Source organism: Photobacterium ganghwense (assembly GCF_003025595.1).
GTDB lineage: Bacteria > Pseudomonadota > Gammaproteobacteria > Enterobacterales > Vibrionaceae > Photobacterium > Photobacterium ganghwense.
Window position 1 is genome coordinate 57,672 of the sequence record NZ_PYMI01000011.1, and the last position, 45,745, is coordinate 103,416.

Genomic DNA, 45,745 nt, shown 5'->3' on the forward strand with positions numbered 1-45,745 from the left:
CGGCAGTACGGCGAGCAGCACGATGAATCCCTGCTGCCGCAGCAACAGGCGCCATCGACCTTGATCCGCCATACCGAGCGGGTACTGGCGGGGGTGTTCGGGGCGTCATCAGCACGGCTGGTACTGACCTCAGCGCTGCAGGGCCGCAAGATGCAGCTGGAGGAAGTGGCGACCATCGTCGACGAAGCCTCGGAGCTGTTTGATTTCAGCCGCGGCCTGCTGCAAGGCGCGATTGAGCATATCAGTCAGGGGATCGCGGTAGTGGATAAACAGCTGCGGCTGGTGGCCTGGAACCAGCGCTACCTGGAGTTGTTCAGCTTTCCGCCCGGGTTGATTCAGGTCGGGCGGCCGATTGCGGATGTGATTCGCCATAACGCCGAGCTGGGGCTGTGCGGGCCCGGCGATCCGGAAAAACATGTCGCCAAACGGGTCGAGCACCTGAAGCGGGGAACGGCCCATACCTCATCGCGGGTGCGTCAGGATGGCCAGGTGATTGAGGTGCAGGGGAATCCCATGCCGGGCGGTGGCTTCGTAATGAGCTTTACCGACATCACGGAGTTCCGCAATGCCGAGCAGGCGCTGAAAGAAGCCAACGAAACGCTGGAAGAGCGGGTGCGTCAGCGAACCAGTGAGCTGGAATCCCTCAACCGTCAGTTGGTGGTCGCCACCCAGCATGCCGAGTTGCAGACCAAATCCAAGAGCCGGTTTCTGGCGGCGGTAAGCCATGATCTGATGCAGCCGCTCAATGCCGCGCGGTTGTTTGCCTCGTCGTTATCAGAGGTCGCGGCTGACAAGGAAACCCGCAAGCTGGCCAATCATATTGAAAGTGCACTGGGTGCGGCAGAAGATTTGATTGGCGATCTGCTGGATATCTCGCGGCTGGAATCCGGCAAGCTGGATATCCATGTGCATGCCTTTGCCCTCAATGATGTGCTGGCGAACCTGAACGCCGAGTTCAGTGCACTGGCTAAACAGCAGGGCATCACGTTTTCCATGGTGCCGACCTCGCTGGTGGTGCAGTCTGATCCCAAATTACTGCGCCGGGTTGTACAGAACTTCCTGACCAATGCGTTTCGCTACAGCCCCAGCGGTAAAGTGGTGCTGGGGGCGCGCCGGATTAATGGGCAGGTGCGTATTGATGTCTGGGATAACGGTATGGGTATTGAAGAAGAGAAGCAGCTGGAAATCTTCGAGGAGTTTAACCGTGGCACCCAGGTGCGCTCCGATCAGGGGTTGGGGCTGGGGCTGGCGATATCAAAAGGGATTGCCCAGGTGCTTGGTCATCAGATCTCGATGCGCTCTTGGCACGGCAAAGGCAGTGTTTTTTCTATCACCCTGAATCAGGAAGACAAAGCGGCCTTGCCTCGGGTCGCTCCACCGGCGGCCAGCCAGAGCCATTCAGATCTTAGCCACTTGCGGATTTTGTGTGTCGATAACGAGCCGGACATTCTGGTCGGGATGGAAAACCTGCTGGCCCGCTGGGGCTGTGAGGTGAAAACCGCGACCGATATCGTCGACAGCCTCAAAGCGCTGGAGGACGGCTGGCTACCGCATGTGATTTTCTCCGATTACCGGCTGGACGATGGCCGCACCGGGCTGGAAGTGCTGCAGCAGTGCCGCCTGCGGCTAGGGAACCGGTTTGCCGGGGTGATCATCAGTGCCGATCGTACGGATGCGATGATGGAGGGAATACAGGCCAATGGCTTTAGCTTTATCGCCAAACCGGTGAAGCCGCTTAAGTTACGCTCCGTGCTCAATCGGGTCACAGAAACGGCATGAAAAAAATCATTCTTTGGCTATCAAAAACGCGTATCTGATCTCATTAGCTGCATGTATCAAAGAGACCGCCTCCGGGCGGTCTCTTCGTATTTACAGACAGCAAGGTCACTGGCCACTGAAATTGGCCGCGGACACAGCTACTCTGCGACGCCACCCTGCGTCAGCTTGGCCGGATCGAGCAGGCGTTCCAAGGTTGCGCGATTGAGATCGGTCTCCTCTTCTGCCACGTCAATAATGGCCCGGCCCTCCTGATAGGCTCGTTTGGCAATCGCGGCGGCTTTCAGGTAGCCAATCACCGGATTGAGTGCGGTGACCAGAATCGGGTTCTTGGCCAGCGCGACATCCAGGTTATCCTGACGCACCGTGAAGGTCGCAATGGCTTTATCGGCCAGTGCTGTGGCGCTGTTTGCCAGCAGTTCAATACTTTCCAGAATATTGTGCGCAATCACCGGCAGCATGACATTCAGCTGGAAGTTACCGGACTGGCCGGCCACCGTGATGGTCGCGTCATTCCCGATCACCTGGGCGGCTGCCATGGCGGCGGCTTCCGGGATCACCGGGTTGACCTTGCCCGGCATAATGGAGGATCCGGGTTGCAGCGCCTGTAGCTCAATTTCGCCCAGCCCGGCGAGGGGGCCGGAGTTCATCCAGCGAAGATCGTTGGCGATCTTCATGATCGCTACTGCTGTCGTGCGCAGCTGGCCGGACAGGGCGACGATCGCATCCTGGCTGCTGAGGTTGAAGAAGAAGTTCTCGCTGGTGGAAAAGCGGATCCGGGTGGCCTGCGACAGGTTGTCGGCAAACGCTCCGGCAAAGCGGTGATCGGCGTTGATGCCGGTCCCGACGGCGGTGCCGCCCTGGGCCAGGGCTTTGACCGCAGGCAAGGTCTGTTCGATGGCCGCTTTGGCGTGGCTGACCTGATACTGCCAGCCTCCCAGCTCTTGGGCAAAGGTCACCGGCATGGCATCCATCAGGTGGGTGCGCCCGGTTTTCACGACGTGGCTGAGGCTGTTTTTCTTGGCCTCCAGTGTTGCAATCAGATGCTGCAGGGCCGGTAGCAGCTGTTGTTCGAGAGCCAGAGCAGAACTGACCTGTATCGCGGTAGGAATCACGTCATTGCTGCTCTGGCCCATATTGACGTGATCGTTCGGGCTGACATCCCCGCCGAGTGTTCGGCTCGCCAGTGTCGCAATCACCTCGTTGGCATTCATGTTTGAGCTGGTACCGGAGCCGGTCTGAAAGACATCAATGGGGAACTGCGCCAGATGCTGGCCGTCGATAATGCTTTGTGAGGCTTCCTCAATGGCAGTGGCTATATCACCTTCCAGCAAACCGAGCTGAGCATTGGTGAGTGCTGCCGTCTGCTTGATGTAAGCCAGCGCCTGAATGAATCGGGCCGGCATGGTGTGACGGCTGAAGCGGAAGTTATCGACCGCCCGCTGGGTCTGGGCCTGATACAGTGCGTCAGTGGGGACCTGCACCTCGCCCATGCTGTCAGTTTCGGTACGGAAAGTCTGGTTCATTGCGGCTCCTTGTTGTCAGTCGAGCGGCGCCTGTACGCCGCGCAGTTGTTGCTGTAAGGCCAGAAAATGGATATCCCCGTCTTCGAATTGGTCGTAATAACGCTTCAGGGTCAGTAGCGGGACATGGATGGAGTCCAGGCACACCCGGCGAAAGATGTGGCTGCGCCGCGGGTCGGCAATGGCTTCGAGAAAATGGTGATACAGCTGACGCAGGAACAGCTCACACAACAGGGCATTTTCCTGTTCAGCCCCGTGTTCGTGGCTGGCTGCCAGCAGCACACCCCAATGAAGGTATTCGTGAATAACATCCGGCTCAAAACCGTGAGGGGATGAGTAATCCTGAAACCGATCCTGCGCTTTAAAAAATGCGTTATAGAGGTGAGCGTGGCTGTCCATAGTGGCCCCATACATATTATGTAATGATAACTATTATCATTTAATTTGTGGGATGGCAATCCTTGTGAACGTTCCGTGTGGCGAAAAAGCAGAAAGGCGGCGTTGAAGCAGAAGGAAAAAGTACAGAGAAAGGCAAGAAAAAAGCCGACGCGTGGCATCGGCTTTTGAGGATGGCGGTGTGGCGGGCCCGATTAGTGATCGTGCGCGGCACCGGCCCCTTTTGGATAACGGATAGATTCAACCATTTCCTGTACATCTTCCGGTACTTCGGCAGTGAACTTGTTCACAACAATCGATACCACGAAGTTCAGACACATACCCAGTGTACCAATGCCTTCTGGGCTGATGCCGAACCACCAGTTTTCAGGCGTGCTGGCGGCCGGATTGATGAACTTGAAGTAGATGATGTACGCTGCGGTAAAGAAGATCCCTGACAGCATGCCGGCAATTGCGCCTTCTTTATTCATCTTCTTATAGAAGATGCCCAGAATAATCGCCGGGAAGAACGAGGCGGCAGCCAGACCGAAGGCGAATGCCACCACCTGAGCCACGAAGCCCGGAGGGTTGATACCCAGGTAACCGGCACCGATGATAGCCAGACCTGCGCCCACCCGTGCGGCCAGCAGTTCCTGTTTATCGGTCATATTGGGTTTGAAGCCTTTCTTCAGCAAGTCGTGTGAAACCGAGGTGGAGATAACCAGCAGCAGACCGGCAGCGGTAGACAGTGCAGCGGCCAGGCCCCCGGCTGCCAGCAGAGCAACTACCCAGTTCGGCAGTTTCGCCAGCTCAGGACTTGCCAGTACGATGATGTCACGGTTGATGTTCATCTCGTTGCGCTCATCGCCGGAGTAGAACATTTTGCCGTCGCCGTTCTTATCTTCCCAGGTCACCAGACCCGTTTTCTCCCAGTTTGTTACCCAGCTTGGTGCTTGCTCAACCGGCACACCTTGCATGTCAGGGCCGTTCACCGTGGTGATCATGTTCACGCGGGCAAAAGCGGCTACTGCCGGAGCGGTGGTGTACAGGAACGCGATGAACAGCAGTGCCCAACCGGCAGAGATACGTGCATCTTTAACGCGTGGTACGGTGAAGAAACGGATGATAACGTGTGGCAGACCGGCTGTACCTACCATCAGCGCCGCGGTGATGAAGAAGACATCGACCATGCTTTTCGAGCCGTCGGTGTAGGAGGTGAAGCCCAGCTCCGCGGTCAGGCCGTCAAGTTTGTCCATCAGGAAGGTTTCAGTACCTGTCAGGGTTGAGCCCATCCCAATTTGTGGAATCGGGCTGCCGGTCATCATCAGAGAAGTAAAGATAGCCGGTACCATGAAGGCGAAGATCAGCACGCAGTACTGAGCAACCTGGGTGTAGGTGATCCCTTTCATCCCGCCCATCACGGCGTAGAAGAACACGATGGCCATCCCGATGATGATACCCATGTTGATATCAACTTCCAGGAAGCGGGCGAATACCACGCCCACCCCACGCATCTGACCGGCCACGTAGGTGAAGGAAATGAAGATGGCACAGAAGACAGCCACCATACGCGCCGTTTTCGAGTAGTAACGATCGCCGATGAAATCCGGCACCGTAAATTTACCGAACTTACGCAGGTAAGGCGCCAGGCACAGTGCCAGCAGCACGTAACCACCCGTCCAGCCCATCAGGTATACCCCGCCGTCGTAACCGACGAAAGAGATGATCCCTGCCATTGAAATGAAGGAGGCGGCTGACATCCAGTCGGCGGCCGTTGCCATACCGTTAGCCACCGGGTGTACGCCACCGCCGGCCACATAGAACTCACTGGTTGATCCGGCGCGGGCCCAGATGGCGATGCCGATGTAGAGGGCGAAAGTGATGCCCACTAAGATAAACGTCCAGGTTTGGATATCCATAATAAACCTCTTAGTCTTCTTGCACGTTGAACTTACGATCCAGCGCGTTCATCCGCACCACGTAGACAAAAATCAGGGCCACAAACACATAAATCGATCCCTGTTGCGAGAACCAGAAACCCAGTTTGAAGCCACCTAGCTGAATTGCATTCAGGGCGTCAACAAACAGGATCCCTGCGCCATATGAGACCAGGAACCAGATAGCCAGTAGCGAGCCCATGATCCCGAGATTTTCTTTCCAGTAGGCTTGCGCCTGTTCCTTGGATTCGAACGCCATTTTCATCTCCTTACACGTCGTCAAAATCGCGTTAAAAAAATGTTACGACATGACAATAGCAACGAATGACCATTTGAACAGTGCAACTTTAGTCGAGCCAAAATGGCCAAAATCACCGCAGAGGCGGTGATTTTGTGAGCTACGCAGGAGAACTGAGGAAGTCGGGAAAAGCGAAAGTTAGCCGAAAGTCTAACGCTAACTGTCGGGTGGAATGAGAAATTATGGTGCCAGATCCAACTGCTGCAGAAGGATGACGGCCTGGGTGCGGTTTTTCACGCCGAGCTTGCGGAAAATCGCGGTCATGTGGGCCTTGATCGTGGCTTCAGAGACATTGAGCTCGTAGGCGATTTGTTTGTTGAGCAGGCCGTCAGAGAGCATGCACAGCACCTTGTACTGCTGCGGAGTCAGAGCGGCAATGCGATCGGTCAGATCGCTGACGTCGTCGCTGTCTTCCCCCAGCCCTTCCGGGAACACTGGTTCGCCGTCGAGTACCTGGTTGAGGGCACCAATCAGCGCGCGCATGTCACTGGATTTGGGGATAAAGCCGAAAGCCCCGTGACTGCGGACCTGACGGATAACACTGGGCTCTTCGCTGGCGGAAATCACCACAATCGGCAGGTCAGGGTATTGGTTTCGTAATTGGATCAGACCGGACATACCGTTGGCGCCGGGCATTTTTAAATCCAGCAGCAACAGGTCAACGTCCGGCTCTTTATCAAGCAGGGTGAGCAGGCTATCGAGGGAATCTGCTTCCAGCAGATTGGCCCCGCTGATCGCCAGATGCACTGATTGAAACAGCGCATTGCGAAACAGCGGATGGTCATCGGCGATAACAATCGTGTACTGAGCGTCCATGGCAGTATTTTCTGGTTGTTTTTCTTAACGCTATCACTGGATCTACGCCTGATCAATTCGTTAACAGCCAAGATAAGAGCTTGATCAGGTGGCGATATGTCGGCGGTGAAACAAACCCGGTAGAAACGAGGAAAAGCCGGTGCCAGGACGGGGAGCAGGCGATGAAAAGGAAGCGGTGACGGTGCCACCACTCCCGAACCACCAGCTATTGAATCAGCTGGTGGTCTTTCAGGTGAGTCAGAAATGGCCTGGCTTCCATGAAACCAGTCAGGCGTGCGCCGTTCAGGGCTTCTCCCTGTGGATTCCAGAAGTCCAGGGTAGGCAAACCCAGGACATTCATTGCCTGCAACAGGGCCATATCGGTTGGCGTGCTTTTAGTGACATCGGCTTGCAGCAGCATGAAACTGTTCAACTGACGCGCAACATCGGGTTCGTGGAAGGTGTACTTTTCAAATTCCTTACAGGCCACGCACCAGTCAGCGTAGAAGTCGAGCATCACCGGCATCCCCTGAGCCTTGGCATCAGCCAGCGCCAGATTCAGTTCATCCAGGTTTGTTACCTGTCGGAAGGTAATGGTCGGCTGGCTGGCACTGCTGTCGGCTGCAGGCTTGTCACCGATCAGTAGCGGGAACCAGGGCTGCACTGCCACCAGCAGGCCGACGATCGCGACGACGGCCAGCAGGCTGCTGCGCCAGGACACGGTGAGTGTCTGCTTGACGTGATACAGCCAGCCAAACGCGGCGAGACCCAGCAGTGACCAGAGATACGGCATCACGGCAGACGGCAGGATGCGCTCCAGCAGAAACAGCGGCACGGCCAGCAGAATGAAGCCGAAGAACGTTTTCACGTGGGTCATCCACTGGCCGGCTCTTGGCAGTAGCTGGTTGCCGAACATGGCGGCCAGAATGAGCGGAATTCCCATGCCGATGGCAAGGGCGTACAGCGCCACGGCACCGGTCAGCAGATCCCCGCTCTGAGCCACATAAATCAACGCGCCGGAGAGCGGAGCGGTGGTGCAGGGGGAGCACACTAGGCCGGAAATGGCTCCCATCAGGAAGACCCCTCCGCTGTGGCCGCCCTGCTGGCGGTTACTCAGGTTGCTCAACCAGGTCTGTACGCTGGCGGGCAGTTGCAGGGTATAGGCACCGAACATCGACAGGGCCAGCACCACAAACAGCACACTCAGGCCAATCAGGATATACGGGTGCTGCAAGGCAGCCTGAAATTGCATGCCGGCCGACGCCACCACTAACCCGAGCAATGTGTAAGTCAGGGCCATGCCCTGAACATAGGTGAACGCCAGCGCAAAGGTCCGGCGCTGGGTCAGCTGACCGCTGCCCAGCACAATACCGCTCAGAATCGGGTACATCGGCAGGACACAGGGGGTGAAGGCCAGCCCGATCCCCAAGGCCAGAAAGACAAACGGGGTCCACCACTGGTCGGCCAGATCGCTGGCCAGCTGATCCTGCTGGGTGCGTGGCGGCACCGGGGGTTTTTGTAGCGTAGCTATGTTAGTGCTTACTACCGAATTGGTGGCCGCTGTGTTAACGCTGCCTGGCGTGGTGCTCGTTTCGCTCCCTGCCGAGGTCAGCACCGCCGTCAGCGGGATCTGGCGAACCTCCGGTGGGTAGCAGAACCCGGCTTTGGCGCAGCCCTGATAGCGGATGGTCAGGGTTGCGTTGTCATCAGCGCGAAGCAAGGGAACGGCCAGCATCAGAGGGTCGGTATAGATGTTGACCTCACCGAAAAATTCATCCTGATACGGGGTGCCGGCCGGGATGGCGACGTTGCCCAGTTGCGCCGTGTCACTGCTGACGGACAGCTGGTGCTGGTAGAGGTAATAACCGGGTTTGATTTGCCAGTCGAGATAGACCGTCTCACCCTGCTGGAGGAAGTTGAACGGAAACGCCTCATCCACCGGCACGAACTGGGTCGGGGCCGGTGAGCTGCCGGGCAGGGTAAATGCCTGGGCCGGCAGCCCGGCCAGAAGCAGTAAAAGCGCCGTGATGGCGTGTAGCAGCGGCTGACTCAGCCAGCGCCATAGCGCGGTCGGTTGCATGTGTATCATCAGCGTGGACTCGTCTCTGAGAAAACCTGGCGGGAGAGCGCCAGAAAACAGCATACTCTAACTATATCAGAGCGTATCTTCAGAGACCGCTTTATCCCCGGGACGATTTCAACGTCCGGGGCAAGCGTCACACCCTTGATCCGGCTCGCACGGATCGCTCAGGCCCGCCCGCATAAAATCGATAAACAGCCGAATATGGGCAGGCAGGTAGCCCATGCGCTGATACAGCATATAAATCGGCCGTGGTGGAGAATACCAGTGCTCCATCAGTGTGGTCAGTTGTCCACGGGTCAGCGCATCGGCCACCACATAGTTGGGCAGGCAGGCAATCCCCAGGCCATCAATCACGGCCTGTTTGATGCTGTTCAAATCGGCGATGGCCATTCTGACCGGGGTGTTCACCCATACGATCTGCTTCTGCTCATCATTTTTGCTGGTAAGTGCCCACTCAAACTCTGGCACGCTTGCCAGACGGGCATAGTGAGCGAGGTCATCCGGATGGCGCGGCTGGCCGTGCTGTTGCAGGTAGGTCGGACTGGCCACCAGAATGCGCTGTGACTCCCCCAGCCGTGCCGCCGCAAAACTGGAGTCAGGTTGTTGCCCTACCCGAAACACCACATCGTACTGCTCCGGGCTGTAATCATGGTGTTGATTGGAAAGGTGGGTCAGCGCCAATGTGATGTCCGGATACTGCGCCAGAAACTGGTTAAACAGTGGCATCAGCCGGTAAGTCAGCAAGCCGACCGGAGCGGACACCCGCAATGAGCCCTTGGGGTGGTTCTGTGTATTGTCCCGCAGTTCGCTGGTGGCAGACTCCAGCGCGCTCAGCAGTGGCTGGCAACGCGCGACATAGTCTTCACCCAGCGGGGTCAGGGACACATTTCGGCTGTCCCGAATCACCAACTGGCAATTCAGGGTATCCTCCAGCCGCTGCAGACGGCGGCTTAAGGTGGCCGGGGGAATATCAAGTGCACTGGCGGCTGCTCTGAAACTTCCGTGTTGGGCAATCGCAATCAGAGTGCGTAGGTCATCTAACTTCATACCATTTTTGCATCGCTGCATCACGCTTTTACCTCTATCGCCCGATGTCCCCTCTGACTACACTACTCAGGCAGGCTTTCCTGTCTTGGCCTGCTCTGTAGCAAAAAGAGACATGACTCGGCGTTCACATTGGGATTGATGGAGACGCCGAATGAGCAAATACGTCGGGAATCCGTATTTGTTCACTGTCTTCGCCCTGACAAGGGCGGAGACGTTAACCTCTCATTTTACCCTGCTTTGTGGTTCACTGCCTGAACCGACTCCTGATAAATATGTCACCGGATGTATCGGCATCTGACGAATCGATATTTCATCGTTCTTCTTTCTCTTTCACCAGATTCACGAACGCCATTTTCTCACTGCAATTTCTCGCGCAATACCACTCAGTTATCTCGTTATCTAGCTTGATGATATGTGATGCATGAAGCTGGTATTAACACCACAATGCCAGGTTTGCCGCCCGGTCCGGCTATGTAAGATGACCTTGGAGGGAAGCCCGTGAGGTTACTGTGCTTGCCATCGGTGGTCTGTGTTCCATAGGCTGTTTGCATTCCATCGGTTGCTTGTGAGCCAATGGCAATGTTGGTGAACATGTTCTCTGGCGCGCTTTTTTAGCCAGGAGTAAAGCAAGGTTTATAAAGCAAGTTAGTAAGAACTTACTATCGATATTTTTTCATATCTGTCTGAATACAGATAATAAAAAGGCTGCCCGCAGGCAGCCTTACCGGTTGTCGAACCGGACAGTTTACAGAATCAGTCCGCCAACTACGAAGCCCAGACCCACAGCCGTGGCGATAGTAGTAACGCCCGGAATAAAGAATGGGTGGTTGAATACCAGGTTACCGATACGGGTAGAACCGGTGTCATCCATTTCGACGGCTGCCAGCAGCGTTGGGTAAGTTGGCAGTACGAACAGTGCACTTACCGCAGCGAAAGACGCGATAGCGGTCAGTGGAGCCACACCGATAGCCAGTGCCGCAGGCATCAGCGCCGTCGTGGTTGCCCCTTGTGAGTACAGCAGCATAGAGGCAAAGAACAGAACCATCGCCAGCATCCATGGGTAATCTTGCAGCAGTGAGCCTGCCACTTCTTTGATGCCGTCAACGTGGCCGTTAACGAATGTTGAACCAAGCCATGCTACACCCAGTACACACACACAAGCCGTCATACCAGAGCGGAATGTTGGCGCTGCCGGAATCTTGGCTGCGTCAATGCCGGTGGTGAATACGATAGCGGCGGCGGCGGCCAGCATGAATGTCATGATTGCTTCGTTTCGGCCCAGCGCCGGGTTCTCGATCAGGCCCACAGAGCTTGAAATGGCAGCAGCATAACCCACGACAATCAGGATCGCAGTCAGGAAGATGAACGTCGCTTTCTTCGCGGTTGGCTGGATTTCACGCTTGGTTGTGCCTTGCAGCTTGATCAGACCTTTTTCCAGACGCTCCTGGTACACAGGATCATCTTTCAGCTCGCAGCCCAGGAAGTTAGCAACGAAAGCGCCGACCATACAAGCAATGAAGGTTGTCGGAATACAGATGGCCAGCAGAGTCAGGTAGTCCACGCCCATTGGATCCAGGATGCCGGAGAAGAACACAACGGCCGCTGAAATTGGTGAGGCAGTGATTGCGATTTGTGATGCCACGACCGCGATAGACAGTGGACGAGAAGGGCGAACACCTTGCTCTTTAGCCACTTCTGCAATAACCGGCAGTGTTGAGAATGCCGTGTGGCCAGTACCAGCCATCAGGGTCATCAGGTAAGTAACGATTGGTGCGTAGAATGTAATGCGTTTCGGGTTCTTACGCAGAAAGTTTTCGGCCAGTTCAACCAGCCAGTCCATCCCGCCTGCTACCTGCATTGCGGCGATAGCGGTGATAACAGACATGATGATAAGAATGACGTCGATAGGGATGTAGCTTTGGCTGGTTGGCATACCCAGCAGAAGGGAAAGCACGATCACACCGGCGCCACCCGCCAGACCGATACCAATACCGCCGATTCTGGCGCCTAAGAAAATAAACGCGAGAACGACCAAGAGTTCTACAGCAATCATAGAATTGTCCTGTCTTAAAGTTGAAATTAAAAAGTTAAAGTCGAAAAAGGGGAATCTGTAGCAAAAAAAGGCGGATCCTCATCCTGAAAATCCGCCTGATTGTTATTGAGTTACGGGATTAGTTGTAACGTTTAGCCTTGTATTCAGGATGCATCAGGTTCTGCACAGAGAAGATGTCATCCAGCTGCTCTTCAGTCAGCAGGCCACGTTCCAGTACGACTTCACGCACGCTCTTACCGGTTTCTGCACAAATCTTACCGACGATGTCGCCTTCGTGGTGACCGATGAACGGGTTCAGGTAAGTGACGATACCAATAGAGTTGAAGACGTAGCTTTCGCAGATATCTTTGTTCACAGTGATGCCAGACACACACTTGTCACGCAGGTTGATACAGGCGTTTTTCAGCAGGTCGATAGACTCGAACAGTGCCTGGCCAATCACTGGCTCCATCACGTTCAGCTGAAGCTGGCCCGCTTCTGCGGCAAAAGTGATAGTGGTGTCGTTACCAATTACCTTGAAGCACACTTGGTTAACCACTTCTGGGATTACTGGGTTAACTTTAGCTGGCATGATAGAAGAACCCGCCTGCATTTCTGGCAGGTTGATTTCGTTCAGACCGGTACGAGGGCCGGAAGACAGCAGACGCAGGTCGTTACAGATTTTAGACAGTTTAACGGCAGTACGCTTCAGCGCGCCGTGAACCATAACGTAAGCACCACAGTCAGAGGTGGCTTCGATCAGGTCTTCTGCTGGTACGCAGGGCAGGCCAGTTACTTCAGCCAGACGTTGTACAGCCAGCTCCTGGTAACCCGTAGCGGCATTCAGACCGGTACCGATTGCTGTTGCACCCAGGTTCACTTCCAGCAGTAGCTGAGCGGTGTACTGTAGGTTTTTGATTTCTTCTTTGATCAGGATACCGAAAGCGTGGAATTCCTGACCCACTGTCATTGGTACGGCATCTTGCAGCTGAGTACGGCCCATTTTCAGGACGTTAGCGAACTCTTTGTCTTTCGCGTCGAAAGAGGCTTTCAGGTAATCCAGTGCTTCCAGCAGCTTCATGATGCTGTTGTAAACGGCAATACGGAAACCGGTTGGGTAAGCACAGTTTGTTGACTGAGACTTGTTGACGTGGTCGTTCGGGTTAACGATGTCGTATTCGCCTTTGTCTTTGCCCATCAGCTCAAGAGCCAGGTTCGCAACAACTTCGTTGGTGTTCATGTTAACGGAAGTACCAGCACCGCCCTGGTAAACGTCTGAAGGGAATTGATCCATGCACTTGCCTGTTTCCAGGATCAAATCACACGCTTTGATGATGTACTCACCCACGTCAGAAGGAATCACGCCCAGTTCTTTGTTCGCCATTGCTGCTGCTTTCTTGGTGAAAACCATGCCGCGCACGAATTCTGGAACGTCAGAGATAGTGGTATTAGAGATATTGAAGTTTTCTACGGCACGCAGTGTGTGGATGCCCCAGTAAGCATCCGCCGGCACGTGGCGTTCACCAAGTAGATCTTCTTCGATGCGGGTTGCAACGTTGTTAATCATTGCTTCATTTTTTTCTAGATCAATCATCTGAGACATGACGTAGCCTTAGTGGAATCTGCTAATAAAATATAGTTGTTGAGCCAATTCTTAAGCTTTAGAGTCCATTCTATAGAGATTTTGGCTAGATGATCGTACCTGACACCTATTGTCTGTTGCCGATAATACTCCCCTTTAGGGGTAAAAACATAATCCAGATCACTTTTTTCAGAGGCCTGAAAACCTTTGCACAAGAATGCGAAAGTGGTCACAAATTCTGTTAATGATTCCCCCGCGTTTAGTGAGGGTAAATGACACAATATGACAGAATGTGAACCGTATGTTTTGTTTTCATGGGCCAGAGTATTGTAATCAACTGTTACAATGAAACCCTACTCCGAGCAGTTGAAAAAAACTGCTCAACTCCCATTATTGTCTATATACCTAAGGTAACGTTGTGATGTGTCCGGAATGTGTCATGGCTGCACCTGAATACCGCTAATCAGCAAGGGGAAAGCCGTGTTTCCGATTTTACTGTTTCTGTTTATTGTTGTGCCCATCATCGAGATCGCCCTGTTTATTCAGGTCGGCGGCTTCCTTGGTTTATGGCCGACGGTTGGCCTGGTGCTGGTCACCGCTGTGGTAGGGGCATCACTGGTTCGCAGCCAGGGGATCGCGACCCTGCTGTCGGTTCAAAACCGCCTGCAGCAAGGCGAACTGCCTGCCCAACAGATTGTGGAAGGGGTGATGCTGGCGGTTGCCGGTGTGTTGCTGCTGACGCCGGGCTTCATGACCGATGCGATGGGAATGTTGGCGCTGCTGCCTGGTCCGCGCGCTATGCTGGCCAAACAGCTGATGAAGCGGGTCAAGGTGCATGGCATGGCCGCCGGTTCGGGGTTCAGTGCCGGATTTGGCGGCAGTCAGGATTTTCACCAAGGGCCTTTCTCTCGTCAGGATCACAACCCGTTTAATTCTCAGGGCGGGGATGTTTTTGACGGCGAATACGAACGCAAAGATGCCAAGGATAAGCGCGCAGACAGCGACGATGATGATACCCCGCGTTTGCGTTAACCGTTCGAGTGCCAGTGTGAGGCTGGCCAAATAAAAAAAGACAGCGAAAGCTGTCTTTTTTTATTCATCCTGTTCATTTTTTCAGGCTGGCATCAGTGCCGAGATTCAGGCGCCCACCCGTATGGCCACAGCGGCAGGTGCGTCGATGCCGTTAGACTGTCACGGATATCAGCTTGTCACGAATGCCAGCTTGTCACGGCGCAGTTTCAGCGCGTACAGATAGGCAACCAGTCCGCATACTACGTTGGCCAAGGCAATGCCGGCGAACAGCCCTTCGGTTCCCCCGAGCAGGCTGCCCAGCCAGGCCGTAGGCAGTAACAGACCAAACAGGCGCAGTAAATTCCACAGCAGTGCCTTAAAGGACTGGTGCATCGCGTTCAGACCGCTGATCAGCAACATGCACACCGTTTGTAAGCCATAGCTGGCCGGTACCACGATCAGGTAATGCCACAACTGGGAGCGCACTGCCTCGTCCTGGCTGAACAGTGAAGACAGCGGCCAGCTCAGAGGCACCATCATCACATACACCAGCAGCTGAAACAGGATGGCAAAGCGCATGGCGGTAAACAGGGCGGCAAAGGCTCGCTCCGGTTTATCTGCACCGAGATTCTGCGCCATGAAAGGCATCAGGGCAGAGCCCAGCGCCATCATGACGGTGATCAGGATGGACTCGATGCGCATGGCTGCCCCATAGGCGGCGACGGAGGCAGTGCCTTGTGCCGCCAGAATGGTCATCAACACCGTGCCGGACAGCGGCGTCAGGGCATTGGACAGACCCGCCGGCGTGCCAATCTGGAGGATTTGCCGCCAGTCAGGCAGCAAGTGAGCCAGTTGCGGCCTTGCCAGCAGATTGTCACGTTTGACCAGCACAACCAGCGACCAGATCAGTGCAAACGCCCAGCTGATCCCGCTGGCAATGGCGGCACCCTGAACGCCCAGCTCCGGAAAAGGGCCGAGCCCGAATATCAGCAGCGGATCCAGTGCCCCGTTGATCGCGCCGGCCAGCATCATGATTTTGGCCGGGGTTTTGGCATCCCCGGTGGCGCGAATGGCACTGTTGCCAGCCATCGGGATCACCAGCAGCGGAATCGCCAAATACCAGATGGCCATGTAGTCTGAAATGATCGGTAACAATGAGGCTTTGGCGCCGATCAGAGTAAACAGCGGTTCTATGGTGAACAGCCCCAGTCCGGAGGCCGCAATCATCATCAGTACCGCCAGCAGCAGTCCGTGCGTGGTCAGGCGAGCGGCACGCTGGGTATCTCCTTTGCCCAGTAGTCGGCCAATGCTGGTTGAGATCCCGACGCTAATGCCCATGGTGATGCAGTTCAGGGCGAAGGTGATCGGAAAGGTGAAGCTGACGGCGGCCAGCGCCTCGGTGCCGAGCAGGGAAATAAAGAAGGTATCCACCAGATTGAACATCAGGATCGCGACCATTCCAAAGATCATCGGAACCGTGAGGCGACGCAGAACATCAGGGATAGGATCAGACAATAACCCGTGTTTGTCGGGTCGTTTTTCTACAGCCATAACGCTCTCGGACAAAGAATGCCTGCCTACCCTAAAGCAAAGAATGTGATCGGGCAAAAACTCTTCACTATATTTTGAAAAAAATTTGGCCTGGGGGCTTGGGATCTCAAAAAACGTCCCAACATGTTTAGTTAACAGAAAATGTAGGGCCAATGGCGCCTTACCCCATTGTTACTATGGACATTACTTTTATCAGGAGAGACGACCGATGAACATTCGTCCTTTACATGACCGAGTTATCGTTGAGCGCCAGCAAGTGGAATCAAAATCAGCTGGTGGCATCGTTCTAACTGGTTCTGCAGCAGAAAAATCTACCCGCGGTAAAGTGCTTGCCGTTGGTAAAGGCCGCATTCTTGAAAACGGCACCGTGCAGCCACTGGACGTGAAAGTTGGTGATACTGTTATCTTTGCTGAAGGTTACGGTACTAAAACTGAGAAAATCGACGGTAAAGAAGTCCTGATCATGTCTGAAAACGACATCATGGCTATCGTTGAATAATCCGTTCACCTCGAATAAAGAATTAAGAAAGGAAGACTGACATGGCAGCTAAAGACGTAAAATTTGGTAACGATGCCCGCATCAAAATGCTGGAAGGTGTCAACGTTCTGGCAGACGCAGTTAAAGTAACACTGGGCCCTAAAGGCCGTAACGTCGTACTGGACAAGTCGTTCGGTTCGCCAACCATCACTAAAGATGGTGTATCGGTAGCGCGTGAAATTGAACTGGAAGACAAGTTCCAGAACATGGGCGCACAGATGGTGAAAGAAGTTGCTTCTCAGGCGAATGACGCTGCGGGTGACGGTACAACGACTGCAACCGTTCTGGCTCAGGCTATCGTGAACGAAGGTTTGAAAGCCGTTGCTGCGGGCATGAACCCAATGGATCTGAAGCGCGGTATCGACAAAGCCGTTGCGGCTGCAGTGGAAGAGCTGAAAGCGCTGTCTGTACCATGTGCTGACACCAAAGCGATCGCTCAGGTAGGTACTATCTCTGCGAACTCTGACGCAAGCGTGGGTAACATCATTGCTGAAGCAATGGAAAAAGTTGGCCGCGACGGTGTTATCACTGTTGAAGAAGGTCAGGCTCTGCACGATGAGCTGGACGTGGTTGAAGGTATGCAGTTTGACCGCGGTTACCTGTCACCTTACTTCATCAACAACCAGGAAGCGGGCAGCGTAGAGCTGGAAAACCCATTCATCCTGCTGGTTGACAAGAAAGTGTCTAACATTCGTGAACTGCTGCCAACTCTGGAAGCCGTAGCGAAAGCTTCTCGTCCACTGCTGATCATTGCAGAAGACGTAGAAGGTGAAGCACTGGCTACGCTAGTAGTGAACAACATGCGCGGTATCGTGAAAGTGGCTGCGGTTAAAGCACCTGGTTTCGGCGACCGTCGTAAAGCTATGCTGCAAGACATCGCAGTACTGACTGCAGGTACTGTGATTTCTGAAGAAGTGGGTCTGGAGCTGGAAAAAGTTCAGCTGGAAGACCTGGGTCAGGCGAAGCGTATTTCTATCACCAAAGAAAACACCACCATTATCGATGGTATTGGTGAAGAAGAGATGATTCAGGGCCGTGTTGCTCAGATTCGTCAGCAAATCGAAGACGCAACTTCAGACTACGACAAAGAAAAACTGCAAGAGCGTGTGGCTAAACTGGCTGGCGGCGTTGCGGTTATCAAAGTTGGCGCAGCAACTGAAGTTGAGATGAAAGAGAAGAAAGACCGCGTAGAAGATGCCCTGCACGCAACTCGTGCTGCGGTTGAAGAAGGCGTGGTTGCTGGTGGTGGTGTTGCCCTGATCCGTGCTGCTTCTAAAGTAGCGGGTGTTGAAGGTGACAACGAAGATCAGAACGTAGGTGTTCGCGTTGCACTGCGTGCAATGGAAGCGCCTATCCGTCAGATCACGAAGAACGCCGGTGACGAAGAGTCAGTAGTCGCAAACCAGGTTAAAGCAGGTGAAGGTAACTACGGTTACAACGCTGCAACTGGTGAGTATGGCGACATGATCGAAATGGGTATCCTGGACCCAACAAAAGTAACGCGTTCTGCACTGCAATTCGCGGCTTCTGTTGCTGGCCTGATGATCACCACAGAAGCGATGGTGACGGACATGCCTGCGAAAGATGCACCATCAATGCCTGATATGGGCGGCATGGGCATGGGCGGCATGGGCGGGATGATGTGATGCGACGAGAGTCGCGCAGGTAGCTAGCCTGACTGGGTTACAGCCGAAGTGAATACTAACTTAATGTGGTATTCATTCCCCTCCAGTAGAAAATAGCATTTCGATAAAAACCCGATATTCGGGCTTACTCTAAGCCCGAATATCGGTCTCCTTATGGAGTCTGATTTCAGGTATGGGTGTAAGCTCATATCTCTGCCTTTCTTGTGAGATATACATTGAAGCATTCCGTTTTTTGGGTCTGTGATGTAATGGGATTATTCGTGTCTATATCGAAGGCTTGGCACCTGCCGGTGTGAAGCTGTGTCTGATGATTGTTCCACAATAACCGACAGCGAAAGTAACGCGCTGAACGTTATTGAGCGGAACCTGTTATGCAACTAACAGTAGCCTAAGGGTAGTGCGTCGCTGGTAACGGCGGGGTTCGAAGCTCCCTGACAATGTACCCCCATTTCGATGGTTAATTCTCACTGTGAGGTGAGGATGGAGATATTGCCAATAGCAGGTGATTGAGGGGCTAGGCTGAATTATATGGTTAACATACGTGAACTGCTAACAAGCACCGTCAGCCGCGACGAGCGTAATGCTATTGTTGTGGGGAATTTTCATCTATGAAAGCTTCAACACTGACGCTCTAACCAAAAGGTACGGGATCGGCTATTCCTCTTACATCTGGGAATACGTTGCCATTAAGATCTCCGGTGTATTGGCAGAACCTAAGTAATTCGTGTCATCGGCATGGAACTCGGAAAACCTGTATCTCTGCCCTGTTATTTACATTGATAGGGCAGGCGAACCGCAAGGAACGCTGTTGGGGGTGCAGGCATGGGAGGTTGGAAAAAGCGAATGCTGCTCTGTAACGGAGCAGATAGAGGGTTAAAGGTTCCTTCACCGGAAACGGTGCCCACTTCCAACTGGTCTTTAATGGTGTGAAAACAGGTAAAGCCTTTTATTCACATAGCGTTGTAACTGCATTAATTCTGCGGTCATCTAACTATTAGATGACGTTCAAGCTCCTTCTGTGAATCCATCACGTGAAGACCTTGACGTAGAGTGGGTGTCAGTATTTGGTGAGCTCAGTCCACTTTCAGTGGAACCTGAAGCTCTACATTTTGAAACCTCACAGGGTAAACTTTTTGCCCTGTGGGGCATAAGTGCGTCTTGTGGGTTTCATTAACAACTAAACGTTAATGGAGGAAAGCAAGGTGCATACTTCGATGAAAATGGAAGTGTCTGCATCCTCCCACGAAGCGGAACAATGGCACAGTATTAACTGGGAGCTGATGTATCGCAGAGTGAGAGGGCTACAGGTACGGATCGCTAAGGCAACGGAAAAGTCTGACTGGCGACAGGTCAAGCGCCTGCAACGCATGTTAACTCGATCGTTTGCTGCCAAGGTGATCGCTATTCGGCGAGTCACCGAAAACAGAGGTAAAAACACCCCAGGTGTAGATCAGGAAACCTGGAATACTCCTGCTTTGAAATGGGAAGCAATAAACAAACTGAAGCGTAAGGGCTACCAGCCTAAACCGCTAAGGCGAGTCTATATACCGAAAGCCAACGGGAAGAGAAGACCGCTGGGGATTCCGACAATGCGTGATAGGGCGATGCAGGCACTCTACCTGTTAGCACTAGAGCCTGTCTCGGAAACTACAGCTGATCGTAATTCCTATGGTTTCCGTCCCAATCGCTCTTGTGCTGATGCGATCGAACAATGCTTCGTGAACCTCAGTCGTAAGGCTAGTGCCCAATGGGTGCTTGAAGGCGACATCAAAGGGTGTTTTGACTTTATTGGCCATGATTGGCTCATCGCGAATATCCCGATGGATAAAGCGGTACTCAAGAAATGGCTGAAAGCTGGATTTATGGAATCCGGAAAGTTAAATCCAACGGAATCTGGTACACCACAAGGAGGAATTATTTCTCCAGTGTTGGCCAACATGACACTTGATGGCTTGGAAGAGGTACTCGAATCCCATTTTGGGAAAAAGAATACCAAAGCAAGCTATAAAACCAAGGTCAATTATGTGCGTTATGCAGATGACTTTATTATTACCGGCATTTCCAAAGAATTGCTGGAACATGAAGTCTTACCTATTGTGAAAGTCTTTATGGCAGAGCGGGGACTGCAACTGTCAGCTGAAAAAACGCTGATAACGCACATTGAAGATGGATTTGATTTCCTAGGGCAGAATTTACGTAAATACAACGGCAAGATGTTAATCAAGCCGTCAAATAAAAACGTAAAGGCGTTTCTGCGCAACATACGAGACTATCTTAACTGTCATAAAACGGTTCCGGCATCGGCAGTCATTGCCAAGCTGAATCCGATGATCCGAGGGTGGTGTAATTATCACCGTTGGATCTGTGCTAGTGAGGCATTCAAATATGTGGATTACCGGATCTGGAAAATGTTATGGCAGTGGTGTCGTCGTATCCATTCCAATCGCCGCAAACGCTGGATTAAAGATAAATACTTTAAAACGGTTGGTAAAAGGAATTGGGTATTCAGCGCACCAAGACTGAACGGGGACGAGGGTCACTATCGCTTGCTTAGTGCGGCGAAAGTGAAAATTGATAAACATGTGAAAATTCGGGCAACAGCGAATTGTTATCTACCGGAAGACGAACAATATTTTGAACGTCTGAAGATGCAAAGGCTTAAAAAGTCTTTAGCGGGAAACATGAAGTTGTGGAAAATTGTTGAAAGACAGGACTTTAAATGTACTGTTTGCAGCCAGCAGTTTAATTCTAAGGATGATTGGGATGTTCATCATATCATTCGAAGAGTTGATGGCGGCTCAGACAATAGCTCGAACTTGATGGTGTTGCATATTAATTGTCATAGACAGGTTCATTCTAAACAATTCATGATGGCCTAGTTACTTTAGTTATTCATGAATAGTTGATGGAGTGTTTAATGGAAATTTTTAAGTCCCTATTACCCGTCTTCTCCTTAGTCATTGGTTCAATACTGACATATTACTTTGGTATTAAATCCAAAAGAGGAGAGTCGGCCTTGAAATACAAGGAAGAACAATACGCGAAACTACTCATTAAGCTTCAGGGCTTTGTTGGTCAAACAGCGAATGTTGAGACTAAAAAAGAGTTTTTCGAAGAGCAGTACAAGTCTTGGCTCTACTGCTCCGATGAAGTGATTGAAGCAATTAATGAAATGGTCTCGTTGGTTATTGAAAATAAAGGGGATGTTCCTGATCCTGAGGAAGGTCAAAGAGTTATTGGCAATATTGTTGTTGCAATGAGGAAAGACCTGTATGGCAAGACTAAGCTGGGCCATAAGTCGTTTACTTATACTGATGTAATCGGATAGTTTATTCTGTTTCCGACTCAAAATTTTATTTGAGTTTATAAAGGCTTGAGCCGTATGCGGGGAAACTCGCACGTACGGTTCTTAGGGGGCGGCGGTACAGTAATGCTCTGCTGCTACCCGACATTTAATTCACTGTCCAGTGTTGCTAAAAACGGAGGCTTAACGCCTCCGTTTTTTTATGTCTGCTGGAGTATACCGGCTGATTGTAGCTTTCCCTTCATCCCACGGCTTGCCGTCTGTGTCTCCTGTGATTCTCGCGTTTTCGGAATGGCTGTCTTTTTGTAGCCTTTTCTTTGCTTGAAAAACTCATTGTGTTCACCGGTATCTGAGCTGGCCCTGTGTGGCCTGAGTTCAGTGTGCCTCAACGCAGCTAGGCAGAAACGCCAATCATTCTGCCATCCAGCTCGTCAGGAAAATTGCTGGAAAACCTGTACGTTAATTTATTTATTTAAAAACAACAGCTTGAAGCTATACATTCGTTGGTTTTTATTTGGTGTGGAATGTGGGTGGCTTTTTGCTGTCATTTCCATAAAAAGCTGTACAAAAGCGTGTTGTGGTTGAACAGTTGCACGTTGAGTGAAGAGAGGACTGCGCTAAATTGGCCGAGTGAGTTTACTCAGGAAAAAGCCGAAAAAGCTGTACGTTATAAAAACATCAATAAAATCATAATTTTGTTTGGTTTATCCTATCGTTTCTAAAAAGGGAAATAGAATGGTGAGCTTTTTGCTGTTTTTATATAAAAAAGCTGAACATGGGTTTGGAAAGGCATCCTGAACAGGAAGTCAGGTGGGTATCGCCGATGAAGAACCTAGGAGGGGTTTATCAGGAAAAAAGCCAGAAAAGCTGCACGCTTTAAAAACCATTTAAAAACAATAGCTTATGCGTTTACTTGGTGGGACTGATTACAGGGTGTGAATTTGTACAGCTTTTCCGTGTTCATGTCTTTAAAAGCTGCACATTCGATCGTGCCGGCGATGCCGTAAAAAAGCGGTGAAGTAAAAAGCTGTACGTCGGTTTGGAACAAATTGGCGAGGGGATAAACCTCAGGAATCCTCAGAATTAAGCGATCAGGCTTTTATAAGCGCAAAACCTTTTAGCGCGATACCTTCTAAGCTCGCCTACGTTGGGAGATATAAGCGTTAAGGCTGATCCGACTCCGCCGCCTGGTGCCGTTTCATCTTTTTGCGTTGCTGGCGATCGCTCAGATGGGCATGGACACCATTGCGCAGAAAACGCAGACTGTTTTCCAGTTTATCGACACCCAGCAGGATGGCGACAACCAGTCCGGTCATGATCACTGCGGTCTGCCCATAATCGAGGCCGATGGTAATCCCAAGGGCTGCCAGCATCCAGATTACGGCGGCCGATGTGACCCCATGTACCTGACCATCACGATTCATCATCACCCCGGCGCCCAGAAAACCGATCCCGGTGATGACTTGCGCCAGTACCCGCGAAATATCGGCATTGTTTACCGACAAGGTTTCCCCCAAGGTAATGAAACAGTAAGTCCCGAGCACAATCAGGGTGGAAGTACGAATCCCGACCGGTTTGCCGCGAACTTGTCGCTCAAAACCAATCACTGCCCCGCAGATGGCACATTGCAAAATGGCAGGCCAGGTAAACGGGTCAATATCAGGCCACATGGGCGGTTATCTCCAAAAAAGTAAAGTAGAAAGCTTATGTTAGAAAAAAACAGCCCGGAGGCTGTTTAGTTTTCCTTGCCAGTATGGTTGTCCATACTGGCAGGTAAATATGTGATCTTGATGACTTGGAGTCAGATCACTGATGCATGTGGTGACGCATGCGACGACCGGCATTTTTTTCGATGTATTCGACAATCATGCCAGCAATGTCTTTACCGGTTGCCGTTTCAATGCCTTCCAGGCCTGGGGATGAGTTGACTTCCATCACCAGCGGACCACGGTTTGACCGTAGTAGATCGACACCAGCAACACTCAGTCCCATCGCCTTGGCTGCTGCCACGGCAGTTCTGCGTTCTTCCGGCGTTATACGGATCAGGGAGGCACTGCCGCCACGGTGAAGGTTAGAGCGGAACTCACCTTCAACAGCCTGACGCTTCATTGAGGCAATAACTTTATCGCCAATAACAAAGCAGCGAATATCTGCGCCACCGGCTTCTCTGATGTACTCCTGAATCATGATGTTGGCTTTCAGACCCATGAAGGCTTCGATAACACTCTCTGCCGCTTTTTGGGTTTCCGCCAGTACCACACCTATGCCTTGGGTACCTTCCAGCAATTTGATCACCAGTGGAGCACCGCCGACCATTTTGATCAGGTCTGGGATGTCATCCGGTTTGCTGGCAAAGCCGGTAATTGGCATACCGACTCCCTTGCGGCTAAGTAGCTGCAGGGAGCGAAGCTTATCCCGTGAACGTGTAATCGCGATGGATTGGTTTACAGAGAATACATCCATCATTTCAAACTGACGTAACACCGAACAACCGAAGAAGGTAATGTCGGCGCCAATGCGCGGAATAATGGCATCAAACCCGGTCAGGTCCTGACCTTCAAAATGAATAGAGGGTTTTACTGAGTTGATATTCATGTAACAACGCAGGGCATTTATGACCACGGCTTCATGGCCACGCGCTTCAATGGCTTCGCACAGACGTCGGGTAGAGTACAGCTTGTCGTTCTGGGAAAGGATGCCAATTTTCATGTCGATTCTCGTTAAATGGTATTGATTATAGACTGTGTACGGGAAGTTTGGCTGTCTTCTCGTCAGCAGGATGGAGCGGGACTATGCGCCTCATCGTGCTAAAAAGCGAGCGATTTGACCATGATCTTTTTTTATCGTGACAAGTCAATGTGTTTATTATCTTACCACCTTTAAGTCTATAGTAACCCACTGGGTTACCATGTGTTTTCAATGGAAAAAGCTGGAAAAGCTGCACGAAAAAATAATGATTTAAATTCAAAGGTTTATTGCTATTTTTTGGTGTTTTTATTCATGTGCTTATTTTGATCGCAAAAAAGCTAGTTTTTTAATAAAAAGCTGTACGCGATAAGCGTGTCCCTGTCGCGTGTAGCCGGATCTGCCCTGTTGTGGGCTGCTTTTTCTGGCTGTTAAAACAAGGCCTGATGCTGATTGCTGAGCGTCAGGTCGTTATTGGCGGGTTTGTTGTTAAACCAAGCGGTTACGGAGGGATCTTGCCAGCCGCTAAAAGAAAAAGCGGCCGGTAAAGCGCTCACAGACGGCTAAAAAGAGTAGATGCAGAGGAATGAAAAGATCAGGACATGAACGAAAGGAAATAAGGGAATAGCAACGGAATCGAGCAGAGAAAAAAGCGGAGAGCGCCCGAATGGGCGGCTCTCCGCTTGTGCTTCTACATTGCTTAAGCGGCAAGGGCAGACGGTGGTCTGAACCTTTTGCCGCTCAGGGATTTACAGGTAAACGCGCGGGTTTGTAATACCCCAGATGGTGTAATGTTCCGGCAGTATGCGGTCGCTATGCTCCTCCGTTTCCTCACCGGTAATTGTGTTCTTGCCCTGAGTACCGAAAACTACCACTTCATCATTGGCTTGCGCCGTTGGAATGTCAGTCACATCGACCATGATGGTGTTCATGGATGCGGCCCCTACCACCTTGGCGCGTTGGCCGTTAATCAGCACACTGCCTTTGTTACCCAGAGAACGGGCAAAGCCGTCGGAATAGCCAATCGGCAGGTTTGCCAGCACCGAGTCACGCTCCAGCACGGCGGTACTGCCGTAGCCGATGGTACTGCCGGCAGGGAACGGGTGCAGGGACGCAATGCGGGTTTTAAACGACACAATACGTTTGTACGGTGCCGTGGCCGGGTAGTCGCCGTACAGCATGCCGCCCGGGCGCACCATGTCTAAGTGCGCCTCGGGGATATTCAGGGTCGCAAACGAGTTGGCCACATGCAGTGTGATGTCTTCGCGTTTGAGCGGCGAGTTATCAATCAGCCACTGGGCATCACTTTTAAACTGCGTCACTTTCTGCTTAATGGTCTCAATGCCTTCATTCGGGAAATGGGTCATGATGCCCACGACTTTAAGGCCCGCCGACTGAACAATGTACAGGCCGTCTTGCTTGCCTTGCTCGGTACCCAGTTCAAGTCCGTTCCGCCCCATTTCTGAAGTATTCAGTGCCAGATGCACAGCAATAGGCTGTTTGTGACGTTGCGAAATGTCGATAATCTGCTCGGCCTGGCTGCGCGTGCCGATGAGCTCTTCAATGTGGTATTGCAGGCCGTTTTCGATCTCGTTGCGGCTGGCTGAACGTACCCGCATCAGCTGGCCCTTGAACCCTTGTTCGCGTACCGTGCGCGCCTCTTCATTGCTGGTGATACCGATGCAGTCAACCTGATTAGCAATGACGGTGGGCATCAAGCCGGCGATACCATTGCCGTAGGCGTCGGCTTTCATGATGGCGCAGATTTTTGATTTGCCGTTCAGGTGCGTTTTCAGCAGCTGGATATTGTGGCTGAAGGCCTGAGTATCAATTTCCAGCCAGGCGTTACTGGCTGCCACGCGTTCTGCCATCACTTGTGTATGACTGTCATTGTTCAGCAGCGGAGCTGCCTGAGCCATGTTCATCCCTAGCAAAGAAAGAGACAGCAGACTGAGTTTTTTTACCATTGTTATTTTCCGTTAGTCGTGTGTTGCGGTATGAATCAGAACGAGAAAAGCTGGACCACGTCGCGCAAGCTGCTGGAGCGGCGGTGCAACTCCTCAACGCCTTGTTTGGCTTCTTCGGTAGAACGGCGGTTTTCATCGGCGCTGGTACTGAGATCGGCCACGTTAGACGACAGGTGCTCGGCGGCATAGGCTTGTTCTCGAACGGACTCCGTAATTTCATCCATCCCTTGTGTTATTTGAGTGATTTCATTGCGGAACTCACACAAGGTCGTATTGGCCTGCTCGGCATGCTGGACGCAGGCATCCACCTGAGTCACTGCAAATTGCATGGTTTCGGTGGCGTCAGAAGTGTCATGCTGAATAGCGGTGATCATGGTGCTGATTTCGACGGTTGCCTTGGCCGTGCGTTCAGACAGCTGACGAACCTCATCGGCGACCACCGCAAACCCCCGGCCCTGCTCACCGGCACGGGCGGCTTCAATGGCTGCATTGAGGGCCAGCAGGTTAGTCTGGTCGGCAATTCCTTTAATCACGTCCAGAATGGAGTTGATCTCTCCCGCGCGTCCGTCCAGCTGTTTTAATTTGTCCGCTAACTCATTGGTTTCGCGCTGAACTTGCTGCATCCCAGCGACCGCTTCATTGATCGCATCTACTGTGGTGTGCGTCTGCGTTTCAATGTGCGACATTTGCTGGTTAGCCTGAACCACCACCCCTGAAATACTCTGTGTGCTGGTTGCCAGCTCCTCTATGGCCGTGGCGCTGTTGCCGACGTTTTCGGCCTGAGCCATCGAGCGTTGGGTCACGGCGGCAATCAGGGGATCCAGTTGGGCGGTGATCGCCGCCACGCTTTCCGTTGACTGGCTGACTTCCTGGATGCGATTGCGCAGAGCGGCCATAAAGGTATTGAATCCTTCTGACATCTTGCCGAGCTCATCCTGAGTGGTCACCGGTACGCGATGGTTCAAGTTCCAGTTGCCGTTGGCAATATCCGTCAGTACCTCATACAGGGCATTGACCGGTGCCACAATCGGTGAGGCAATAACGCGTGCGGCCACCAGTGCAGCAAGCAGCACCAGCAATCCTACCACGCCGGTCTGCTTCAGGGCGTCATTCAGTATCTGATTGATTTCACTGAGTGAGATATCCACCCCAATCACGTAGCGCTCACCCTTGTCATTGTGAAACGGCACGAAAATAGAGCGGTACTGACCATACTCGCCCTGGTAGTCTTCAAACTGGATCCGGTTGGTGTTAAATGCCTCTTGCAGTTGCTTCGGCACCACCTTGTATTCCTGCAGATACCAGTTCTGGTACTGACCGCGCTGGAGTTCCTCTTTGGTCTGGTTAATATAGGTGTAGTAAATGCGGTTCCCGCGTTGCACCGTGGCATATGTCCAGTCCAGATCCGCGGCCTGGATGAAGTCCGCCAGACGGCGGGAGATGGTGTCGTAGTCGTCAGCCGCCGTGGTGTTTAGGCGGTCGTGTGTGGTGTCACCAATAATGTGGTAGGTGGCATTGGCTGCGGTCATCAGTTCATCATTCAGCCCCGCGAGCGTGGCCTCCTTGAGAGCGTTATAAGAAAGGAAAGAAAGGAGAAGGATGATGATGAGTGACAGACCTGCAAAGCAGGCCGAGAGTTTATTTTTTAAATTCATAGGATTGTGATTATTCTTGTGGCTTCTTGTTTGTACAGAATGTGATCTTTATTCCATTTTGTACGGTGTCAGTATGTAATTTACGACACGCTGTATGGTTTCTTTAACAAAAAAGCGAGCAAGAGGCGAAAGGGTGGTGCGAACGGTGAAAAAAAGGGCAGTTTGACTGCCCTTTAGAAAAGAATGCGTGGGGGGAAAGATTATTCGAGATGAAGATCGAGCGGGGTTTTACTGCGGCGACCGCCAATCTCGCGAGTGAGTTTCGGTACCAGATAACCGGACACGTTTTCCATCAGCCCCGCCATCAGGCGACGGGCTTCGTCATCGCCCACCATGAAATGTGCCGCGCCCTGTACCCGATCAAGCACATGCAGGTAATAAGGCAGGATACCGGCGCTGAACAGCGCTTCGCTCAGTTGCGTCAGGGCACCGACAGAGTCATTGACCCCCCGCAGCAATACGCCCTGGTTCAGCAGGGTCACGTTGGCCAGTTTCAGTTTGGCCATGGCTGCTGTCAATTCACCGTTGATTTCATTGGCGTGGTTAATGTGGGTCACCATAATGGCCTGCAGTCGGCTTTGGCTCAGCAACTGACATAACTCGTCAGTGATACGCCCCGGAATGACAACCGGCAAACGGGAGTGAATGCGGAGCCGTTTGACATGAGGGATTGCCGCAATACCACTGATCAGCCATTCCAGTTCCGTGTCTTTGGCCATCAGCGGATCGCCGCCAGACAGGATCACTTCATTGACCTCCGGCTGGCTGGCAATATAGTCGAGGGCAAGTTGCCAGGTGCGTTTGCTGCCGGGATTATCCTGATACGGGAAGTGGCGGCGGAAACAGTAGCGGCAGTTGACCGCACAACCGCCTTTGACAATCATCAGTACCCGGTTTTTGTACTTGTGCAGCAGCCCCGGGATGTCGTTATCCTGTTCTTCCAGTGGGTCGTTGGAATACCCGTCATGGACTTCAAATTCTTCCGCTAAGGGCAGCACCTGGCGCAATAATGGATCATACGGGTTGCCAAGTTCCATTCTATCGACAAAGCTCTTAGGGACACGCAGCGCAAATAATTTCCGGGCTGCTAACCCTTGCTCCCACGGGGCTGGATCAATTTGCAGGGTATTTAGCAGCTGAATCGGATCAGAAATCGCATTCGCAAGATCATTAAGCCAGTTTTGCTCAACAGTTGCGGCGTTTCGGGTTATTATGTGCGGCATTAATTACAACTCGAAGATGTTAAGAGGATAAAAATGGCGTCTTTCAGCACCAATGAATTCCGCGGCGGAATGAAAATTATGCTAGATAATGAACCGTGTGTCATTATCGAAAACGAATTTGTTAAGCCAGGTAAAGGCCAGGCATTTAACCGCGTTAAGATTCGTAAACTGCTTTCTGGCAAGGTTCTTGAGAAGACTTTCAAATCTGGCGAAACCGTTGAAGCTGCTGACGTAATTGATTCTGAACTGGACTACCTGTACAACGACGGTGAGTTCTACCACTTCATGAACAATGAGTCGTTCGAGCAGATCGCGGCAGATGTGAAAGCAGTAGGCGACAACGCGAAATGGCTGGTAGAAAACAACGCTTGTACGCTGACACTGTGGAACGGCAACCCAATCGCGGTAACGCCACCAAACTTTGTTGAGCTGGAAGTGGTTGAAACGGATCCAGGCCTGAAAGGTGATACTCAGGGTACAGGTGGTAAGCCTGCGACACTGTCAACCGGTGCTGTCGTACGTGTTCCTCTGTTCATCCAGATCGGTGAAGTGATCAAAGTTGACACTCGCTCTGGTGAATACGTAAGCCGCGTGAAATAAGGCGGTTGATTCGTCAAAAAAGGTCGCTCAGGCGGCCTTTTTTTATGTCTGCGGCAAGGCGTTTTTTGAAGCGTGTACGGTAAATTCCTGTCAAAGCAAAGAATTGCTAACGCTTGATATGCTATCTGTTTACTATTGAGGCGTTGATGAATTCAGAAGGAATCAGACGTGGACGCGAAACCTCAGTTGCAGGCGGTATTGAAAAACAAAGTCTCTATGCCCGTGGTCGGTGGCATTCTTGGTGCGGCAGCGCTATTTGGCCTGATCAATAACTCCATCCTGATGACCGATGCCGGTTACACCTATGTGCACCAGAATAACGTGACCGGTGAGCTGGCGGTGTTCAATGAGCCCGGCATTCACTTGCGGATGCCTTTTTTGTCCAAAATCACCCAATATGATCAGGTGATTACGGTGTCTTACGGCAATACGACCGGGGAAGACTTCTATCAGCGCCTGCCGGCGATTCAAGTGCGGTTTGCTGACACCTATATCGGCCAGATTCCGGTGACGTTTCGTTTTAAGCTGTCTCAGGATCCACAAGCCATCATCAAAATGCACCGTGAATTTCGTAATAACAATAACCTGATCGATGCGTTGTTGGTGAAGAACGCCCGGAACGTGACGGTCATTACGGCCACCCAATACACGGGGGAGGAGTTTTTTCAGGGCGGGCTTAACCAGTTTAAATCTAAGCTGGGTGATCAGCTGCGCGACGGGATCTACATGACCGAGCGGCGTCAGGTGGAAGTCGAACAGATTGACTTGGCACCGGTGGGCATTAATCAGACCAACCCGAATCAGTTGCAGCGTACCCAGCAGCTGGTGTGGAAAACCGTCCCGGTGTTTGACAAACAAGGCAGCCCGAAACGTCAGGACAACCCGCTCAGCCAGTACGGCATTGCGGTCACGCAGGTCACGATTGGGGATCCTAAGCCGGAAGAGCAACTGGATAAGCTGCTGTCGGACAAGAAACGTCTGGTTGCTGATCGTATCCGGGCCATTCAGGAGCAGGAAACCTCAAAAGCGCAGGCAGAAACCGAGCAGCTGCGTAAAGAAATTCAGCGAACCCGTGAAGTACAGGATGCCCAGCGCAACAAAGAGCTGGCGATCATTTCTCAGCAGAAAGAGGTTGAAGTCGCACGCCAGATTGCGGAGCGGGAAATCGTCGAAGTCGAGAAGAAAAAGCGTCTGGCTGAAGTCGAAAAAGAAAAGGAGCTGGCCATTGCCGAAGCCAACCTGGCCATTCAGAAAGCGAACTCCCTGTCGGCGGAGTATGAAGCCAAAGCGATTCTGGCCAAGGGCCGGGCAGAGGCGGAAATCCTGAAAGCGAAATACGATGCGTACGGCGCTAACCGTGAGGTCTATCTGGCCGAGCTGAACCGGGATGTGTCCACGGCGTTGTACAATAACCTCAAGAACTATCAGGTGGAAATGCCGAAAAACTATTTTGGTGGCGGGGAAGGCGGCAAGATGACCTCCAACCTGGATGTGATCACCGGGCTTGGTGCGTTGGGGCTGCTGGAAAAAAGCGACAAACTGGCCGCCAAAGAGAAGTAATCGGACACGGTCATCAAACCCGGCAATAAAAAAAGCACCGCATTGCGGTGCTTTTTAATGGTCAGGATCTGTCTTAAATCATGAAGACAAAAATCACGGCTAGGGCAGAAATCAGGAAAGCCGTGGCGTAACAGCCCACTTTACCTGCTGTACCAGCATGGATTTTCAGGTCATGCATACCGTGATGCAGACGGTGCATCGCATGCCACATTGGCAGCGCCAGTGTCGCGATGGTGAACAGGCCACCGATGATGCTGGTCACGAAACCGGACACGCGCTCGTAGCTCATTGCGTCTGCATCCAGCATACCCATTGGTACCATGATGCCAAGAACCAGTACCGTTACCGGGGTGATCATGGCGAACCAGGTACCACCTGCACCAAACAGTCCCCACCAGATTGGCTCGTCAGAACGTCTTGGATTGAGATTAACCACAATGCACTCCTTAAACTAGTACCAGAACGAACAGGGAGATCGCAGCAACCGCAGCCCACTGGGCCAGGACAACCACTTTCTTATCCAGGGCTTTGCCTTTCACTTTGATCGGCATAACCTGAGGCATCATGCTGAAGAACGTTTGCGCATGGAACAGGCTGCCGGCCAGTGCCAGGATATTCAGCACGATGACAACCGGGTTAGCCATGAAGTCCAGCCAGCCCTGCCAGGCTTCCGGTCCTTTCACCAGACAGCCCAGACCAAAGGTCAGACACAGGGTGAAGAAGATCAGCGGCAGAACCGTGGCTTCACGCACCATGTAGAAGCGGTAGAAAGGGTGATCCTTCCACCAGGTACGCTTCATTTCGCGAACGTAAGGTTTACGATTGGTCATCCTTATGCCTCCTGAGGTTTCATCATGGCAATGACGAAATCTTTTGATGATTCCACTTTGCCTTGGTTAACCGCTGCTGCCGGGTCTACGCTCTTCGGACACACTTCCGAACAGTAGCCCACGAACGTACAACCCCATGCACCGTTTTCACCGTTGATCAGCTTCATACGCTCTGCAGAGCCATTGTCGCGGCTGTCCAGGTTGTAGCGGTGAGCCAGGGTCAGTGCTGCCGGACCAATGAACTCAGGGTTCAGGCCGAACTGCGGACACGCGGCGTAGCACAGGCCACAGTTGATGCAGCCGGAGAACTGCTTATACTTCGCCATTTGTGCCGGAGTCTGGTTGTTCGGGCCGTCTTCCGGTTTGCGATTGTTCCCGATGATGTATGGCTTGATGGCTTCCAGACGCTCGATGAACGGCGTCATGTCAACGATCAGGTCTTTTTCGATCGCAAAGTTAGACAGTGCTTCGATCTTCAGACCGTTCGGGTAATCACGCAGGAAGGTCTTACAGGCCAGTTTTGGCACCTTGTTGACCATCATGCCGCATGAACCACAGATCGCCATCCGGCAAGACCAGCGGTAAGCCAGATCTTTGTCCAGGTTATCTTTGATGTAACCCAGCGCGTCCAGCACGGACATGGTTTCGTTAAAAGGGACTTCGAACATTTCGAAGTACGGCTCTGCGTCTTTCGCCGGGTCATAACGCAGAATTTCTACTTTCTGAATGCGATTGTCTGACATTATGCCTGCTCCTTACTTATTCTCAGCGGCTTCTTTAGCTGCCGCTTCTTCCGCTGCCGCGCCGTACAAACGGGCTTTTGGCTGCGACTTGGTGATAGTGACATCGCTGTAATCAATACGCGGTGCTTGATCACCGTTATAGAATGCCAGAGTGTGTTTCAGGTAGTTCACGTCATCACGCTCGGTACAGCCATCGTCAAGACGCTGGTGCGCACCGCGCGATTCACGACGATTGATGGCGGAATGTGCCATGGCTTCTGCCACTTCCAGGCCGTAGCCCACTTCAATCGCATACAGCAGGTCAGTGTTGAACACTTTGCCTTTGTCTTTGATGCTGATTTTCTTGTAGCGCTCACGCAGTTCAGCCAACTTGTCGATAGTGGCTTGCATCAGATCTTCCTGACGGTAGATACCACAACCGGCTTCCATGGATTGACCCATTTCAGTACGGATGTCAGCCCAGTTTTCGTCGCCTTCCTGAGCCATCAGAGCATCGATGCGTGCCTGAACCGCGTCCATCTGTGCTTTTACTGCCGCATCGTTCCAGCCTTTGAAAGACTGTGCACGCTCAGCCGCACCTTCACCGGCAACGCGGCCGAAGACAACCAGCTCAGCCAGGGAGTTAGAGCCCAGACGGTTCGCACCGTGCAGACCTACCGATGAACATTCACCAACGGCAAACAGACCTTTGATGCGGGTTTCGTTGTGGCTGTTGGTTTCGATACCACCCATGGTGTAGTGCACGGTCGGACGAATTGGAATCGGCTCTTTAGCCGGATCCACGTTGACGTACGCTTTCGCCAGTTCACAGATGAACGGCAGACGCTCATGCAGGTATTCTTCACCCAGGTGACGCAGGTCAAGGTGAACCACATCGCCCAGTGGGTGCTTGATGGTGTTACCTTTTTGCTGCTCGTGCCAGAACGCTTGTGACACTTTGTCACGAGGGCCCAGCTCCATGTATTTGTTCTTTGGCTGGCCGATTGGCGTTTCAGGGCCCATGCCATAGTCTTGCAGGTAACGGTAACCGTTCTTGTTAACGATGATACCGCCTTCACCACGACAACCTTCGGTCATCAGGATACCGGTGCCAGGCAGGCCCGTTGGGTGGTACTGAACGAATTCCATGTCACGCAGTGGCACGCCGTGGCGGAACGCCATCGCCATACCGTCGCCGGTCACGATGCCGCCGTTGGTGTTGCAGTGGTAAACACGGCCCGCACCGCCAGTGGCCAGGATCACAGATTTCGCTTTAATGCAGATCAGCTCACCTTCGGACATGTGGATAGCCACCAGGCCCTGTACTTCACCGTCATCGACGATCAGATCAACCACAAAGTATTCGTCAAAGCGTTTGATTTGCTTGTACTTGATAGAGGTCTGGAACAGGGTGTGCAGCATGTGGAAACCGGTTTTATCGGCCGCGAACCACGTACGCTCAACCTTCATACCACCGAAACGACGAACGTTTACTTCACCGTTTTCTTTACGGCTCCACGGACAGCCCCATTGTTCCAACTGGGTCATCTCGCGAGTGGCGTTTTCTACGAAATATTCAACAACGTCCTGTTCACATAGCCAGTCACCACCACCAACGGTGTCGTTGAAGTGGTTGTCTAAGCTATCCTCATCCTTGATGACAGCAGCGGAGCCACCCTCTGCGGCTACGGTGTGCGAGCGCATTGGGTAAACCTTAGAAATCAGTGCAATTTCCAAGTCTGGGTTTGCTTCTGCCGCAGCGATGGCAGCACGTAGGCCTGCACCACCTGCGCCGACAACAGCGATATCTGTGGTAATAGTCTTCACAGCTATCCTCCGAAGGTAAGACGAAAATTATAAAAGTGCGCCGGGCGCACTTAACCTTGAAATCCTAAGTTCATTCTATGAAACAAAATCAGTAGAAAATTTGATTTAGACGCATCTTTTCCAAGGAAATACCCCCTAAGAGTAAGGTGATTACAGAAACTGTGATTATTGTCACAAGCTGTAATGTTTTGTCATTGTTAGCAACTGAAAACGAGTTGTTTTAGATGTTTCTGGCTCGTTGTTGATGTGTTTCTATTTTATGGCGTAAATCCTTGTTGTCCAATAAGATAGCCGATGAACAAGGCATTCTGCCCAGAAAGAATGTTAGTTTAATATCGCTGACGTGACCGGATTGTTAACTCAATGTGTGTTTGGTGTGGTTTTGTCGCTGTGGTTTCGTGTCTTATTTTGTTCATAATTATTCATAAGTTGCGGGTGCACAGAGCGGCTGTTTCAGATCCGCAGATTTGCTACCATAACGGCCTTTATTTCAGCAGTTAGAAAGATCGAAACCGGCTATGACTACCCATTGGCAACCTACTGCATCCCTTCCTCAACTGAAGCAGCGAGCCGCGATTCTGGCTCAGATCCGCGCCTTTTTTGCCGCCCGTGATGTGTTGGAAGTGGACACCCCGGCGATGAGCCAGGCGACCGTGACAGACATTCACCTGCACACTTTCCAGACCCAGTTTGTTGGGCCGGGCTTTGCCAACGGGCAACAACTGTATCTGATGACCAGCCCGGAATTTCATATGAAGCGCTTGCTGGCGGCAGGTAGCGGGCCGATTTACCAAATCTGTAAATCCTTCCGCAATGAAGAATCCGGGCGCTATCACAATCCGGAATTCACCATGCTGGAATGGTATCGTCCGGGCTTTGACCATCACACTCTGATGGACGAAATGGATGACCTGTTGCAGATGGTGCTGCAGTGCGGGGCCGCAGAGCGCATGACCTATCAGCAGGCGTTTCTGACGGTACTGGGCGTGTGCCCGCTGACGGCGGAGATGGATGCACTCAAAGCGGTCGCGGCGACGCTGGGACTGGCTGATATTGCAGAGCCGGAAGACGATCGGGATACCCTGCTTCAGTTACTGTTTAGCGTGGGAGTGGAAGCGAAAATTGGCCAGCAGGCCCCGGCGTTTGTTTATGATTTCCCTGCTTCTCAGGCGGCGCTGGCGCAAATCAGCCCGGCAGATGAGCGGGTAGCAGAACGTTTTGAGGTGTATTTCAAAGGCATTGAGCTGGCGAATGGTTTCCATGAACTGGCCGACGGCGATGAGCAGCTGGCACGGTTTGAAGCCGACAACCGCAAACGACTGGAGATGGGGCTGGCACCACAGCCGATTGACCTGCATCTGGTCAACGCCCTTCGGGCGGGATTTCCTGACTGTGCTGGCGTGGCGTTAGGCATTGATCGTCTCATCATGCTGGCTCTGGGGTTGGATCATATTGATCGTGTAACAGCGTTTCCGATCGAGATTGCCTGATAAGGATCGTATCGACCAACACAACGAATGAGAGAGTCTGAAAGAGGCTAAGGCAGACTAAGGTAGGCCAAGCTTAAACTTAGACTCGACAGACAGTCACCCGTGGATGACTGTCTGTCAGTCTGAGCTCCTCTGACGGAGCGCTGCCCCGGCCATAGGGCATGAGGAACAGCCTGTGGACGGTGTGGTCAGGCGTCAGTTAGGATTTCAAGGCGTCTTACCGCCCGCAGAGCTGACTCACACGTGGCAAGTATAACTCGCTATCACGTAGATGCAAATGATTCTCAATTGCTGGTGTGGGATGCATCCCTTTTATTGATAGTTTTAAGCTCTGATACCTAATTTCAAACGTCTACGTAAGCTTGTCATCATTGCCTGAGCTGTGTGGCGCTTAGTGGCTCAGAATCAATACGGTGCCCAGCACTGCCAGACAGGCGCCGCACCAGGCCTGCCAGGGCGGCATGATTCGGGTATACAGCCACAGTAGAGGCAGAATCATGATCGGGGTCGTTGAAGAGAGCAGCGCCACCATGCCGACATCGCCGTAGCGCAGGGCATAGAGGATAAATGTCATTCCGACCGCCATAGCCAGAAAGCCATTCAGAGCAACCTGCAGAAAAATGGACAGGGTGATTGGTTGGTGCGGACGGGCGAGGCGCAGCCCGGTGATTCGCAGCAGACTGTGCGCAGCAAAGGCACTGGCCATGCGCATGGCTGACGCTGCAACCGGGTCAATATCGGTCTGCATCACCGGTTTGGCGATCACCGCACCTAACGACTGGCACAGTGCTGCAGTCAGACCCAGAGCAATTGCGACCCACAGGGTACCGTGACTGCCTTCCCAATGGTGGTGGCTGGCATCTTTCTGACGGCTCTGGCCGAAAAAGATGGCCAGAGCCACGCCGCTGAACACCAGAATGCCACCCACCAGTTTCCAACCCAGTAGCTGTTCATCAAACAGCCAGATCCCGAGTAACGCTGAAAAAACCGCATGGCAGGAAAATAGCAGTCCGGCGCGACGCGGGCCAATACGGTTGAAACAGGCAAACAAGGCGGTATCGCCGATGAAGATCCCAACCAGACCGGATAACAGCATGACGCTGGCCGCCTCCCAGTGCAGGGTGGCCCAGCCGCCGTTCAGTAAGGCCATGACGGACAGCATGACCGTGACGCAGGCCATCCGCCAGCGGCTGTAGGCAAAGGCGCCGAGATGGCGGGACGGTGTGACAGAAATCAGGCTGCTGACAGCCCACAGCATTGCGGCGCCGAGCGCCAGCCATTCGTAACCCATGATATTCCTTATCGTACAGTGAGTTGCCTGCGCATCGGGCGAAGCACAGCGGTGCAGGGCGCTTATCTTGCGGCAAGGGTGCCAAGCGGTGCAATGTTTTTCTGGCTGGCTGGCAGAGCTTGGGGCAGCGCGGGTCGGCTGCCCCGGATGTGTCAGGGGCGGTGGGCGTTCAGGGATGGCAGACGGAATCTGCGGCGGTCGTTATTGCAGGATCACCCGGGCATTGAGCGGCTGCACCGGTCGGGCGTTATCCCCCATGATTTCGTGCAGGGCTGTGGTCTGTGCAGGGCTGCTGGCCTGAGGCTCTTTCAACACATACCAGCGTACTCCTTCGGTACAAGGTGGGGTCGTTAACGAGCCGCTGAAACGGTAATAGTCGCGTTCACGCGGCAACAGGTCAGCCGGGTTGATGGTTGCACCCGGTGTGCGGGTTTCCCCGGTTTCCGGCAGGCTGTTCAGCAGGTTGCCCAGGGTTGCGTTACCCCGCGGGCCGGTTTCAAACATGGCGGCAATGACAGCCAGTTGCCCTTGTGAGCTGGCATGGACAAAGTGGACCTCCAGCGGAAATTGTTTGCCCTTGATGGTGTTTTCTGACGGCGTGTGGAAATGGAACTGTTTGAGGGTGAAGGTTTCGCCCTCAATGTCCAGGGTGTTTTGCCCGCTGACATTGGCCTGAATGGTGTGGCCGTTGTTGATAAGTTCACTCACCTGGCCTTGGTAATCAATATGTAATGGTGCCAGTTTGGCGGACAGGGTTTCGGTTATGTTTACCGGGCTCTGGTTCAGCCCCTCGCCACAGGTTTCAAACTGCTCACCCCAGTGTTCGACGCCATGGGCGCCCTCATAATGCCAGTCGGCGGCGCTGGTTTGGGTGGCCCAGCTGGCGGCCAGCAAGAATAATGCTGCTTTGGTCATGGTTGTGTTCACGATGTTGCCCTCTCTGATTGTTATATGACCGGGCTGTCTGGCTCGGCCGGCGCATTTTACGGCGGTGCCGGGTGGGGGGAATGAGGAAATCGCCGTTTTGGCAGCTATGTTGGAATCTAGCAAAAAATGACGGCAGATAATGAAAAGTTAGGTCTTAGTTTTGCGAGGCAGTTGGCACCGTGCCGTCGTGTCGGCAGCTTTGCTGCGGGCGTTTCGCTTGCCTGGTATCAAGCCTAGACGGCTGAGAGGCGAAGCGGTTGTAAGGAAAACAAAAAGGCCGCGCAATAAAGGCGGCCGGAGAAGGAACAACCAGACGTTATTGCCTGAGTGTTTAAGAGGCGATGTTCATGACGACACCCGTTTCGTCACGGCAATCAGACCTGAAAGCGAGAGACATCTTCACGCATTTCGTTTGCTGCACGGTGCATCGCCCGGGCGCTTTCGGTCACGGCCCCGGTTTGGACCGCCAAATGATCCGAGACATCTTTGATGGCCTGAGTATTGCGGCTGATGTCTTCACTCACGGCGCGCTGCTCTTCGGCGGCACTGGCAATCTGGGTCGCCATGTCCGATATTTCCGTAATCGCTTGAGTGATCTGGTTGAGGCTTTCGCTGGCGGCTTCGGCGTAACCGACGCTCTGACCGGCCAATTCGGTACTGGTCTCCATACTCTCAACCGCCTGACGGGTGTTCTGCTGCAGGGTGTCAATCATGCTGCGGATTTCCTCGGTTGAGTCGTGGGTGCGCTGGCTCAGGACGCGAACCTCATCGGCGACCACCGCAAATCCCCGGCCTTGTTCCCCGGCCCGGGCGGCTTCAATGGCAGCGTTCAACGCCAGCAGGTTCGTCTGCTCGGCAATGCCCTGAATGGTTGACAGAATCTGGTTGATATTCTGGGCATTTTGTTCCAGTTCGTGAATCACATGAGCGGCATCCTGCACCTGATTGGCCAGCTGCGTAATGGCATGACGGTTCTGGCCAATTACGCCCTGACCTTCTTCGCAGGCGGTGGTGGAAGCCTGCGCCGCCGAGGCGGTCAACTCGGCATGACTGGCGACCTCGGCAGAAGTGGCCGACATTTCGTGAATGGCGGTCGCGATCTGGTTGACGTCATTTTGCTGCTCGGCCACTTTGTGGCTGGCCATTTCCGTCTGATTGGCGGAGTGACCGGCCTGCTCACCGAGGGTGTGCGACTGCGCGACAATGGTTTTAATCATCGACTGCAATTGACCGAGGAAGCGGTTAACGTGCTCGGCCAGTTCCCCAATTTCATCCTGCCGCTCGATATCAATACGCTGGGTTAGGTCTCCGCTGCCTTGTGCTAGTTGCGCCATCGACTCGCTCAGGCGGGTCAGCGGACGCAGCAGGCTGTTGAAGATCAGGGTCGCGATTGCGGCGATCACCACATACAGTGCTACCGAGGCCAGCAGAACAAACGTGATCTGGCGGCCAATCGAGGCATAGGCCAGATCTTTGTCTTCCACCAGTACCAGGGTCCAGTCCGTCCCGGCGATGGGGGTGGCATACAGCAGTTTGTCACGGTTGTCAGTGTCAAAACGGAAAGCGTGGATAGTTTGCTCGCGCTCAATTTGTTTCAGCAGTGCGGGCGTTAAATCGGCATCCAGACGGGTCAGGGCTTGCTGGCTGAGCGATTCATCGCGGTAGGCCACTATCTGGTTGTTGCCATCCAGCAGGAAGGCGAAACCGTCGTGATCCAGCTTCAGGCTCAGTACCTGCTGGATGATGTCAGTAATGGTCAGATCGGCCGCCAGTACGCCCTGATGTTTGCCCCGGAAGGCTTTGGCCAGGCTGACCACCATGCTGCCGTCAAAGTCCTGATAAGGTGCGGTCACGATCAGGCCGCTTTGCCCCATGGCATCTTTGTACCAAGGACGGCTACGGGGATCGTAATCTGCCGGCCAGTCTTCGGTTTTATCGCCATAGGCAATATGGCCGTCGCTGAAACCGGCATAGACCGACAGGAACTGGCCGGCACGTTTGGTCAGCAGTAACTCACGGTCGATATTGTCCTGATTGGCGATCAGGGTTTCATTGGCCAGCAGCATGTCACTGCGGATTGCCAGCCAGTCAGTAATGTAACGGCTGGTGGCCTGGCCCATGTCTTTCATCTGGTTACTGACGGCATAGGTAGTTTCTGCTTTCAGCTGGGAAATGGATATCCACGCCTGAACGGCGCTCACGGTGGCAATGATCACTGCAATGGCGATCTGTATTTTGAGTTTTAGTGTCAGTTTCATCATATCTCTCTCGAATGCGCATGTTTTTAGTGTTATTGCGAGGAGGTGGTTGTGTGGCTGTGTGATTGTCGCTGGGTTCGGATAAAAGCGCGTCAGAACGTCGGCAATATGAACATTTATCGGCGGTTTGGGGCTTATCATTAGCCAGAAATGTTAGTTTTTACGTGACCCTCATTGCAAAACTCGGTTTTTCAGGGCGTTGAACGCAAAAAGGATGCGGTGTGAGGCCGCATCCTTGTCATAAACGTTGTGTCTCAGCGTTACGCGACAGCGTCTTCCTGCAAAGACGCTGACGGTCAGGTGATGATCATGGCACCGGCATAGACGACGGCGAGGCCAACCAGCCCGATGATGAGGCCGGTCTTGGCCATGTCTTTGCTCTCAATCAGTCCGGTTGAGTACGCCAGGGAGTTCGGTGGCGTAGACACCGGCAGGATCATCCCCAGAGAGGCCGAGAAAGCGACCACGACCAGCACCCCTTGCAACCCGCCCAGTGACGCCAGGCTGTCCATGGAGGTCGCCACGGCTGCGGCAATGGGCATCAACAGGTTAGCGGTGGCGGTGTTGGACATGAAGTTGGCCATCAGCCAGCAGATCATCGACAAAGTCAGGACAACGGCAATCGGCGACAGCACATCATAGTCCACGGCATGGGCCAGTGCCTCAGCCAGACCGGTTTTCTCCAGTCCGAGGCCAATCGCAATCCCCCCGGCAACCAGCCACAGTACATCCCAGTTGATCAGCTTGAGTTCTTCTTTCCCCATGATGCCGGTCAGCGTGAACACCGCCAGTGGAATAATCGATACCACATAGGTGTTCATGCCGTGCAGGGCGGTGGTCATCCACAGCACTATCGTCAGGGCAAAAGTGATATACACCACGATTGCCTGCCAGCTGGTTTGGAACTGACCGTCCAGCTGGAGCGTCATATGGCGCTGAGAGGACGGGAACAGTTTTTGCAGCAACCACCAGGCAAAAGTCAGCTGCAGAATCACAAACGGCAGGCCGATGGTCATCCAGCCCAAAAAGCTGATGCTGTTTTCTCCGGTCAGGTACTGCAGGGCAATGGCGTTGGGCGGGGTTCCGATCGGCGTGGCGATGCCGCCGGTGTTCGCCGCGACAGGAATACACAGCACCAGCGCTTTGATGCCGATATCTCCTTTGGGAACCGAGGCCACAATGGGGGCCAGCAGTGCCAGCATCATCACTGTGGTTGCGGTGTTAGACATAAACATCGAGAACACTGCGGTGATCAGCATCAGGCCCAGCATGATGAACTTGGGCTGGGTCCCAAACGGTTTTAAAAGAACCCGGGCCAGATTGTTATCCAGTTCATATTTGGAGGCGGCAATCGCGAGGGCAAAGCCGCCCATAAACAGAATGATGATCGGTGAAGAAAAGGCGCCAAAAATGTCGGTATATTGCAGCATTACCCCCATGTCGTGCCCTTCCGGGGGAATGCGGAACAGGTGCAGCCCTTTATCGGAAATCATGATCAGTTCCAGGGCGATAATCAGAATGGAAGTGGCAAATACCGGCACTGGCTCGAGTACCCACAACAGGGCCGCGAGGGCAAAAATGGCCAGCAGACGATGCTGGGTCAGGGTGAGATCGTCAATCGGAATCGCATCAATCGGCAGCGTCAGGATACCGAGCGGGATCCCGAAAGCAACCAGCAGTTTGAAGATATGGGCAAGCGAAAATGTTGGCATAGTCTGTTGGTTTGCATATGAATTAATAGCCGCCAGCATACTATTGAGGGGAGGGGAATTCCCTCGGCGTGGTCGATTTTTTGCACAAAAAAAGGGGCCAGAGGCCCCTTAAATGTAAAAGTGTTAACTGATTATGCTTGTGCGATGTCAGCGACTGTCGCATCAGCATTCAGGCGGCGGGCATACGCGCTGCCCATCAAAGTCGGGGTGGTCGGTTCCAGACCTTCCACAAATTCAACGGCGGCTTTCGGGAACAGGTTAATCACGGTTGATCCCAGCTTGAAGCGACCCATTTCTTCCCCTTTTTTCAGGGTGATGGCTTGCTCACCGTCTGCCGGGTAGTCCCAGCGATGCACGCGTGGACTGCGAGGTGGCGTGATTGTGCCTGCCCAGACGGTTTCGATGCTGCCGACAATGGTGGCACCCACCAGTACCTGTGCCATTGGGCCGAAATCGGTATCAAAGATACAGACGACGCGCTCGTTACGGGCAAACAGGTTCGGTACGTTCTGTGCCGTCAGCGGGTTTACGGAAAACAGCTCACCCGGAACGTAAATCATTTGGCGCAGCGTTGCGTCACATGGCATGTGGACGCGGTGGTAATCTTTCGGCGACAGGTACAGGGTGGCAAACAGGCCGTCATCGAACTGTGCAGCCAGCTCAGCATCGCCACCCAGTAGCTCAACGGCTTCATAGGTGTGCCCTTTGGCCTGGATTAACTGTCCCGCCGTTACCGGGCCTAATTGGCTGACGCAGGCATCTGCCGGGTGACAAAGCGTTTGGGCGTCTTCGTCGATTGGGCGTGCGCCTTCTTTCAGCTCACGCACAAAAAAGTCGTTGAAGGTCGCATAAGCAGCCGGATCTGGGTTCCGTGCTTCGTTCATATCAATGCCGTAGCGGCGGATGAACCAGCGGATTACCGCCGTTGTCAGTTTACCGGCTTTCAGGGAAGCCAGTTTGCCGGCAAGCTGGGTCAGGGTCTGTTTAGGCGCGCAGTACTGCAGGCCGATTTTAAGATTGTCGTGCACGGTATCTTTCCAGAAACTTTCAGTCGATCAACAAGATGATTACTTATTCATAACGCTAGCCGGGCATGATACCTGACTTAGCGAACAAAGTCAGTCTCATCCGGCCAGGAAGACTTCCCCCAATTGTTGGGGGAAGTGGGGATCAGTCGGGTTTGTTGCGGGAGAATTGCCGGTTAGCAACGTTCTCTGACATGCTTTCAATTATGCGGTGGTAGCTGTCATAGCGCTCCTGGCTGATTTTACCCTCTTCAACCGCTTGGCGGATCAGACAGCCCGGATCGTCGCCGTGTTTGCAGTCGCGGAATTTACAACCGCCCAGAAAATCACGGAACTCCACAAATGCATTGGTTACCTGCTCCGGCTCAAGGTGCCACAGACCAAATTCCCGGACTCCCGGTGAGTCAATCAAATCACCGCCGTGCGGGAAGTGATACAGACGGGCTGCGGTAGTCGTGTGCTGGCCCAATCCCGAGTTCTCAGAAATGTCACCTACCTCGGCGTCAACTTCCGGCATCAGCGAGTTCACCAGGCTGGATTTCCCCACGCCGGATTGACCGGCAAAAATGCTGATGTGATCTTTCAGATCGTCATTCAGGCTGTCCAGCCCTTCACCGGTGGTGGAACTGACCATACGCACCTGATAACCGATATTCTGGTACAGGGCCAGCATCTGCTCAACGGTGTGACGCGCTTCCGGATCCAATAGATCGACTTTGTTTAACACGATCAGGGGTTCGATCCCTACCGTTTCCGCTGCGATCAGGTAGCGGTCGATGATATTCAGTGACAACTCCGGAACAACGGCGGATACAATCAGGATCTGATTGACGTTTGCCGCCACGGCTTTAACGCCATCGTAGTAGTCAGGGCGAGTCAGCATGGAGCTGCGTTCGTGTACGGCTTCTACCACTCCGGCAATACCTTGCAGGGTTTCCACCCCTGGGCGCCAAACCACGCGATCACCGGACACCAGGCTCTGGATACTGCGTCGCAGGTTGCAGCGGTGAATCACACCGGTTTCCGGATCTTCAATGTCGGCATGCTGGCCGAAACGGGTGATCACCAGGCCTTCACGGGCTGACTCCAGCAGGGATTCATCCCACTGGATATCATCTTTTTCGCGCGTTAGGCGTTTGTTTTGGTTAGAGCGCACACGACGGCTCTGTCCTTTGGTCAGCTTTTTCTTTTTTGCCACAAGAATTTCGTTCAGTTAGTTGGCTTACGATAAAATAAAGGCGTTTGCCGTCAGGGAATGTAGTCTGTTCCCCGCAATCGGCTTGCATTTGGTATTATCATACATGGTTTACTCATAGAATAGGCAATATCCGATGACGATCAGCGATCAGAACCTTATTTGGATCGATTTAGAAATGACCGGGCTGGATCCTGAAGCCCATAAAATTATTGAGATTGCGACGATCGTGACGGATGCGCAGCTGAATGTGCTGGCTGAAGGACCAGTACTGGCGGTTCATCAGCCAGAGTCGGAATTAGCAAAAATGGATGAGTGGTGCACTTCCACCCATACTAAAAGTGGGTTGGTAGCGCGAGTGCGCGAGAGCAAGGTTGATGAAACAGAAGCTGTGCGTCAGACCATTGCCTTTCTGGAGCAGTGGGTACCTAAAGGTGCGTCACCAATTTGTGGTAACAGCATCGGGCAGGATCGCCGCTTTTTGTACAAACATATGCCAGAGCTGGAGCAATACTTTCACTACCGTTACCTGGATGTCAGTACACTGAAAGAACTTACCCGCCGTTGGCAGCCTGATCTGCGGACCGGATTCCACAAAAAAGGCAGTCACCTGGCTCTGGACGATATTCGTGATTCAATCAATGAGTTGCGTTACTATCGTGAACATATTTTCAAAATTTGATGATGATTTAGACGGTCGCATTGAAATTTCCATATTTTTTTTAGGAAGTATTGCATCCGTCTAATTTCTTCGTATAATGCGCAGCCTCGAAAGGCAAATATTCAATTGTTTTGCTTTTCAAAAAATCGGACGCGGGGTGGAGCAGCATGGTAGCTCGTCGGGCTCATAACCCGAAGGTCGTCGGTTCAAATCCGGCCCCCGCAACCAAATGCGACACTAGCTCAGTTGGTAGAGCGCAACCTTGCCAAGGTTGAGGTCACGAGTTCGAACCTCGTGTGTCGCTCCAAATTTAAAGTTGTCATCGTACTTAACGGTGAAAATCGGACGCGGGGTGGAGCAGCTTGGTAGCTCGTCGGGCTCATAACCCGAAGGTCGTCGGTTCAAATCCGGCCCCCGCAACCAAATGCGACACTAGCTCAGTTGGTAGAGCGCAACCTTGCCAAGGTTGAGGTCACGAGTTCGAACCTCGTGTGTCGCTCCAAATTTAAAGTTGTCATCGTACTTAACGGTGAAAATCGGACGCGGGGTGGAGCAGCTTGGTAGCTCGTCGGGCTCATAACCCGAAGGTCGTCGGTTCAAATCCGGCCCCCGCAACCAA

At 52.9% G+C, this 45,745-nt stretch carries 36 protein-coding genes and 5 tRNA genes (1 of these 41 running past the window's edge); 16 read left to right on the forward strand and 25 right to left on the reverse strand.

What is annotated here, in order from left to right:
• Positions 1-1,779 carry the 3' portion of a hybrid sensor histidine kinase/response regulator gene (locus tag C9I92_RS23365; protein WP_047885263.1) on the forward strand. 1,680 nt of this gene lie to the left of the window's left edge, so the window shows 1,779 of its 3,459 coding nt (coding positions 1,681-3,459); its start codon lies off the left edge, out of view; it ends in the stop codon at positions 1,777-1,779.
• Between the two features lie 137 nt (positions 1,780-1,916).
• On the opposite strand, the gene C9I92_RS23370 is transcribed toward C9I92_RS23365, so the two are convergent.
• The 7 genes from C9I92_RS23370 to C9I92_RS23400 form a co-directional block, all read right to left on the reverse strand.
• A complete protein-coding gene (locus C9I92_RS23370; protein WP_047885262.1) occupies positions 1,917-3,302 on the reverse strand; it encodes a class II fumarate hydratase in 1,386 nt (461 codons plus the stop codon).
• Positions 3,303-3,317: 15 nt separating this feature from the next.
• Positions 3,318-3,698, reverse strand: coding sequence for a hypothetical protein (locus C9I92_RS23375; protein ID WP_047885302.1), 381 nt, complete (start codon positions 3,696-3,698; stop codon positions 3,318-3,320).
• 191 nt (positions 3,699-3,889) lie between these two features.
• Positions 3,890-5,593 (reverse strand): sodium:solute symporter family protein, encoded by a 1,704-nt coding sequence (locus C9I92_RS23380; RefSeq protein ID WP_047885261.1) that lies wholly within the window; start codon positions 5,591-5,593, stop codon positions 3,890-3,892.
• Positions 5,594-5,603: 10 nt separating this feature from the next.
• On the reverse strand, positions 5,604-5,870 hold the full coding sequence (locus tag C9I92_RS23385) for a DUF4212 domain-containing protein (RefSeq protein WP_047885260.1): 267 nt from the start codon (positions 5,868-5,870) through the stop codon (positions 5,604-5,606).
• 219 nt (positions 5,871-6,089) lie between these two features.
• The gene (locus C9I92_RS23390) at positions 6,090-6,725 is read right to left on the reverse strand and encodes a response regulator transcription factor (RefSeq protein ID WP_047885259.1); all 636 of its coding nucleotides are present in this window, start codon (positions 6,723-6,725) and stop codon (positions 6,090-6,092) included.
• Positions 6,726-6,930: 205 nt separating this feature from the next.
• Entirely contained in the window at positions 6,931-8,784 is a 1,854-nt protein-coding gene (locus tag C9I92_RS23395) for a protein-disulfide reductase DsbD (RefSeq protein ID WP_107193930.1), read from the reverse strand.
• Between the two features lie 117 nt (positions 8,785-8,901).
• Positions 8,902-9,834 (reverse strand): LysR family transcriptional regulator, encoded by a 933-nt coding sequence (locus tag C9I92_RS23400; protein ID WP_047885300.1) that lies wholly within the window; start codon positions 9,832-9,834, stop codon positions 8,902-8,904.
• Between the two features lie 151 nt (positions 9,835-9,985).
• Between C9I92_RS23400 and C9I92_RS25500 the strand changes: the two genes are divergently transcribed.
• The gene (locus C9I92_RS25500) at positions 9,986-10,132 is read left to right on the forward strand and encodes a hypothetical protein (RefSeq protein WP_157038320.1); all 147 of its coding nucleotides are present in this window, start codon (positions 9,986-9,988) and stop codon (positions 10,130-10,132) included.
• A gap of 447 nt (positions 10,133-10,579) precedes the next feature.
• Here C9I92_RS25500 and C9I92_RS23405 read toward each other — a convergent pair whose 3' ends face one another.
• On the reverse strand, positions 10,580-11,887 hold the full coding sequence (locus C9I92_RS23405) for an anaerobic C4-dicarboxylate transporter (RefSeq protein ID WP_047885258.1): 1,308 nt from the start codon (positions 11,885-11,887) through the stop codon (positions 10,580-10,582).
• Positions 11,888-12,005: 118 nt separating this feature from the next.
• A complete protein-coding gene (gene aspA / locus C9I92_RS23410) occupies positions 12,006-13,469 on the reverse strand; it encodes an aspartate ammonia-lyase (protein WP_047885257.1) in 1,464 nt (487 codons plus the stop codon).
• 459 nt (positions 13,470-13,928) lie between these two features.
• Between aspA and C9I92_RS23415 the strand changes: the two genes are divergently transcribed.
• Complete coding sequence (locus C9I92_RS23415; protein WP_047885256.1) at positions 13,929-14,480, forward strand: FxsA family protein; 552 nt, start codon at positions 13,929-13,931, stop codon at positions 14,478-14,480.
• A gap of 168 nt (positions 14,481-14,648) precedes the next feature.
• Here C9I92_RS23415 and C9I92_RS23420 read toward each other — a convergent pair whose 3' ends face one another.
• Positions 14,649-16,010 carry an MATE family efflux transporter gene (locus C9I92_RS23420; RefSeq protein ID WP_047885255.1) on the reverse strand — a complete coding sequence of 454 codons (1,362 nt, stop codon included), beginning with the start codon at positions 16,008-16,010 and terminating at the stop codon, positions 14,649-14,651.
• A 208-nt stretch (positions 16,011-16,218) separates the two neighbouring features.
• On the opposite strand from C9I92_RS23420, the gene C9I92_RS23425 reads away from it, so the two are divergent.
• From C9I92_RS23425 to C9I92_RS23440, 4 genes are all read left to right on the forward strand, one after another.
• Positions 16,219-16,509: a co-chaperone GroES gene (locus C9I92_RS23425; RefSeq protein WP_047885254.1), complete on the forward strand. Its 291-nt coding sequence runs from the start codon at positions 16,219-16,221 to the stop codon at positions 16,507-16,509.
• Positions 16,510-16,550: 41 nt separating this feature from the next.
• Positions 16,551-18,194, forward strand: coding sequence for a chaperonin GroEL (gene groL, locus C9I92_RS23430; protein ID WP_047885253.1), 1,644 nt, complete (start codon positions 16,551-16,553; stop codon positions 18,192-18,194).
• Positions 18,195-19,408: 1,214 nt separating this feature from the next.
• On the forward strand, positions 19,409-21,073 hold the full coding sequence (ltrA, locus tag C9I92_RS23435; RefSeq protein WP_107193931.1) for a group II intron reverse transcriptase/maturase: 1,665 nt from the start codon (positions 19,409-19,411) through the stop codon (positions 21,071-21,073).
• Positions 21,074-21,111: 38 nt separating this feature from the next.
• On the forward strand, positions 21,112-21,522 hold the full coding sequence (locus tag C9I92_RS23440; RefSeq protein WP_211263835.1) for a hypothetical protein: 411 nt from the start codon (positions 21,112-21,114) through the stop codon (positions 21,520-21,522).
• Positions 21,523-22,661: 1,139 nt separating this feature from the next.
• Here the strand turns inward: C9I92_RS23440 and C9I92_RS23445 are convergent.
• The 5 genes from C9I92_RS23445 to epmB form a co-directional block, all read right to left on the reverse strand.
• A complete protein-coding gene (locus C9I92_RS23445) occupies positions 22,662-23,168 on the reverse strand; it encodes an MgtC/SapB family protein (RefSeq protein ID WP_047885250.1) in 507 nt (168 codons plus the stop codon).
• A 136-nt stretch (positions 23,169-23,304) separates the two neighbouring features.
• Entirely contained in the window at positions 23,305-24,207 is a 903-nt protein-coding gene (gene rimK, locus C9I92_RS23450) for a 30S ribosomal protein S6--L-glutamate ligase (RefSeq protein ID WP_047885249.1), read from the reverse strand.
• A 725-nt stretch (positions 24,208-24,932) separates the two neighbouring features.
• Positions 24,933-26,150 carry an alanine racemase gene (gene alr / locus C9I92_RS23455; protein WP_047885248.1) on the reverse strand — a complete coding sequence of 406 codons (1,218 nt, stop codon included), beginning with the start codon at positions 26,148-26,150 and terminating at the stop codon, positions 24,933-24,935.
• A 35-nt stretch (positions 26,151-26,185) separates the two neighbouring features.
• On the reverse strand, positions 26,186-27,805 hold the full coding sequence (locus C9I92_RS23460) for a methyl-accepting chemotaxis protein (protein WP_047885247.1): 1,620 nt from the start codon (positions 27,803-27,805) through the stop codon (positions 26,186-26,188).
• A 200-nt stretch (positions 27,806-28,005) separates the two neighbouring features.
• Complete coding sequence (gene epmB / locus C9I92_RS23465; RefSeq protein WP_047885246.1) at positions 28,006-29,028, reverse strand: EF-P beta-lysylation protein EpmB; 1,023 nt, start codon at positions 29,026-29,028, stop codon at positions 28,006-28,008.
• A 33-nt stretch (positions 29,029-29,061) separates the two neighbouring features.
• On the opposite strand from epmB, the gene efp reads away from it, so the two are divergent.
• Entirely contained in the window at positions 29,062-29,628 is a 567-nt protein-coding gene (gene efp, locus C9I92_RS23470; RefSeq protein WP_047885245.1) for an elongation factor P, read from the forward strand.
• A 216-nt stretch (positions 29,629-29,844) separates the two neighbouring features.
• Positions 29,845-31,188 (forward strand): SPFH domain-containing protein, encoded by a 1,344-nt coding sequence (locus tag C9I92_RS23475; RefSeq protein WP_084712556.1) that lies wholly within the window; start codon positions 29,845-29,847, stop codon positions 31,186-31,188.
• 73 nt (positions 31,189-31,261) lie between these two features.
• Here C9I92_RS23475 and frdD read toward each other — a convergent pair whose 3' ends face one another.
• Genes frdD through frdA form a run of 4 tightly spaced genes read right to left on the reverse strand, consistent with a single transcriptional unit; the run spans position 31,262 to position 34,567 of the window.
• Positions 31,262-31,624, reverse strand: a complete 363-nt coding sequence (gene frdD / locus C9I92_RS23480; protein WP_047885243.1) for a fumarate reductase subunit FrdD — start codon at positions 31,622-31,624, stop codon at positions 31,262-31,264.
• 10 nt (positions 31,625-31,634) lie between these two features.
• The gene (frdC, locus tag C9I92_RS23485; RefSeq protein WP_047885242.1) at positions 31,635-32,018 is read right to left on the reverse strand and encodes a fumarate reductase subunit FrdC; all 384 of its coding nucleotides are present in this window, start codon (positions 32,016-32,018) and stop codon (positions 31,635-31,637) included.
• Between the two features lie 2 nt (positions 32,019-32,020).
• A complete protein-coding gene (locus tag C9I92_RS23490; RefSeq protein ID WP_047885241.1) occupies positions 32,021-32,761 on the reverse strand; it encodes a succinate dehydrogenase/fumarate reductase iron-sulfur subunit in 741 nt (246 codons plus the stop codon).
• A gap of 12 nt (positions 32,762-32,773) precedes the next feature.
• On the reverse strand, positions 32,774-34,567 hold the full coding sequence (frdA, locus tag C9I92_RS23495; protein ID WP_047885240.1) for a fumarate reductase (quinol) flavoprotein subunit: 1,794 nt from the start codon (positions 34,565-34,567) through the stop codon (positions 32,774-32,776).
• A 518-nt stretch (positions 34,568-35,085) separates the two neighbouring features.
• Between frdA and epmA the strand changes: the two genes are divergently transcribed.
• The gene (gene epmA / locus C9I92_RS23500) at positions 35,086-36,057 is read left to right on the forward strand and encodes an elongation factor P--(R)-beta-lysine ligase (RefSeq protein WP_047885239.1); all 972 of its coding nucleotides are present in this window, start codon (positions 35,086-35,088) and stop codon (positions 36,055-36,057) included.
• Positions 36,058-36,448: 391 nt separating this feature from the next.
• Here epmA and C9I92_RS23505 read toward each other — a convergent pair whose 3' ends face one another.
• The 6 genes from C9I92_RS23505 to rsgA all read right to left on the reverse strand — a co-directional run bounded on the left by C9I92_RS23505 (position 36,449) and on the right by rsgA (position 44,468).
• The gene (locus C9I92_RS23505; protein WP_047885238.1) at positions 36,449-37,348 is read right to left on the reverse strand and encodes a DMT family transporter; all 900 of its coding nucleotides are present in this window, start codon (positions 37,346-37,348) and stop codon (positions 36,449-36,451) included.
• A 201-nt stretch (positions 37,349-37,549) separates the two neighbouring features.
• A complete protein-coding gene (locus C9I92_RS23510; RefSeq protein WP_047885237.1) occupies positions 37,550-38,263 on the reverse strand; it encodes a carbonic anhydrase in 714 nt (237 codons plus the stop codon).
• A gap of 386 nt (positions 38,264-38,649) precedes the next feature.
• Complete coding sequence (locus C9I92_RS23515; RefSeq protein WP_047885236.1) at positions 38,650-40,533, reverse strand: methyl-accepting chemotaxis protein; 1,884 nt, start codon at positions 40,531-40,533, stop codon at positions 38,650-38,652.
• Between the two features lie 296 nt (positions 40,534-40,829).
• Positions 40,830-42,245: an SLC13 family permease gene (locus C9I92_RS23520; RefSeq protein WP_047885299.1), complete on the reverse strand. Its 1,416-nt coding sequence runs from the start codon at positions 42,243-42,245 to the stop codon at positions 40,830-40,832.
• Between the two features lie 131 nt (positions 42,246-42,376).
• Positions 42,377-43,273 carry an archaetidylserine decarboxylase gene (asd, locus tag C9I92_RS23525; RefSeq protein ID WP_047885235.1) on the reverse strand — a complete coding sequence of 299 codons (897 nt, stop codon included), beginning with the start codon at positions 43,271-43,273 and terminating at the stop codon, positions 42,377-42,379.
• Positions 43,274-43,415: 142 nt separating this feature from the next.
• Positions 43,416-44,468 carry a small ribosomal subunit biogenesis GTPase RsgA gene (gene rsgA / locus C9I92_RS23530; protein WP_047885234.1) on the reverse strand — a complete coding sequence of 351 codons (1,053 nt, stop codon included), beginning with the start codon at positions 44,466-44,468 and terminating at the stop codon, positions 43,416-43,418.
• Positions 44,469-44,601: 133 nt separating this feature from the next.
• On the opposite strand from rsgA, the gene orn reads away from it, so the two are divergent.
• The 6 genes from orn (at position 44,602) to C9I92_RS23560 (ending at position 45,744) form a co-directional block, all read left to right on the forward strand.
• Positions 44,602-45,147, forward strand: coding sequence for an oligoribonuclease (orn, locus tag C9I92_RS23535; RefSeq protein WP_047885233.1), 546 nt, complete (start codon positions 44,602-44,604; stop codon positions 45,145-45,147).
• 130 nt (positions 45,148-45,277) lie between these two features.
• Positions 45,278-45,354, forward strand: a tRNA-Met gene (locus C9I92_RS23540).
• A gap of 3 nt (positions 45,355-45,357) precedes the next feature.
• Positions 45,358-45,433: transfer RNA gene (locus C9I92_RS23545), tRNA-Gly, on the forward strand.
• Between the two features lie 39 nt (positions 45,434-45,472).
• A tRNA-Met gene (locus C9I92_RS23550) sits at positions 45,473-45,549 on the forward strand.
• Between the two features lie 3 nt (positions 45,550-45,552).
• Positions 45,553-45,628, forward strand: a tRNA-Gly gene (locus C9I92_RS23555).
• Between the two features lie 39 nt (positions 45,629-45,667).
• Positions 45,668-45,744: transfer RNA gene (locus C9I92_RS23560), tRNA-Met, on the forward strand.
• The last annotated feature ends 1 nt before the right edge of the window (position 45,745 follow it).

Bases quoted from the DNA above. Each gene is read 5' to 3' on its own strand.
- C9I92_RS23370 (WP_047885262.1), bottom strand. From the start codon at position 3,302: ATGAACCAGACTTTCCGTACCGAAACTGACAGCATGGGCGAGGTGCAG.
- C9I92_RS23375 (WP_047885302.1), bottom strand. From the start codon at position 3,698: ATGGACAGCCACGCTCACCTCTATAACGCATTTTTTAAAGCGCAGGAT.
- C9I92_RS23380 (WP_047885261.1), bottom strand. From the start codon at position 5,593: ATGGATATCCAAACCTGGACGTTTATCTTAGTGGGCATCACTTTCGCC.
- C9I92_RS23385 (WP_047885260.1), bottom strand. From the start codon at position 5,870: ATGGCGTTCGAATCCAAGGAACAGGCGCAAGCCTACTGGAAAGAAAAT.
- C9I92_RS23390 (WP_047885259.1), bottom strand. From the start codon at position 6,725: ATGGACGCTCAGTACACGATTGTTATCGCCGATGACCATCCGCTGTTT.
- C9I92_RS23395 (WP_107193930.1), bottom strand. From the start codon at position 8,784: ATGCAACCGACCGCGCTATGGCGCTGGCTGAGTCAGCCGCTGCTACAC.
- C9I92_RS23400 (WP_047885300.1), bottom strand. From the start codon at position 9,834: ATGAAGTTAGATGACCTACGCACTCTGATTGCGATTGCCCAACACGGA.
- C9I92_RS25500 (WP_157038320.1), top strand. From the start codon at position 9,986: ATGAGCAAATACGTCGGGAATCCGTATTTGTTCACTGTCTTCGCCCTG.
- C9I92_RS23405 (WP_047885258.1), bottom strand. From the start codon at position 11,887: ATGATTGCTGTAGAACTCTTGGTCGTTCTCGCGTTTATTTTCTTAGGC.
- aspA (WP_047885257.1), bottom strand. From the start codon at position 13,469: ATGTCTCAGATGATTGATCTAGAAAAAAATGAAGCAATGATTAACAAC.
- C9I92_RS23420 (WP_047885255.1), bottom strand. From the start codon at position 16,010: ATGGCTGTAGAAAAACGACCCGACAAACACGGGTTATTGTCTGATCCT.
- C9I92_RS23425 (WP_047885254.1), top strand. From the start codon at position 16,219: ATGAACATTCGTCCTTTACATGACCGAGTTATCGTTGAGCGCCAGCAA.
- groL (WP_047885253.1), top strand. From the start codon at position 16,551: ATGGCAGCTAAAGACGTAAAATTTGGTAACGATGCCCGCATCAAAATG.
- ltrA (WP_107193931.1), top strand. From the start codon at position 19,409: ATGAAAATGGAAGTGTCTGCATCCTCCCACGAAGCGGAACAATGGCAC.
- C9I92_RS23440 (WP_211263835.1), top strand. From the start codon at position 21,112: ATGGAAATTTTTAAGTCCCTATTACCCGTCTTCTCCTTAGTCATTGGT.
- C9I92_RS23445 (WP_047885250.1), bottom strand. From the start codon at position 23,168: ATGTGGCCTGATATTGACCCGTTTACCTGGCCTGCCATTTTGCAATGT.
- rimK (WP_047885249.1), bottom strand. From the start codon at position 24,207: ATGAAAATTGGCATCCTTTCCCAGAACGACAAGCTGTACTCTACCCGA.
- alr (WP_047885248.1), bottom strand. From the start codon at position 26,150: ATGGTAAAAAAACTCAGTCTGCTGTCTCTTTCTTTGCTAGGGATGAAC.
- C9I92_RS23460 (WP_047885247.1), bottom strand. From the start codon at position 27,805: ATGAATTTAAAAAATAAACTCTCGGCCTGCTTTGCAGGTCTGTCACTC.
- epmB (WP_047885246.1), bottom strand. From the start codon at position 29,028: ATGCCGCACATAATAACCCGAAACGCCGCAACTGTTGAGCAAAACTGG.
- efp (WP_047885245.1), top strand. From the start codon at position 29,062: ATGGCGTCTTTCAGCACCAATGAATTCCGCGGCGGAATGAAAATTATG.
- C9I92_RS23475 (WP_084712556.1), top strand. From the start codon at position 29,845: ATGCCCGTGGTCGGTGGCATTCTTGGTGCGGCAGCGCTATTTGGCCTG.
- frdC (WP_047885242.1), bottom strand. From the start codon at position 32,018: ATGACCAATCGTAAACCTTACGTTCGCGAAATGAAGCGTACCTGGTGG.
- C9I92_RS23490 (WP_047885241.1), bottom strand. From the start codon at position 32,761: ATGTCAGACAATCGCATTCAGAAAGTAGAAATTCTGCGTTATGACCCG.
- epmA (WP_047885239.1), top strand. From the start codon at position 35,086: ATGACTACCCATTGGCAACCTACTGCATCCCTTCCTCAACTGAAGCAG.
- C9I92_RS23505 (WP_047885238.1), bottom strand. From the start codon at position 37,348: ATGGGTTACGAATGGCTGGCGCTCGGCGCCGCAATGCTGTGGGCTGTC.
- C9I92_RS23510 (WP_047885237.1), bottom strand. From the start codon at position 38,263: ATGACCAAAGCAGCATTATTCTTGCTGGCCGCCAGCTGGGCCACCCAA.
- C9I92_RS23515 (WP_047885236.1), bottom strand. From the start codon at position 40,533: ATGAAACTGACACTAAAACTCAAAATACAGATCGCCATTGCAGTGATC.
- C9I92_RS23520 (WP_047885299.1), bottom strand. From the start codon at position 42,245: ATGCCAACATTTTCGCTTGCCCATATCTTCAAACTGCTGGTTGCTTTC.
- orn (WP_047885233.1), top strand. From the start codon at position 44,602: ATGACGATCAGCGATCAGAACCTTATTTGGATCGATTTAGAAATGACC.